The organism is Bartonella sp. AP331QHHD, from assembly GCF_042195905.1.
GTDB lineage: Bacteria > Pseudomonadota > Alphaproteobacteria > Rhizobiales > Rhizobiaceae > Bartonella.
In genome coordinates this window covers 1-57,671 of the sequence record NZ_JBHIPG010000057.1, presented here as the reverse complement: position 1 = coordinate 57,671, position 57,671 = coordinate 1, and the positions used below count along the sequence as shown (strand labels likewise).

General features: G+C 37.7%; 38 protein-coding genes, 1 rRNA gene and 2 pseudogenes (1 of these 41 running past the window's edge). 13 read left to right on the top strand and 28 right to left on the bottom strand.

Annotated elements, in window-relative coordinates; all coding sequences use genetic code 11:
- From murJ to ACFIMS_RS07600, 4 genes are all read right to left on the bottom strand, one after another.
- On the bottom strand, positions 1-1,165 hold the 5' portion of the coding sequence (gene murJ, locus ACFIMS_RS07615) for a murein biosynthesis integral membrane protein MurJ (protein ID WP_375696569.1). Its footprint begins 407 nt before the window's first position; 1,165 of the gene's 1,572 nt are visible here — the first part of the coding sequence; it begins with the start codon at positions 1,163-1,165; its stop codon lies beyond the left edge, outside the window.
- A 788-nt stretch (positions 1,166-1,953) separates the two neighbouring features.
- Complete coding sequence (locus tag ACFIMS_RS07610; protein WP_375696568.1) at positions 1,954-5,184, bottom strand: BID domain-containing T4SS effector; 3,231 nt, start codon at positions 5,182-5,184, stop codon at positions 1,954-1,956.
- Between the two features lie 316 nt (positions 5,185-5,500).
- Positions 5,501-7,465: a BID domain-containing T4SS effector gene (locus tag ACFIMS_RS07605; protein WP_375696567.1), complete on the bottom strand. Its 1,965-nt coding sequence runs from the start codon at positions 7,463-7,465 to the stop codon at positions 5,501-5,503.
- Positions 7,466-7,757: 292 nt separating this feature from the next.
- Positions 7,758-8,684, bottom strand: a complete 927-nt coding sequence (locus ACFIMS_RS07600; RefSeq protein ID WP_375696566.1) for a BID domain-containing T4SS effector — start codon at positions 8,682-8,684, stop codon at positions 7,758-7,760.
- A 22-nt stretch (positions 8,685-8,706) separates the two neighbouring features.
- On the opposite strand from ACFIMS_RS07600, the gene ACFIMS_RS07595 reads away from it, so the two are divergent.
- Complete coding sequence (locus tag ACFIMS_RS07595) at positions 8,707-8,982, top strand: hypothetical protein (RefSeq protein ID WP_375696565.1); 276 nt, start codon at positions 8,707-8,709, stop codon at positions 8,980-8,982.
- A 414-nt stretch (positions 8,983-9,396) separates the two neighbouring features.
- On the opposite strand, the gene ACFIMS_RS07590 is transcribed toward ACFIMS_RS07595, so the two are convergent.
- The 18 genes and pseudogenes from ACFIMS_RS07590 to ACFIMS_RS07505 form a co-directional block, all read right to left on the bottom strand.
- Positions 9,397-10,239: a BID domain-containing T4SS effector gene (locus ACFIMS_RS07590; RefSeq protein ID WP_375696564.1), complete on the bottom strand. Its 843-nt coding sequence runs from the start codon at positions 10,237-10,239 to the stop codon at positions 9,397-9,399.
- A gap of 341 nt (positions 10,240-10,580) precedes the next feature.
- On the bottom strand, positions 10,581-11,789 hold the full coding sequence (locus ACFIMS_RS07585; protein WP_375696563.1) for a BID domain-containing T4SS effector: 1,209 nt from the start codon (positions 11,787-11,789) through the stop codon (positions 10,581-10,583).
- A gap of 310 nt (positions 11,790-12,099) precedes the next feature.
- Positions 12,100-13,698: a BID domain-containing T4SS effector gene (locus tag ACFIMS_RS07580; RefSeq protein ID WP_375696562.1), complete on the bottom strand. Its 1,599-nt coding sequence runs from the start codon at positions 13,696-13,698 to the stop codon at positions 12,100-12,102.
- Between the two features lie 1,541 nt (positions 13,699-15,239).
- Positions 15,240-15,431: pseudogene (locus ACFIMS_RS07575) on the bottom strand (type IV secretory system conjugative DNA transfer family protein); the annotation flags it as partial.
- Positions 15,432-15,679: 248 nt separating this feature from the next.
- Entirely contained in the window at positions 15,680-17,308 is a 1,629-nt protein-coding gene (locus tag ACFIMS_RS07570; RefSeq protein WP_375696561.1) for a BID domain-containing T4SS effector, read from the bottom strand.
- A gap of 516 nt (positions 17,309-17,824) precedes the next feature.
- A complete protein-coding gene (gene traG, locus ACFIMS_RS07565) occupies positions 17,825-19,744 on the bottom strand; it encodes a Ti-type conjugative transfer system protein TraG (RefSeq protein ID WP_375696560.1) in 1,920 nt (639 codons plus the stop codon).
- A gap of 154 nt (positions 19,745-19,898) precedes the next feature.
- The gene (locus ACFIMS_RS07560; protein ID WP_375696559.1) at positions 19,899-21,533 is read right to left on the bottom strand and encodes a BID domain-containing T4SS effector; all 1,635 of its coding nucleotides are present in this window, start codon (positions 21,531-21,533) and stop codon (positions 19,899-19,901) included.
- Between the two features lie 10 nt (positions 21,534-21,543).
- Positions 21,544-21,759, bottom strand: coding sequence for an antitoxin VbhA family protein (locus ACFIMS_RS07555; protein ID WP_375610603.1), 216 nt, complete (start codon positions 21,757-21,759; stop codon positions 21,544-21,546).
- 65 nt (positions 21,760-21,824) lie between these two features.
- Positions 21,825-22,895: a P-type DNA transfer ATPase VirB11 gene (gene virB11, locus ACFIMS_RS07550; protein WP_375627906.1), complete on the bottom strand. Its 1,071-nt coding sequence runs from the start codon at positions 22,893-22,895 to the stop codon at positions 21,825-21,827.
- Positions 22,892-24,052: a type IV secretion system protein VirB10 gene (virB10, locus tag ACFIMS_RS07545; protein ID WP_375632458.1), complete on the bottom strand. Its 1,161-nt coding sequence runs from the start codon at positions 24,050-24,052 to the stop codon at positions 22,892-22,894. Before virB10 ends, virB11 begins: the two co-directional genes overlap by 4 nt.
- Entirely contained in the window at positions 24,045-24,911 is an 867-nt protein-coding gene (gene virB9 / locus ACFIMS_RS07540) for a P-type conjugative transfer protein VirB9 (RefSeq protein ID WP_375612192.1), read from the bottom strand. The genes virB10 and virB9 overlap by 8 nt, the downstream gene beginning before the upstream one ends.
- A complete protein-coding gene (locus tag ACFIMS_RS07535) occupies positions 24,908-25,612 on the bottom strand; it encodes a virB8 family protein (RefSeq protein ID WP_375610599.1) in 705 nt (234 codons plus the stop codon). Before ACFIMS_RS07535 ends, virB9 begins: the two co-directional genes overlap by 4 nt.
- Positions 25,566-25,868, bottom strand: coding sequence for a type IV secretion system protein VirB7 (locus ACFIMS_RS07530; RefSeq protein ID WP_375610598.1), 303 nt, complete (start codon positions 25,866-25,868; stop codon positions 25,566-25,568). Before ACFIMS_RS07530 ends, ACFIMS_RS07535 begins: the two co-directional genes overlap by 47 nt.
- A 210-nt stretch (positions 25,869-26,078) precedes the next feature.
- On the bottom strand, positions 26,079-27,065 hold the full coding sequence (locus ACFIMS_RS07525; protein WP_375610597.1) for a type IV secretion system protein: 987 nt from the start codon (positions 27,063-27,065) through the stop codon (positions 26,079-26,081).
- Entirely contained in the window at positions 27,052-27,537 is a 486-nt protein-coding gene (locus ACFIMS_RS07520) for a type IV secretion system protein VirB5 (RefSeq protein ID WP_375612193.1), read from the bottom strand. Before ACFIMS_RS07520 ends, ACFIMS_RS07525 begins: the two co-directional genes overlap by 14 nt.
- Positions 27,534-29,888: a VirB4 family type IV secretion/conjugal transfer ATPase gene (locus tag ACFIMS_RS07515; protein ID WP_375612194.1), complete on the bottom strand. Its 2,355-nt coding sequence runs from the start codon at positions 29,886-29,888 to the stop codon at positions 27,534-27,536. The genes ACFIMS_RS07520 and ACFIMS_RS07515 overlap by 4 nt, the downstream gene beginning before the upstream one ends.
- Positions 29,889-29,910: 22 nt before the next feature.
- A complete protein-coding gene (locus tag ACFIMS_RS07510; protein WP_273723684.1) occupies positions 29,911-30,219 on the bottom strand; it encodes a type IV secretion system protein VirB3 in 309 nt (102 codons plus the stop codon).
- Positions 30,220-30,543, bottom strand: a complete 324-nt coding sequence (locus ACFIMS_RS07505; protein WP_375613587.1) for a TrbC/VirB2 family protein — start codon at positions 30,541-30,543, stop codon at positions 30,220-30,222. It lies immediately after the preceding gene.
- A gap of 398 nt (positions 30,544-30,941) precedes the next feature.
- Between ACFIMS_RS07505 and ACFIMS_RS07500 the strand changes: the two genes are divergently transcribed.
- Positions 30,942-31,667, top strand: a complete 726-nt coding sequence (locus ACFIMS_RS07500) for a hypothetical protein (protein ID WP_375696558.1) — start codon at positions 30,942-30,944, stop codon at positions 31,665-31,667.
- A 1,149-nt stretch (positions 31,668-32,816) separates the two neighbouring features.
- A pseudogene (locus ACFIMS_RS07495) lies at positions 32,817-32,945 on the top strand (hypothetical protein); the annotation flags it as partial.
- A 1,013-nt stretch (positions 32,946-33,958) separates the two neighbouring features.
- Here the strand turns inward: ACFIMS_RS07495 and ACFIMS_RS07490 are convergent.
- Positions 33,959-34,318 (bottom strand): helix-turn-helix domain-containing protein, encoded by a 360-nt coding sequence (locus ACFIMS_RS07490; RefSeq protein ID WP_375696557.1) that lies wholly within the window; start codon positions 34,316-34,318, stop codon positions 33,959-33,961.
- Between the two features lie 1,192 nt (positions 34,319-35,510).
- Here ACFIMS_RS07490 and ACFIMS_RS07485 point away from each other — a divergent pair.
- Together ACFIMS_RS07485 and ACFIMS_RS07480 are read left to right on the top strand one after the other, a co-directional pair.
- Positions 35,511-36,356, top strand: a complete 846-nt coding sequence (locus ACFIMS_RS07485) for a TIGR01459 family HAD-type hydrolase (RefSeq protein WP_375610592.1) — start codon at positions 35,511-35,513, stop codon at positions 36,354-36,356.
- Positions 36,356-37,357, top strand: a complete 1,002-nt coding sequence (locus ACFIMS_RS07480) for a bifunctional riboflavin kinase/FAD synthetase (protein ID WP_375638600.1) — start codon at positions 36,356-36,358, stop codon at positions 37,355-37,357. The genes ACFIMS_RS07485 and ACFIMS_RS07480 overlap by 1 nt, the downstream gene beginning before the upstream one ends.
- Positions 37,358-39,465: 2,108 nt before the next feature.
- Here the strand turns inward: ACFIMS_RS07480 and ACFIMS_RS07475 are convergent.
- Positions 39,466-39,795 (bottom strand): TIGR01244 family sulfur transferase, encoded by a 330-nt coding sequence (locus tag ACFIMS_RS07475; RefSeq protein ID WP_375610590.1) that lies wholly within the window; start codon positions 39,793-39,795, stop codon positions 39,466-39,468.
- A 993-nt stretch (positions 39,796-40,788) separates the two neighbouring features.
- Here ACFIMS_RS07475 and parA point away from each other — a divergent pair.
- The 8 genes from parA (at position 40,789) to ACFIMS_RS07435 (ending at position 48,106) form a co-directional block, all read left to right on the top strand.
- The gene (gene parA / locus ACFIMS_RS07470) at positions 40,789-41,418 is read left to right on the top strand and encodes a ParA family partition ATPase (protein WP_375653186.1); all 630 of its coding nucleotides are present in this window, start codon (positions 40,789-40,791) and stop codon (positions 41,416-41,418) included.
- Positions 41,415-41,645 carry a plasmid partition protein ParG gene (locus tag ACFIMS_RS07465; RefSeq protein WP_273790969.1) on the top strand — a complete coding sequence of 77 codons (231 nt, stop codon included), beginning with the start codon at positions 41,415-41,417 and terminating at the stop codon, positions 41,643-41,645. Before parA ends, ACFIMS_RS07465 begins: the two co-directional genes overlap by 4 nt.
- Positions 41,646-42,830: 1,185 nt before the next feature.
- Positions 42,831-43,097, top strand: coding sequence for an EexN family lipoprotein (locus tag ACFIMS_RS07460; protein ID WP_375627920.1), 267 nt, complete (start codon positions 42,831-42,833; stop codon positions 43,095-43,097).
- A 3-nt stretch (positions 43,098-43,100) separates the two neighbouring features.
- Complete coding sequence (locus ACFIMS_RS07455) at positions 43,101-43,313, top strand: EexN family lipoprotein (protein WP_375621543.1); 213 nt, start codon at positions 43,101-43,103, stop codon at positions 43,311-43,313.
- A 44-nt stretch (positions 43,314-43,357) separates the two neighbouring features.
- Positions 43,358-43,627, top strand: coding sequence for an EexN family lipoprotein (locus ACFIMS_RS07450; protein WP_375627922.1), 270 nt, complete (start codon positions 43,358-43,360; stop codon positions 43,625-43,627).
- A gap of 3 nt (positions 43,628-43,630) precedes the next feature.
- Positions 43,631-43,849, top strand: coding sequence for an EexN family lipoprotein (locus tag ACFIMS_RS07445; protein ID WP_375613558.1), 219 nt, complete (start codon positions 43,631-43,633; stop codon positions 43,847-43,849).
- 3,460 nt (positions 43,850-47,309) lie between these two features.
- The gene (locus tag ACFIMS_RS07440; protein ID WP_375668478.1) at positions 47,310-47,531 is read left to right on the top strand and encodes a hypothetical protein; all 222 of its coding nucleotides are present in this window, start codon (positions 47,310-47,312) and stop codon (positions 47,529-47,531) included.
- Positions 47,532-47,701: 170 nt separating this feature from the next.
- Positions 47,702-48,106: a flagellar protein FlgN gene (locus ACFIMS_RS07435; RefSeq protein WP_273790974.1), complete on the top strand. Its 405-nt coding sequence runs from the start codon at positions 47,702-47,704 to the stop codon at positions 48,104-48,106.
- A 407-nt stretch (positions 48,107-48,513) separates the two neighbouring features.
- Here ACFIMS_RS07435 and rrf read toward each other — a convergent pair.
- From rrf to ACFIMS_RS07415, 4 genes are all read right to left on the bottom strand, one after another.
- A 5S ribosomal RNA gene (rrf, locus tag ACFIMS_RS07430) occupies positions 48,514-48,628 on the bottom strand.
- Positions 48,629-49,979: 1,351 nt separating this feature from the next.
- Positions 49,980-53,117, bottom strand: coding sequence for an autotransporter outer membrane beta-barrel domain-containing protein (locus ACFIMS_RS07425; RefSeq protein WP_375696556.1), 3,138 nt, complete (start codon positions 53,115-53,117; stop codon positions 49,980-49,982).
- Positions 53,118-53,252: 135 nt separating this feature from the next.
- Positions 53,253-55,199 (bottom strand): autotransporter outer membrane beta-barrel domain-containing protein, encoded by a 1,947-nt coding sequence (locus ACFIMS_RS07420; RefSeq protein WP_375696555.1) that lies wholly within the window; start codon positions 55,197-55,199, stop codon positions 53,253-53,255.
- A 140-nt stretch (positions 55,200-55,339) separates the two neighbouring features.
- Positions 55,340-57,671, bottom strand: a 2,332-nt coding sequence (locus ACFIMS_RS07415; protein ID WP_375696554.1) for an autotransporter outer membrane beta-barrel domain-containing protein, incomplete at its 5' end; no start/stop codon positions are given.

The following is a 57,671-nucleotide window of genomic DNA, read 5'->3' as shown; positions in this document are numbered from 1 at the left end:
AAATCATCGGTGTTTTGGTATCTTCATGGGCAAAAAAATTAGGAATAAAGACCTTAATAAGAACAAAAGCTGGAAGTCCTAATCCATAAAGTTCTAGTAATTGTGCAACATGGTGTGTTGATTGACTGGTAAATTGTCCTCGCTCAAAGAGCAAACTGACAATGGGAGTGGAGAGCAGCAAAAAAGCAATGGATGCTGGAAGTGTTAACAACAATGTTAATTCAATAGAGCGATTTTGTAAATGGTGGGTTTCTTTATGCTTTTTGCTCCGCAAAGCGCGTGTTAACTCTGGTAAAAGAACGGTTGCAACGGCAATGGCAATTACGCCTAAAGGCAATTGATAAAGACGATCAGCATACATCAAAGAAGAGACAGCACCCGATTGACTAGAAGCAATGTTGGTATTAATAAGCAAATTAATTTGCGTAATGCCACCTGTGATGGCTGCGGGGAATGCTAAAGTTAATAGCTTACGAACATTAGGACTTAAATGGGGCTGGCGGAAGGAAATTTTCATTCCACTTTGACGCAAAGCAAGGGCAATTAAGGTGAGTTGAAGAAGCCCTGCTGCCAATACACCCCAAGAGAGATTTAAGCCGATATGCCAAGCGTCAAGTTTATAGATCCAAGCATAGGCAAGCACACCAATCAGAATAATGTTTAAAAAGAGTGGGGCAATGGCGGCAATAAAATAGCGTCGCAGAGCATTAAGCATGCCCCCCATCATGGCAGCAAGCGACATGCAGGTTAAATAGGGAAACATGATTGCAGTAAAGTGAATTGTAGCGTTAAATTTTGTTGCATCTTCGGTAAAACCTGGAGCAATAATGGTTCGTACCAAAAAAGGCATACTGAGTTCCATCGCAATCGTTAACAGTAAGAGCAGTGAAAAGAGAACGCCAAACACCTCTTCTGCAAACTTGCATGCCGTTTCGTGACCATCTTCAGTGATTTTTTTGGCAAAAAGAGGAATGAAAGCAGCATTAAAGGCACCTTCAGCAAAAAAACGGCGGAATGTGTTGGGAAAACGGAAAGCAGCATTAAACGCATCAGAAACAGGACCAGTTCCTAGTGCTGCTGCCATAAGCATTTCGCGTACGAAGCCAAAAATACGGCTCATGAGGGTTCCGGAAGCAACTGTTGCAATTTTTTTAATCAATGTCATAAAGATATATCAACTTTGTTGTAAAAGAGAAGCGATGACAGGAGAAATAAAGCGTTTTAAATCGTAAAAATCTGATCTCTATCCTAATCAAGGATACTTTTTGAAAGCGTTTTACGACGGTGTTTATCTTTCTGTCAACAATGGTGCTTGAAGACTTTTTTATGCTCCTTGTTTACTGTTGCATTAAAATTTTTATTGTTGCCATAAAATAATTAAAATTTCTTTTTCAAACTGAAATATGGGAGTGATATCATAACAGTTTGAAGAGACATGTAGGGATATATAATGATAATTTCTCTTTATGGTGTGATGTCGTGAATAGTGCAACCCAATACCTTACTGTTTTATGTGAGGGGTGTGCCCCTATTAAAAGAATGCAAATAAAATAAAAGCGTGGAGCAATACGTAATTTCTATTATTTATTCATTATTTAAAAAAAACAGCGCTTTAGATGTTTTAAAAAGTCGTAAGGCTAAGCTAAAAGGTGATGGTAAAACTGGTGATTACTTTTCACTTTTACGGCTTTATGTTCTCCCCAAATGTGGCTGCCTTCCCATTTTAGAGATTACATAAACAAGAGGATAGGAAGACATGATCTTTCAACAGCATTTTTCTTGTTCAGGTTTCTTTTCACAGTTGATGAGGATAAAATCTGAGAAAATAAGATAAAGTTGCTCTCTCATGGTTTCCATTCTCGTTGAGGTGCGATTGATTTGCCGATGAAGGCAAGGGGATAAAGGCTATCATTTTTACCAGAGGGGGCGAAAAAGTTAAAGTTTATGAACCTTTTAGACATTCATTGTCATTGCTTTTGCGTGCGCCGTTTTGTGAGGTTGAATATTTTCTTGTCTTTTGGGACTCTGATTGACGTTTTCTGTCATTTTTTGCACTTTAATTGCTTCTTTATCAAGGGTGTTGGAACATTTTTTTTCATTGTTTTTCTTTATAGATTGATGCTGGTTTGGTGCGAAGCGCTCATCGAATTTATGGTTATAAAAATACATGGGTTGTATATGCGGTTCTATCTCTTTTATCTGCTTGATTATTTCCATAATCTCTTTTGCTTTAATGGTTGATGTGCCAAGACTCTTCGCAAGTCTTTCAGGATTATTTTCTTTTATAACTTCATGCTCGTTTGAAGATAAGCGCTCATTGATTTTTTTGATATAAGTCCTTATCTCCCCCCTTAATTCAGGAGAGTTTGATAACATTTCTTGCTGTTGTGCTTTTGACAAGGAAAGGAGATTTTTCATCCAAGCCTTAGGCATTTCTACCGACTGTTCACACCGCCTTTGTTTTACATGATGGGTATGGAGAATGTCTCTTTCTGTTTGTTTAGAAATATTGATATAACGATCAATGGCTCTACAGAGGGGCAAAATATTTTCTTCAGCATGGGCGCGCGCGTTGTTTTTTATGCCAAATACATTGCTACCAGAAAGCTTAGAAATCGATTGGGGAGAGGTGGTAATTTGATAGGTGAGTTGTTCTCCTTCAGTATGATTTTCATGGATCATCTCAATTCTTTCCCGCAAAATATGACGATTGCCATAAATGATTTGGCACAAAGTTTCTATTTCTTTTCTTCTTGCTTGAATGGAAACGTTGTTTTTTATCCTTGTGGCAATTTCATTGTTGGTAAGGGGGGCTATTGTTTGTGCGGGGATAAGCACTTCTTGCTGGTTTTGAATTTTTGGTGCTGTAAAGGAGAGGGCGTCACCGATTTTTAATGTCTGTATTTGCTCTGGGGTGAGATCTTTTTTATTTCCCAAGATGAAAGTTCCGTTAGCATCAAGCATAAAGCCATTGGGTCCACTGCCTCTGTAAAAGCCTTTATAGGTATGACCTTCTTTTGCTGTTATAATAAGATGATGATGAATACTCTCAAGCCCGATATGTTTCATACTGTCCATGAATTCTTTTAAAATAAGTATTTTTTCTGGATTTGATATATCCTCAAGCAGATGTTTCATTTCTTCTTTATCTTTATGTTTTAGCGATGCAATGCTGGCAAGATTCATGCGTTTTTCTGTTACAAGAGAAAAGTCGAGTGTGTGGCCAGCAACTTGCCCAAGTTTTTCAAAAAACATTCGTTGTGTGCGTCCATTACCTTCTCTGAAAGGATGCGTATAGTTGAGTTGTATCAACATTTCAGTGACATGTTCAATAAATGTTTCGCGGGTTAAGCCTTTTAAACTATTCGTTTCAGCAAGTGTTTTATCTAAATTGTCTAGACCCTCCTGTATCTGTTTTGCTGAGGCAAAAGAAATACCAGCTTTTTTCATCATTGGCATATAAGCAACGGTACCATCTTCAAATGTAAATGGTTTTTCGCGTGTTTGTCCGGCCCATTCAAAAGTATTTTTAAATAGGGTGTGATGAATATATTGGAGATATGTGGAGGTTAGTTTTTGTGGTGGCGCTTCTTGGCGCAGATGAATGATTGCTTTTGTTGTATCATGGGCACATTGCACTTTTAATTTTCCATAGTCTTTTATTCCATATTTATTCTTTAAGGTGATACTATTGGGATAAAAGAAATTACGATGTATTGTCTTATTTTCTTCGGTTTCAGGCGGTGATGATAATTTCTCCTGTAAGGTGAGAGGGACGGTGTCCGTTTTTCTTGTACCAGTATCCCAGTATGCCATTGCTTTTTTTGGGGGCTGTTTTGTTCTTTCTTGATGATCAGAGCGTGTTTCCTTTGTCATTTTGACAGATATTGGATTATTTGTCGCTGTATTACTGCTCTGTAAAATATTTTTTTGAAAATCTTTTTGCATTTGCCTCATAGCGGAAGCCGATTGAGCAATTGGTTGTGCCATTTGTTCTTTTTCTTGTTCTTGCAAACTTTGGGGCATAACTTCAACGCTGTCATGTAAAGCATGAGGGGCAATCCACGGTGAAAAATGGGCTTGTTCTTTTTTCTTTGTTTGAATGGATGCGTTGTCTTTGCTCTTTTCAGTTATTTCATCGTTTTTAAGAGTGGCTCTTTTTTCTTCTTTTTCTTCTGGAAGCAATGTTTTTTGCTGGGTTTTTTCTGGGTTTTGAACTTTTGGTGCTGTAAAGGAGAGGGCATCACCGATTTTTAATGTCTGTATTTGCTCTGGGGTGAGATCTTTTTTATTTCCCAAGATGAAAATCCCGTTGGCATCAAGCATGAAGCCATTGGGTCCACTGCCTCTATAGGTACCATGATAGGTTTCTCCTTCTTTTGCAACGACAGCGAGATGATAATTTTTTTCATCCAATCCAAGCTCTCTCATAGAGTTGGTGAATTCTCGTAAGAAGAGCAATTTTTCTGGATTTGAGATATCCTCAAGAAGATGCTTCATAGGCTCTGGGTTGCCATGTTCCATGGCAGCGGCGCGGACAAAGTCTTTACGTTTTTTGCTCACAAGAGAAAAGTCTAGCTCATGTCCTGCTGCTTGAGAGAGTTTTTCAACAAACAGTCTCTTTGTGCGCCTATTGCCCTCTCTGAAAGGATGCAAGTGGTGCAAATCTATCATTATACCAGCTGCTTGTTCAACGAATTCTTCGTGCGTTAAGCCTTGTAAATTATTCTTTTCAGCAAGCGTTTTATCTAACTTTTCTAGTCCCTCCTGTATTTTTCTGCCAATCGCAAAAGTTTTTGTAAATTCTTTTCTTTTCAAAATGGGCATAGAAGCAACAGTGCCATCTTCAAATGTAAAAGGCTTTTCGCGTGTTTGTCCGGCCCATTCAAATGCATGGGAAAAGAGGCGTTGATGAAGGTATTTTAGATAAGAGGCATTAAACTGCTCTGGTAGAGGTTCTTGGTGCAGTTTTATCATTTCTTTTTTTACATCATTAGAACAGCATTCTTTTAATATTTCTTTATCTTTGATGCGGTATTTATTTTTAAGCACTTTGCTATTGGGGTAGAAAAAATTTTGCGCTTCTTCATTGATTTGCTTTGAAATGGCTGCATTAATTGCAGAGTGTTGTTCTTGCAATTCTTCCTGTGTAGAGGAGGCACAATGTTCTGTGTTTTCTTTCATGCATATTTCCTTTCAAATGGTAACATTATTTTTGAAATCTTCTTTGTTTACATTTTTTGCCTTATATTATTTTTATAGCGTTTTCTTCAAAGAAGAATGCCTATTTGAATGATTGAAAAAATTGATCTTATTCGCATGGAACAAAGTTAAAGTTTATAATTTTGAAGTATTATCGTGAAATTTTATCAATGAATTCTGTAAAATAATGGGGGGTCTTATTCAAAAATTTCTGTATTTCATACACCGTCTTTGATGCAATCTTGGCAAGATAATTGCACCAAAGTTTTGGATAAAAAGCCAACAATTAGGAGATTTATCACGACAAAGCCATTGCTTTTGATGTTTCGGCTCTGCGCGGTCGAACATGCGGCTGGTCTTCTTGTCTAGAAGTTGCTGCAACTTCTTGATGCCGCTTTGCTGTTGAGCGTTCAGGAAGCTTCGGGGGCTGCGATAAGCTTTGCTGCTTTTGTAATTTTTTATCGAGATCGGTAAGTGGTTGATGACGTTTTTGTTGTTCTTCCTGATGGTTTTGCACAATGGCTTCTCTTAACTGTTTTATCGTATCAGCATAATCCTTAATGGCGGTACAAAGGGTAGGAAGATTTTCTTCAGCAGCTTTGCGTGCTCCGTTTTTTACGCCAAGGTTTTTTCTACCAGCAAGTGGAGCAAAAGATGTAGAATCCTTTTCAATTTGAAATACAAGCTCTTCTCCCATCTCTGGAATTTTGTGCATATCTTCTAGTCTATATTGCAAAATAAATGGATCCTTATAAACAATTTGGCACCAATATTGGATCTCTCTTTGACCATATTGAACCGATGGATCTTTTTGAACTCTGCGGGCAATTTCCTCATTTGAGAGAGGCTTTATTTTCTTTTCTGAATTGAGCGGATTTTGTAAATGTTGATTTGTTAGCTCTTCCTCTTGTGCTTGTCGCTGATGTTGTTGTTCCGTGTGAGAACCTTGTAAAATATTTTCACTTTTTGTATATTTTGAAGTATACACATAACCGTTAATGGCAGCACATAGGGTGGGAAGGGCTTCTTCAGCTTGTTTGCGCGCATGATTTTTTATGCCAAGAACTTTTCTACCAGCAAGCTTAGAAATAGACTTAGGCTGTTCTGTAACATCCCATAAGAGTTGTTCTCCCATATCAGGGTTTTCTTTAATTTCTGCAATTTTTTCTTCTAAAATAAGTCGGTCGCCATAAACCTTTTTGCACAAAAATCGTATCTCTTCTTGATATGCTACGAGCAATAGCTCTCTTTCCATTGTATTAATAGATGGTTTTTGTTCGTGAGACGGTTTTGGTTGTTCAATTGCTGTGTGTGGAGAGGCAGGCTTTTGGACGACAGTATCGCTTTGTTTTCTGTTTTCCATACGGTGCGATTTTCTTGAAGGCGGGATGGCATATGTTCCACTGTCTTGTGATGATGAACTGCTTTGCTGCCTGACTTTCATATGTGATGGTGTTTTGGGTCTAACACTTGGTTCGTGTGTTTCAGGATTTTGGATTTTTGTGCCGTTTTGCACTCTGTCTCTCATGCGTGGGGGAAGGGGCGGAGCCACTTTTGTCTGTAGAGAAGGGGATTCTTGAGCAGTTGGTTTATTTTGTTCTCTATCTTTTGCACGCGGTGGTCTTTGTGGGGCCATTTTTATGCGCGTGGAGGGGCTTTCTTGGGTTTCATGCTTTTGGATTTTTGCGTCGGCTTGTGTTTTTTCTCTCATACGTGGGGGCGGGGGCGGAGCCATTTTTTTTTGTAGGGAGGGGGACTCTTGAACTGTTGGTCTATGTTGTTGCCTCTCTTTTGCACGTGGAGGTCTTTGTGGAGCTGTTTTTGTGTGCGGAGAGGAGCTTTCTTGGTTTTTTGAGTGGGAGATTGTTGTGCCGGTTTGTGCTTTTTCTCTCATGCGTGGAGGAGGGGGTGGAGCCACTTTTGTCTGTAGGGAGGGGGATTCTTGAACTGTTTGTTTATGTTGTTGTCTCTCTTTTACACGCGGAGGTTTTGGTGGAGCTGCTTTTTTTTGTGAGGGAGGCGTCTCTTGGTTTTTGGCGTTAAGAGGCATTGTGCTGGTTTGCATTGGGCTTTTCATACGAGGGGGTGGTGGTGGAGCAACTTTTGGGTGGTGTGATAAATTTTCTGGGTGTTTTTCTACAGTTGGTTTTGGCAAATTTTGAGAAACTTGGGAAGGAGTGGTTTTAGTGGGGGATTGTTCAGCCGGTTGTTGAAATTTTTCCATCATTTCGGTGATAAAAGGGGAGGGATTTCTTTTTTTCATGCATGTTCCTTTCAAACTCTTCCAATATTGTTTTTAAATACTATTTAAAAATGCACGTTGGTTTTTATTCTGTTTTATGCTTTTTCATTTGCTTTTATGAGAGAGGATATGAAACTGAGAAGTTTCACAAGATTTGACTCTCATGGTTCAGATCATAATCACTCTCTAAATATTGTTTGATCAATAGCTGAGATTAAGTAGTGGAGGAATGAATTTCTCCATTTCTTGGCGCAAATCACCTCTGCTATGGTTGCGCCAAGACGTTGGATTCAACGTGAAAACTTATGTCTGTTTAGCTGGCAAAAGCCATCGCTTTTGGGGCGGCAGTTTTGCGAGGACGAATATCTGTTTCTCTTTGTTGAGTAGAGGTTGTTGCTCCTTCATGCGTTACTGTTGAAAGCTCAACGCGTTGAGCAGACTGTGAGACGCTTTGTTGTTGATGCAAGATTTTCGCTCTCTCAGAAGATGCTTCATTGTGTCCTTGTTTTGTCTGCTGAGTTTTTGAAAGGCTCTCTCTTACTTGTGTTACAGCTGTTGCATAATTGTCAGCGGCGTCAATGAGGTGAGAAAGACCCGCTTCAGCATGTCTGCGTGCTTGATTTTTAAAGCCACAAAAGTTATGACCAGCGTACTTGTGAATAGATTGAGGATTTCCGATAAGTTGCTGTGCGAGTGCTTCTATTGTTTCAGGGTTTTGGAAAAGCTCTTCTGTTTGTGATTGCAAAATGTTTTCGTTCCCAAAAACAACTTTACACCAATATTGGATTTGGGCGCGGTGTCTTTTGACTTTTGAATGTTGTTGAATTTGGGTAGAAATTTCTGTCTCTGAAAGAGTTTCTTTTTCACGATGATCTGGTTTTTGCAGAAGTTTAGCGACAGCTTCTTTCCCCATAAAGCGTTCATAGTTTTTGAGTTCTTGATCTGGAGATTGTAAGAGGCTCTCTCTTGCCTGCTTTACAGCTTCTGTATAACAATCAATAGTAATGCATAGAGCGGAAAAACTTTCTTCTGCTTGTCTACGCGTTCGATTTTTAAAGCCCAACATGTTGGTGCCGGAAAGTTTAGTGATGCTTTCAGGATGAGCTGCCATGCGCCATGAGAGCTCCTCTCCTGCAGCAGGATTTTTTTGAATTTCCTGCATTTTTTCTTGCAAAATATTTGGATTGCCATAGGCTTTTGCGGATAAATGTTGGATTTCCTCTCGGTATGTTTTAACCAATGAATGGTGTGGAAGAAATAGAATGATTTCTTCCTCTGAGAGAACTCTTGTTGTCCTTTGGGTAATTTGTGAAGTAACTGTTGAGTGTGTCGTTTCAGCTTCTTGCGGTCTTTTGGTAGAGCCGCCTCTTGTTAACGAAGCTGTTCGATTTGTTGATGCATATACAGTTTCTTCGCTTAAAAGAGATTGTCTTTCCTCATCTTCTTCCGGTATGGATGACAGTCTTTTGCTTTTTGAAGGCGTTTCTTTAGGAAGGGGGGCTGCAGCGCCTGAGACCTCTGCCGCCGCTTGTTCATAGAGCTTTATAAGTTCTTGTATTGAAGAGGATGGAAAAGGATGAGGGTGTTTTTTTTTTCATGCATGTTTCCTTTCAAAAATTGTTTTAGAAAACCTCTTTGGTGCATTCTTGCCTTTTATGCTTGGATCGCTTTGAGACAAAAGAAATATCGAGCTGAATGAGCTTCCAAAGATCTGCGCTATTTGCAATCAGCTTAATGGACATTTGTGTCTTTTATACAGTTTTTTTGTGAAATATTATCAATAAGTTATCAATAGTTATCGTGAATTACAGGCGCCATTTTTAGGACTATTTTTTGTAACATTGTAAAACAACTCTTGGCGCAATCGCAATGAAACGATTTGCGCCAAGAAACTCACTGAAAAAAAGATTACATGAAAAACAAAAACTATCTGTTTTTATGTTTATGCTCCCTTACATGGCAAAAGCCATTCCTTTTTCTCCATGTCTTTGTCGTTGAGGGCTGTGCTCTGGACTATTGTGTTCTTGTTCTCTTGTGTGATGATGACGATGATGATGATGGTGTCTCTCAACTTGCTGAGAATTTTTTTGATGGCGTCTTTGTTCCGCTAGAGGGGTTTGCGATAGTCTTGTTGTTGCGTCTTGTACAGCTTTCGTATAACCATCAACGGCATCAACGAGCGATCTAAAACCATCTTCAGCTGCTTTGCGTGTTTGATTTTTTAAGCCAAGTGCGGAGCGGCCAGCAAGTTTATGTATAGATTCAGGATTTTCAGCAAGTTGATTTGAAAGGTCTTTTCCTTTAGTGGGATCTGTAAGTATTCCTTGCAAGTGCTGCTGGAAAATCGTATCATCGCCATAAACAATTTTACTCCAGTGTATGACTTCTTCTGCATGTGCTTGGACGTGTGGATTTTTTAAAAGCATGACACTTATTTGATCAGCTGTGAGAGAAGGTGAAGATGATCTTCCTTTTTGTTGTGGAGAAACCTCTGTATAGTCAGTTTCAGGATTTTCTGTCCTTTGATGTTTACCTCTTGAAGGAGAAATACTGCTAACGGATGCGTATGTAACCTCAGCTTCGCGTTTTGGGGGAGCAACCTCTGTGTAATCGGTTTCAGGATTTTCTCTTCCCCGATCAGGATGTCTCCCTCTTGAAGGAGAAACACTGCTAACGGATGCGTATAGAACGTCTTCTTCTGGGGTTGGTCCGCGCTGGTTTCCTCTGTTTGGTTTATTAACTGTTGCATAGAGGGCTTCTGGATTTGCAGAAGGATGTGAATGATGTTTTTTCATACATATTTCCTTTCAATATTTTTAGAAAACCTCTTTGGTGCATTCTCCACTTTTAGTTTTGATAACTTTTATATAAGGAAGATATCCAACCGAATGACCTCCAAAGATTTTGCGCTATTCATATTGATATGTAATGAACATTTATGTCTTTTATACAGTTTTTTTATGAAATATTATCAATAAGTTATAATAAATTACAGAATCCATTTTTAGGACTATTTTTTGTAATATTTTAAAACAATTCTTGGTGCAATCACGATAAAATGATTTGCACCAAGAAACTCACTGAAAAAAAATTACATGAAAAACAAAAACCTATCTGTTTTTATGTTTATGTCCACTTACATGGCAAAAGCCATTCCTTTTTCTCCATGTCTTTGTCGTTGTGGGCTGGGCTCTGGACTATTGTATTCTCGTCCTCTTGCGTGATGATGATGGTGGTGATGTCTGTGTTCTGGGTCTCTTTCTGGACTTTCTTGTCTTTGATCTCTTTCCTGTTCACGTGTAAACTGTTTATGGAGCTTTTGTACCGTACGTATATGCTTCTCAAGAGCTGAGCAAAGGGGAGAAAAACCATCTTCAGCTGCTCTGCGATTGGGGCTTTTTACGCCAAGCACTTGCCTACCAGCGAGCTTAGCAGGGCTTTCAGGATGTTCTGCAAGGTCCCATAAGACTCTTTCTGCATTCTTGGGATCGTCAAGAATCTGAGCAAGTGGTTCATTCAAAGCATGTGCGTTACCATAAACAACTGTGCACCATTCTTGGGTTACTCTTATACCATGTTGAAATTCTCTGCTTTGTAAAAGCTTTGTTGTAACCACATCTTTTGGGGTTCTGGGAGGGGGTGTTGCTCCTCTGCCAACACCTTGATAGATGGGATTTTCTCGTTGTTGGGACTCTTGCCCGCCTTCAGCCCCCATGCCAACAGTTGCATAGACAGATTCGAGTGGTTTATGGGGAGAGAGTCCACCATTTGCACCAAAATCAAGCTCTGCGTAGAGATGTTCTGGTTTTTGAGGTTCTTGACCGTCTTCAGCGCCCATGCCAAGTTTTGCATAGACAGATTCTAGTGGTTTTTGAGGAGAGCGTCTACTATTTTTGCTAAAATCAGGCTCGGTATAAAGATGTTCCTCTGGTTTTGGGGAACGTTGCAAATCCTGAGTACTTTCCCTCGATGTATCGTAGAGGGGGTTTCTTTGTTCTTGGAACTCTGTTTCACCCGATGTTAGATTAACGACTGCATAGGGATTTGTAGGGTTTTCCGGAGAAGGCTCACGCGAACCTCTGCCAACCGCTGCATGGGTAGCTCCTAATGGGTATTGGGGGGCATAGATAGTTCCTAGTGGCTGTTGAGAAGGGGGCGTGTTATATGCACCTGTTCTTGGTGTATTGTAGGGAGAATTTTTTTGCTCATTTGTTCTCCCTCTCGGTCTGTCGTAAGGAGATGCTTCGCTTGGTATGCGCCGACCTCCGCTTCTTTGTGATTTATCCACTTGTGCGTATAGAGCTTCTGGGTTCTGGGGAGCTGGTTGTGGATGACTTTTTTTCATGGCTGTTTCCTTTCAATATTTTTAGAAAACCTCTTTGGCGCATTCCCCACTTTTTTGATATTTTTTAGGACAAAAGAAGAATATCAAACTGAATGGTCTCCAAAGACTTCACGCTATTCATATTGATATGTAATGGATATTTATGTCTTTTATACAGTTTTTTTATGAAATATTATCAATAAGTTATAGTAAATTATAGGATTCATTTTTAGGACTATCTTTTGTAACATTTTAAAACAATTGGTGGGCGCAATGGAGATAAAATGATTGGCATAAAGAGTTCTGTTGGAAGGCAAAAGTTTACGCGTTTTTAGCCGGTAAGAGCCAGCGATGAGGAACGACTAACTTTCAAGCTGCGAGCTTGGCATTGTGCTTCTTGGGTGTTCTTTACTGTATTCGCAATTTCTTTTGCTTTGCTTTCCGATGTCCCAAGGAGGCACGCTAGTCTGGTATGGTCTTTTTCTTGTATGGCTTTACGATCTTCTGAGGATAGACGATTGTGTAGTTGTCGTGAAAAGGTATGGAGTTCTTGTCGCAGTGAATGAGAATGCAATAAAGCTTCCCTTTGTTGTTCTTCTGGTAAGGCAAAAAGGTTTTGTAAATTTTTTCTAGGTTTTTCGACAGTGTGGTTCAGGCGATTTTGTTCTCTTTGGTGTTGCTCTAGAATTGCATCTTTTGTTTGTTGTGTTATTGCGCCATAATTTTTAAGGGCTTGGCTGAGTTGTGGAACAGCCTGTTCGGCTTGTCTGCGATTTGAACTTTTCATGCCAAGTATTTTACTCCCAGCAAATTTAGAAATTGATTGAGGGTTTTGTAAAGTTTCATCGGCAAACTGATTTCCTAAGTTTGGAGCTGCCGTTATGATATCTAATGTTGTCTTTAAGGCGTGGGTTTTACCATAAACAGTCTTTGATAAATTTTCGATTTCTTTTCGGCATGCTTCAACATAAGCGTCATTTGAAATCCTTTCAAATAACTCTTCATGGGTAAGAGGGGCTAATGTTTCTTTTGGGATCAGTGTTTCTTTTAAGCTTTGAACGTTGGTTTTTTGAAAGCAGAGGCGGGCACCGTTTTGTAATGTTTTGACGAGTTCTGGGGTGAGATCATCTTTGTGTCCGACGACGAAAGCTCCCTCTACTTCCATGACAAAACCTTCTGCTGAAAAACCTCTAAAGATGCCTTTATAGGTTACATCTTCTTTTGCAGCAACAACAACACGATTGTTAATTTCATCCAATCCAGCGTTTCTCATTTGGGAGATGAATTCTTTTAAAACAAGGGATTTTTGCGGATGCGTGATATCTTCAAAAAGATCTTTCATCGGTTGAGGATTGCCATATTGCATGGCTTCAATACAAGCTGCTGTCATGCGTCCTTTTGTGATGAAAGAAAAGTCAATGGTATGCCCTGCTGCTTGTCCAAGTTTTTCCATAAACATTCGATTGACGCGCCCATTCCCTTTTCTAAAAGGATGCGCGTGTTCAAGCGCCATAAAAACTTCAGCGGCACTTTCAGCAAATTCTTGGCGCGATAAACCTTTTAAATTGTTCTTTTCATTAAGTGTTTTTTCGAGTTGTTTTAGTTCTTTTTGAATCTTCGGTCCAATAGCAAAAGGAACTTCATAACCTTTGGGACGCATCGCCGGCATATGGGCAGAAGTGCCGTCTTCAAATGTAAAGGATGTATCGCGGGTGTGGCCCGCCCATTCAAAAGTTTCGTAGAAGAGGCTCCAGTGGATTAGTTTTAGATAGGAAGCATCAAATTTTTGTGGGGGTGGTTCATGGCGAAAATTTACGGCTGCTTTAGTGACGTCATGGGTACTGCGTTGATACAGTTTTTTAGGGTCTTTGATGCCATATTTATTTTTGAGTGTTTTGGTTCCTTTATATAGATAATTTTGCTCTAACATGTAATCTCTCCTAAGTAGGTAGGGTGGTGGTTGATGAGCGTCTTAAACGCTGCCATGTGAAAAATTCCCCTTCGCGTATTCTTTTGAGATTTTGGTTGTTATGAGAGGGAGTGCTTTTCCCTTCAGTGTATGGATGTTGTATCAATCGTTTTGTGATGCTTTTGAAAAGCTTTTCTGATGTTTCCTTTGTTTATTATCTTGTACTGTAAAATGCTGGTATTTAGGGCGCTGATATGAAGCCCATGAGTGGTCAGAAAATGGATTTTCTATAAATTGACTCTGGGTAAAATCTTCGTTTTTTGAGGTGTAAGGAAGAGGTCAAAAAGAAAAATGTTGCTTAAAATTGTTGTTTTTTCCTTTAACAAAGTTGTTTGCAAGAGCGCTTTGATGAGGGGCGTGGATATAGCGGGTGTAATCGCTCTTGGTTAGTGGATGGTGCTGGTACTTTTCATACACAGCTCTCAGATTGGTGAATCTATGGGCAAAAGCAGTCATCAAAAATTTTTCTCCATTATATTTTTTTTATTGCTCCATATGAATATCTTGCCATACGAACATCTTTTTTGTGTATTTTTGCAACAAAATGTTTTTTACTTTGTGTTGTTGCTCTTATTGTGTGCGCTGCTTTAAGATTTAAGACCCATAAGAGAATAAAAACTTTTCTTTGGTTGGGGAGAAAAGCCTTTTTCAGCGCTTTATCATTAAAATAGAACACTTTATGATATCGTAAAGGGGGAAAAGCTTGTATAAGAATGATTTATTCATTTTGGTGTATATCTTGGATGTTTTTTGGGGGGGGAGGGAGAAAATCGATGTTTGTCGTGTGGGTGTTTTGAGAACTTCTTGTCTCAAAGGCAAATCTTTTGTTGATTATGTTCTTTAATGGAGGAACGCCCTTGACGTAAAACAGAATACCATTGGGGTGCTAATTCACGGGCTTGTTTTAAAGAGACATCTTTTAACACACCCTTTTGGCGACGGTGCTCATAAATAGTACAACGTTAAAGCCCCCCATGAAGTGTATAAAATCTATTGAGCTTTCCCATTTTTACGCTTCATAAAGAAGCCAGTATCCTCACATACTTTGAGTGCCTAATGTTTCGGACAAGACCTTGGTCCTTAGAGACGGTTCATAAAAAGGTATGCCTTTCTTGTACAGTTTTACTCTACATGAGGCTCTCGCTTGTGACATGCAGGCGACAGAGTTTTGATTGATGCAACACGACATGGAACAGATTTAAGATGAGAGAGTCTTACGCTATTTAGTCTCTTATTTAACAAAAAAATATAAATTATCATTTATAAATCAATTTATTATATAAATTATAGATGAAAAACTTTGTAGAAATGGGTTCCTTTTCCAAGTGGAGATATTAGTGTCGCTATTGGTTGGGTGTATGGGCGTTTTTATAAAGACTTTTTAAAGACCATGGGCGCTGATAAAGCTGATAAAACGATGCACAAAATATAAAAAGAAAAATCATGGATTTTTTGAACCTGTTTTTCTTGTATGCGGGCGGTTATTTTTTGTCAATATCGCATCATGGAGGGTAGTTTTTCTTTTGTGGGGTAAAGTGGTTTTTTGTAGCTGCGGCTAACATTTCTTTCCTTCTGAAATAGATGGCGCAACCACATTGCGAAGGGGAGCCTTGCATCAGAATAATTTGTTCATCTTGACGCATTTCTCGAATAACTTCGTGGGGTAAAATGAGTGCTCTTTTTAAAATATTCATATAACCACGAAAATCGACTCCATCTAAGACAAATAAAATAGGCTTTTGTAGCTTTCGTCAATAGTAATCATGACGTTTAAAAGGAATTAACAATTATCCTGTCCAATTGCTTTGGATATGGTGTATATGCTATGTGCAAAATTGGTGGTAGGGCGCTTAAGTAGTCTGTTTTTTGCATGTATGATAAGAATATTAAAATATCTCTTCCACATAGGTGTTTAAATCAAAAAAACAAAGTTTCATATTTTTTAGTTGGCCATAGCAAGTGTATTTGAACGATTTTGTGTGCGTGTGTAGAATTGGCTATGAGCGTTCCTTGCTTTTTGAACAATGTCGGTAATTTCTCGTGCTTTCTGTTCTGATATACCAATACTTTGTGCAAGTGTTTCATAATCTTTGTTTGTGATCGCACTACATTCGTTTGATGAGAGACGATGTTCTAAACTGTTTATAAAAGTACGGAGCTCTTGGTGTAATTGAGGAGATTGAGACAAGATTTCTCTTTGTTTTTCCGGTGATAAAGCAAAAATATTTTTCAAGTTTTGACTGGGATTCTCTACCGCTTTTCCAAGGCGTTCTTGTTTAATTTTATGGTCTCGAGTGACTATATTATAGGTAGCTTCTACAGTATACACATAATTCTCAATTGCAAGAGAGAACACATCAAGATAATTTCGAGCGTGTACACGTGCCGGATTTTGTAGACCGCATATACTAAAACCTGCAAGAGGAGAAACAGAGTGCGGTGCCTGTTTAATCTGATTAGCAAACTGTCTGCCGAATTCTGGATTTTTAATAATCTCTTCTATCTGTTCGTTTAATACGTTTGCGTCACCATAAACAGTTTTTGCGTAAGCTCGGACTTGCTTTTGAGCTTTGAGAACGTAACTATCTAGCGCAACTGTTTTGGCACATTCACTTTTTGTGAGAGGCGCTAATGTTTCTTTTGGAATAAGCGTGTTTTCAAGCTCTTTGCTGTTGGGGGCGGTAAAGGTAATGATATCACCAGGTTTTAATGTTTTTAATCGTTCTGGTGTGAGATCATCTTTGCTACCAATGATGTAAGTTCCTTGCATATCGAGTATAAAACTTTCTGAATAACAACCTTTATAAGTTCCTATATAGGTTTCTCCTGCCTTTGTTGCCATAACAAGGCGATCATCCACGTTGCGTCCCGTATTGTTTATGTGGTCCATAAATTCTTTTAAAAGACGTATTTTGGGGGGATTGGAGATATCCTCAAAAAGATCTTTCAACAGTTGTGTATTGCTATATTGCATTGCTTCGCTACAGGCAGCCATCATACGTTTTTGTGTGACAAGCGAAAAGTCAAGCTGATGTCCTGCAGCTTTGGCAAGATTTTCAAAAAAGACTTGTTCTGTGTGCTCATTGCCATCTATGAATGGGTGGATTTTGTGAAGAGAATAAAATAGACTCGTTGCTTCCTTGACAAATTCTTCGCGTGTTAAGCCTTGCAAATTGTCTTTTTCGGCAAGCGTTTGATCTAATTTTTGTAAGAGTTCAGGGATTTCTTCACCGGTTGCAAAATTATTGCCCCATTCCATTCTTTTCATTTCTGGCATGGCGGCAATGCTATCGTCTGTAAATGCGAAGGGGATATGGCGCAGATGTCCAGCCCATACAAAGGTATTTTTAAACAATTGTTGGTGGATATGGCATAGATAAGTTGAATTAAAATATTCTGGCAGGGGTTCTGCACGCAGATTGATCATGGCTTTTTGCCTATCATGTGAGCATTTTTCCAGAAAACGTTTTAAATCTGTTTCTCCATATCTATTTTTGAGAATTTGGGTACCAAGATAGATATAATTATGGGGTGAAGGAATTCCTTTTGTTTTTTCTTTTGCTTTGGGCATTGTTACATTCCTTATAATGTTACATTGTCTATGAGAGTGTGTTAAACTTTTTGTTTGAAAATCCCCCACGCATATTGTTTTGAGATGTTGAGACTTGGGTGAGGAAAAAATCCCTCAAATTCGTAGGTGTTTTTGAGTGTATCAATCTTTATCTTGGCACTTTTTTCTTTTACTGAGAGAGAATGGTTCATTTGGGTTGTTTTCATGCATATTGTCTTTTAATTTTTTTGTAGAAAAATTTCCCTATGAAAGCGGTGCCTTCAAAAGTTTCCTGATAGGATTCTCAAGGCATAGATATGATTGGTATTTATTATTTGGAGATGAGGAGAGTGCTTTATAAAGAAAATTGGCATTGGTAAGCACAGGCATAATACCATCATTTAAAGACTTTTCCCCATATTTTTCTTGTTGTATCAAGCGGGAATTCCTTCTTTATAGGCTTTTATGAGATAGAATCTCTGCTTTTATCCTTTGATGTTTTTGTTTTGATGCATGACCTCCATTAGAGGGTGTTTTTTAGTTTTTCTGTGCTTTTGGGGCAAAGCGGTTTTTTGCAGCTGCGGCTAACATTTCTTTTCTTCTGAAATAGATGGCGCGACCACATCGCAAAGGGGGTTGTCCTTGCATCAGAATAATTTGTTCATCTTGACGCATTTCTTGAATAACTTCGTGGGGTAAAATCAGGGCTCTTTGTTGGTAATTGACGTTGTATGAACTCTTTCCTAAAGATAAACCTCTTGATTTGTTTGTTCCGGTTACTTCAACGGTCATTTGGCCACAGCGTTCTGAAATGTCTTTGGCAGTTTGGAGATCTTTAATGGCAGCATAGCTGACAAAGGAACAACTTTCAAACCATGAACGTGCTCCTGCTTCTCCAAAGTGGTTGACCAACTGGCCAGAGGATTGATAGAAGAGCATCAAGGATGTACCGTATTTACGTCCACGGTCGCGGGCTTCTTCTAAAATATTCATATAGCCTAAAAGATCAACTTCATCTAAGACAAATAAAACACGCTTTTTATAGTTACCGTCTGCTGTAACCATGGCATTGAGAAAGGCGCCAATAATCACACGTCCAATAGCTGGATAACTGTTTAAAATGCTTGCGGGGAGATTGAGAAAAACATCTGTATTGCCATTGGTAATATCTGAGGAAAAAAAATCATCTCCGCAGACAAGATCTGCATAATTGGATAAAGAAAGCCATTGGGTGTCTTTTGAGGCGGTGGTATAAACCCCTGAAAAGGTTTGCTCTGCCATTTCTGTAAAAATACCAACCATTTCACGAATAAAAGGAGAAGGTGTTGTTTCTTGAATCATGCGTAATTGATTAACAACAGCTGTTTCTGATTGAGAGAGAATACCACGCAATGTTTTTAAATTGCGCTCGCTGTCTTCATATTCATCAGAAAATACAACATGAGCAAGAAGAGCTGTTAATAGATTATGGGCTTGTGTTGAGAAATATTCCGCTGAAGAATTATCTGATTTTTTATCTGTAAGAAGCAACTTTGAAAAGCTTACAATATTTGCTTCGCGTTGTGTGCGTGGTACGCTGTCGTCTAAAAGCCAATCGATGACATTAAAGTTTTTTGTTAACAATGAGTTAGGATCGAGAACAATGACATTTCTATTTCCCATTTTTTGACGCGCAAATTTGACCATTGGGGCAACTTCTGTTGAAGGATCAAGACAAATAATAGACCCTGGATAGGTTAAACACGTAGGAACTACTGTACTTGTTGTTTTATAGCCACCAGAACCAGCAAAAAAGATCATATGAGTTGAACCAAAATCAAGATTAAAGGTTAGCAAAGGGGCTGTTCCACCCTTTCCCCATGTTGTTTTATTGCCAGGTGCAAAGGGAATGTTGCACACATTATCTTGATCGACACGGTATCTTTCACCCACAACAATTTGCCCATTGGCAGGAAAGATTTTTGCTGCCTCTCTTAAATTCATCCAAGCGGCCTCACCAAAAATACCTTTTTTTGCACGCTTGACCTTACTTTTAGGGGGAAGGGTTGTTACGAATTGAATGATGGAAAAAAAAACACCAATGATGATGCCAAAAACAACCATGGGGTCCATGAATTGAAGAGCATAGCTCCACGTTATTCCTTGTTGGCCAACATAGGGACTTAAACGTTTTATTTCACCACCAATATAGTAAAGAGCGGTTGTTCCAAAAAAAACAACGGAGACAAAAGTGATTATTTTACGTAAGTGCAGTTTTTGCGACAGACTATACAACAATGAAACAGCAGCCGTTAGTGCTAAGACTAATAAAGGCTCAGAACGAAGAGTCCAATAAATTTGATCGCTCTTTAGTCCATTTGTTATTAACAGTAAAAAATGAGGGACAAGGAATATCGTTAAAGCACCTAAAGCGATCGGTATTAAAATAAGTACCATTTGTGTTTTGGTATATTTCATTGTATTTTACTTTCAATTCTGTCAGAATATGTTACGAAATGCTCTTTTTCAGGTGTGTGATATGAACTCTCATCTCTTTTTCAAAGGTGCAGATAACACCAAATAGTTTCCGTTTATGAGCCCTTCTCATCAAGGAGGAAGGTTTTGTCTATTCTTAGCAGGCCATAGCAAATGCTTGGGAACGATGCATTGTGCATATTTGTGCTCGTTGATGTACTTCTTTGGTTTGCTTAATAATTTCTGTAATTTGTTTGGCTTTATTTTCTGATACACCAATGCTTTGAGCTAGTGTTTCATACTCATTATTTTGGACTGCTTTATGTTCATTTGGTGAGAGACGGGTGTTGATCTTTTTTACAAAGTTGCTGAGCTCTTTTTGACATAAAGGATTTTTTGCTAAAGCTTCTTGCTGTAATTCTTTTGGCAAGGTGAAGAGGTCTTGCAAGCTTTGACTTGGCATTTCTATTGTTTTTGCAAGGCGACTTTGTTCTGTTGCATGTTCTTGCGTAATTTCCTTTTCAGCATATTTTACAGCATGCGTGAAATTTGCAACGGCAGTACAAAGCATCTCAAGATGATTTTTAGCGTTTGCGCGTGCCTGATTTTGTAGTCCACATAAACTGAAACCTGCAAGATGAGAAATAGAGTACGGTGCTCTTTCAATCTGGTTGGCGAGCTGCTGGCCTAAGCTTGGATTTTTGATGATCTCTACCATCTGTTTGTCTAATATTTTTTCGTTACCATAAACAATTTTTGCCAATTTCTGGATCTGTTTTAAGCTTGTGTGTACGCAAGAATCTTCAGCAATCATTTCGGCTTTTTCATTTTCTGTCAAAGGAGCTAATCTTTCTTGTGGAATGAGAATGCTTTCAAGCTCTTTTGTTTTTGGGACTGTAAAGGTAAATTTGTCACCGGGTTTTAATGTTTTGAGTTGTTCTTGTGTGAGATGCTCTTTATTACCGATGATATAAGCGCCTTTCACATTGAAAGCAAAGCTATCATAACCAGCACCCCTATAGGTGCCCGTGTAAGTTTCACCTTCTTTTGCAACCATAACAGGACGATCATTAACATTGCGCCCAAGTTCTTTCATGTTGCTCATGAATTCCTTTAAAAGAAGTATTTTATTGGGATTAGAGATATCTTCAAACAGATGTTGCATTGGTTCTAGATCACCATTTTCTGCTACAGCAACACTGGCGAGCATCATGCGTTCTTTTGTAATCAGTGAAAAATCAAGCTGATGCCCTGCGGCTTTGGCAAGATTTTCAAAAAAGACCCGTTGTGTACGTCCATTTCCTCCTCTAAAAGGATGAAGTTGGTTAAGGGCGTTAAATAAGCTTATTGCTTCAGCGTTAAATTTCTCGCGCGTTAAGCCTTGCAAATTATCTTTTTCGGCAAGCGTTTGATCTAATTTTTGTAAACCGTCTTGGATTTCATCACCGAGTGCAAAAGGATTTTCCCATCCTGTTCTTTTCATTTCGGGCATAGCGGCTATGGTGCCATCTTCAAATGTAAAGGGGAGATGGCGCAGATATCCAGCCCATTCAAAGGTATTTTTAAATAAGTGGTGATGAATAGAGCATAGATAGGAGCTATCAAACTTTTCTGGTAAGGGGGCTTCACGCAGATTAACCGTTGCTTCTGCTGTATCATGTGAGCATTTCTCCAGAAAGGATTTTAAGTCTTTTATTCCATATTTATTTTTGAGTGTTGTGGTGTTTGGGTAGACATAATGATGGGGAGAAACTGTCTGTATATTTTTTGTCTTTGCTTTTGCTTTTGGCATTGTAGCTTCCTTATAATTTTACGTTATCCATAAGAGTGTTAAATTCCTCGAGTGAAATATTCCCCTTTGCGTATTCTTCTAAAATTTTGAGTGTTGTAGGATGAAGCGCTATTCCCTCTATCGCATGGGTGCTGATGGCTGCTTCAACGGCTTCACGGCGTTTTTTTAATTCTTCTTCTGTCATCGATAAAAGATTTTCTCTATTTTCTGTTTCGTTGGTTTTCATGCATTTTTTCTCTTATTTGCAATCGTTGCTTTAAAAGAGCCTTTGGCAGCCGGTGTGATCTTCTTTTAGTCACCTCCAAAGATGTTTCGTTGTTTGAAGGGATCGTAATAAATTTCTGTGACCTTAAATTTTCCTTCAATCCGTTTGCATTGGATGATGATATCAATCATTGAAATCAACAGGCCTCGAATATCATCACGCTCTAAATCACCACCGCCTTCACTTTCTTTGACCAAAAGGGTCATCTGCTCAAAGGCTGCAAGTGCTGTTGATGCGTGAACCGTCGTAATGGAACCTGGATGGCCTGAATTGACATTGCGGATATAATAAAAGGCTGTACCATCTCGAAGTTCTTGCAAAAGAATACGATCAGGACGCATCCGTAAAGATGATTCAAGCAACTCTTTGGGGCCAACGGAGGCTAAGCCTTGTCCATCTTTTGAATAGAACATTGAGACATGGTTAGGGTGTGGTATCACCAATTCTTGTGTGTCTTCGATGGTGATAATACGCTCTTCTTGAGGGATTTTTGCGATTAATGCTTTTGATAATGTTGTTTTACCCGAACCGGTTTTTCCCGCAATTAAAATATTTTTCTGGCATTCTACAGCTTGATTTAAAAAAGAGACAAAGTCTTTATTACAGTAGGCATTGGCTAATTTATGCTCGATGATTTTGAGTTCGTTAAAACGAGAATGATAGTCATTCAAGGGTGTGAAAGAGATCTGTTCACAGAGCGAGAAGAGGCCCTTATTTGCGAGCTCTTCGAGAGAAAAACTCTGCGATGACGGTTTACGAATTGTCATACTAATCGTGTCTTTTTCGACAGCGGGCGGAATGACAATTTGAATACGCTCATTGCCTGGTAGCGTTGCAGATAATATTGGGTTTTTGTCCGATATGTTTTGCTTGGAATAGGATGCGACAACTTTCGCAATCCCCATAAGCTCATTAAAAGAGAGCCCCGGTGCTTCTATTGTTTTCCATCCATCAAATCCTTCAGTCATGACTTGATAGGGACGATTGATAACAATTTCAAAGAGTCTATCATCTTTCAAAAAAGCACTGATGGGTTCAAGTTTTGTGAGAACAATCGCAACGGTTTCATCGCTCATGGTATGTAAGTTTGAGTTCATTCTAAAGTTACCGCCGAATTTTTGTAAAAGTTTCTTGAAACAGCTCGATTGATAATCTGTTTTTTGTTTTCGATGACTTTCAATTTATAAACGCTGGAAAAATCTAAATCGCGGGCAACAAAGATATTCACCATTTCCCCTTGGTTTTTGGATAATGTTGGAGGAATATTGGCGTAATTTTCTACGAGAATGTTTGCGATGTTTTGTCCTGAAGAGATTGTTTCAGTTTCTTCTTTTTCCTGTTTTTTTGATAAACGTTTATTGGCATAGTGTGTTGCATCTTTTATTAGTGAGACAAGAAGCGCAGACCCAATCCTCTCGAGCCAATGGTTATCAATATCTCCATCCATACCAGAACGCCCTAAAGCATCCGTTGCCGGTGAAGCTAAAGATATAATGATACCATTGGGGGTTTTTGCTCTATTCCATAGTACAAAGAGACGTGTTTGGCCTTTTTTCAATCCGGCGCGATATTCACCAACAATTTGGGTGCCTTTATCAAGAAGCACAACACGACCATTGTCTGATAAGATATCTCTGGAGATGATACAACTGGCAAAACCTTGTTGATCACTGTTGATGGCTGTTTCTAAAATACAAGGAATAGAAGTTCCCATCGCGATGATGTAGTTTCGATTGCCAAGGGTTGAAGCACGAATACCTTCAAGCACTGTGGGTTTGAGAAGATGATTAAAACGTTGTGTCGTTTCATCAGGTTTGCTTTCAAGTTGGTGAGGCAAAGCACCATTATTTGTTTGTGAATCTATTTTGCCTTGTTGTGTACTTGCATAAGCTAATACAGGAGCACGTTGTGCTGCTTCCAGCAGTGAGTTATCAGAATTTAATTGATTGATGTTTGGTGTTGGTAGCTCGACTTTTGGTAATAGAGCGTTATTTCGTTGAGGCTGTTCAAAGGGGGGAGGGGTAGGCTTTGCAGGACGAAAAAGCTCTGTTTGTTTTATAACTTTTCCTTCTTTTGAAGATTCAATTGGTTGCTTTTTGTCTGTAACAAGTGTTGAATAGGTTAAATAAAGACAGACACTGAAAAGAATAATAAGAGCAATAGCTTTCCCCACATTGTTCTGTTGACTTTTCCCTTGAGCATTTTTTATTGTATCGCGATCATTAATGCTTTTTTCATCCACGGTGTTATTCATGGCTGCTTCCTAGGTTCACTTTACGTTGTACAGATGGTGATGTCGTACCTGTTTCAGGATTAATTCCTTTTGGTACGAACCTTTTGTTAAAGATGCACAATACTTCATTCCCACGTCGTAGCGTGAATTGTGCAGCTGTTGCATGAACAATAACCTTGTTGCCTTTAATCGATTTGGGAATAAGCGCTTCTTGCCCATCAGGCGATACAATGTAAATGGCAGGGATTTCAATGTTGCCTAAAAAGGTAAAGGTTGTTGTTTTCCCATTATCATAGACAGAAGCAGGTTCAATAAGAGATGAGCCTTGAGCTTCATAAGCCCAATTGCGTGGTCCAAAATCTTCATGGATATTTAAAATATCATTGACAAAGTTTTCTTCACGTTGTTTTTCTTTTTCTGCTTCGGCTAATTTCTTACGTAAGGCTTCATCTTCTGGATAACGAAACTTTACCAAGAAATACGTCTCATTGCCGGCTGAAACATCGCCTTCACGGACTTGTAGCTCGAATTGATAAGAGCGTTGTGTTCCATCTTGGCGGCTTGTGACAATTTGTAAATTTGTCACAGGCTGGACTTCACGTGGTTTGAGAAAAACAAAGTGTCCAGCCGGTGCAACTTGCCAAGCAACCGAATTTCCAATTCCTACATAGGTTACTTCTTCATCAACGGCAAATTCTAGTTGAACCGAAGAGCGAATGGAGCCAATGATTTGTACGACGTTGTAGGGGTCATAATTGACAAATCTGATGCGGTTATCTTTACGTGCACTGACAGGCGCTGTTTCCGCAAGTGAGAGAGCTGTGTGGAAGCTGACAGTGATCGTAAAAATTAAAGAGATTGTTTGTAAAAGTCTGATCATTTTATCACCTCTGGATCAGATCTATATTCCGATACTTGAAAACCAAGAGGGTTGATAAGACGATCAGACGTTGAAATGTGTGCGTTCACGTAGGAAAAATTTAAGATTGAAATCCAATGGGAAATATTTTCTTTTTCATTCAAGTCTCTGATCGTTTTATAGTAACGAACTTGGATAAGATCTTTACTTATAAAAGAGATTGATTTGATTGTGATCGTAGCAATCATGTTATGATAAATATTTTGCGGACTTTCTGGATTATTGCCCGCGTACCATTTTGCAAAACGGTTTTGTTCTTTTGGAGAAGATAAAAGAGAGACTAAGCGAAAATTGTTTTCTGCTTCTGATGCTTGAAAACCTTCACGAGCGCGAACATATTGGCTGGCAAAATAACGCGTTATCGCTTCATCATAGTCGTTAGGGGATTCTTTTAGGGCGCTTACAGTATCAATAATGCCTGTTGAGTTATCAACGCGGATAACAAAAGGCTCTACCGTTTTCAAAGGTGTCAAAGCTGCGACAGCTAAAGCCAGCGCAATTGTCATCAATCCAAAAAGCACTGTTAAAGCCATGGAGATTTTCATCCGCACGCGCATGCTATGCATGCGATCAATGTCAAATGAGCGCGCTTCTTTTATATATTCTTCAAGGGCATCACTTTTCACGCATAACCTCCACAGTTTTATCAGATCGTGCTTCATGAATAACCGGCTTTAATAAAGCTGAATTGGCTGTTACTTTTTCACTTTCCAAAGTATTGAGAATGATGGGAGTGGTAACAGGCTTTACACTCTTTTCTGGGTAGACAATGTTTTTATTGTCCCAATTCCACTTATCTTTATTTAAAGCGCGTGTATGTTTGCCATTACAGCGTGGTGGTTTTTTAGGGCCACTCAAAGAGGCACAACCAGTAAGAGCGATTGTTAGGACCATAACAAAAGTTATTTTTCGTTTCATTTTTTGAACTCACAAATATCTTGGAATACAATGCATGAGAGCCTTTGTTCTGAACATTTTTACAAGTTTATGTGATGCAAGGTTTTGATTGGTTTTATTGTTAGACCCAAGATGTTAGATCTTATCTGGAACAGGATCATGGCGTGTACGCCAAAGGGCGCACACAAGGCAAAAACAAAAATGCTTATTCTTTTAAAGAGGTGCTTTATCTTAAAATCGACCACGACCGCCTCCAGATTTACCTGCTTTTGCTGCTGCCCCTGCCGCACTTCTAACAGCGTTACCGGCAGCTCCTGAGATTTGTGAAGTGGCACTTTTTACTGCATTGCCACTCGCTCTTGCACCATTGGAAAGCATTGTAAAAATCTGTCCTCCTGAAGAGACACCAGCGTTAAAGTATGGTCCGCCAGAGGCCAGCGCTGTTGCAATACCAGGAAGCGCACGGAAGATAATAACTCCTATGATCGAAATGACGATGACAGGGGGAAAAAGAACATAAATTGATTCATATGAAACTTTGAGAACCTGTAGGATAACTTGACATATAATGGTTCCAAGCATGATTACGAGAACTTGTAAAATGGTAAAATTGATCAAAGTTGTAATCCATGCATCGGAGTATTTTCGCGTTGCATTGAACAAATACAAACTAATGAATAGAGGCCCAAGACCTATAATCATGACGAGTGCAACTTGTGCAAACATTTGCACAATAAAACCACCTATACAAAAAAGAATAACCGCGAGAAGCATGATAGAACCAAGAAGACCCACAATGATCTTTTCAAAAAACCAAGCATTGTATAAGACTTCTTGATAACGCGAACTTGCCTTTAACAAAATATAATCAAAAACATTGGAGCTTGCAGGATTACTGTTAAGCGCATTCCCAATAGCATTGGATAAATCATTGAAGAAAATATCCTTGACATAAGTATTAAATGTATCCGCATTCGTTGCCATTGTTGTAACAACAACGATTTTAACAACATTATTGAGAAGACTATGCATGGAAAGCGCAACGCGACCTGTCATAACATTATAGCCATAAAGAAAGATAAAAATGATTGCGGCGAGATTTAAGGGCGCTGAAATAGCAGAAGACAGCCCACTCACCGTCGTGTCCATCACATTATCAAGGGGTTTTAAAATATACCCAGAAACGCTTTCAAAGGGAGAAAAACTAAAGTCTGACATTTGTACTTGTACTTTCAAGTTTTTCTTTTAATTCTTTTTCTTTTTCTTTTAATTGTGCCTCAAGATATTTATGCTTTTTTTGTTCCTTTTCTTCACGTAATTCATCTTTTGTCTTCGTATCTCTTGCTTGAATCATATCAAGAGACTGAAGTTTTAAAGAAGCTACTTGAAGATCGGCTTGAAGAAGAGAAAGCTTTACTTGAAGATCTTGTCGAAGGGCTTGCAATTCTTCTGGTTTTGTGTCTGGTTTTGATTTAATATTTTCAAGTTGTTGACTTATGTCTTTGATTTTTTTTGCAGTTTCAGTTGCGCTTTTATAAATGTTTTCAGCTGTTTCTGATTTTGCAGCATCTAATTTTTGTGTGTTCTCGAGTGCTTGTTTATAATATTCATCCACATCAGATGTTGTTTGCGCTATTGCATGAGAAATAAAAGAAAAAGATAACAGTGTAACTAAGCCATATTTTTTCATTGATTTTTTCTCCTTTGATAAAATATGGGCAGCCATTTGTCAGGGGCAGCTCCATATTCGTTGATAATTTCATTCATGAGTTCAATGTTTTTTGTTGTGCCGCTTAAAACGGCGATCTCATCATTCATTCCACGTAAGTTAAGTTCTGCAACGACGGAACTTTGTCCTTGTTTGATGAGAAAACGACGGGACTCTCTGCTTAACTCTGACTGTATCAGTTCAAATTCACGCTCAGTAAGTTTGAAAGCTTCGACATAATCATTGTAATTTGCTTTTTGATTTGGAAAAAATATTTGGGTGGGGCATTGCTCAATGATTGTGTGCGCGATTGTTGAGTTCAAAGCATCTTTAGGGCTTTGTGTTGCAAAGAGCATCATGCCATTTTGTTTACGAATTGTTTTTAGCCGATCTTGCGCAAAAGCTTTAAATGAATCATCTTCTAAAGCTTTCCAGAATTCATCAACGACGATAATGATGCGCCGCCCATCAATCAGATCAAGAATGCGGTGAAAGAGATACATCATTAAGGGGCGCCGAATTTCTTCATTATCTAAGAAATCGGTCATGTCATAGCCAATGAACTGCGCATTTAAATTGAGATCATCTTGGTCATTATCAAAAACCCATCCTAAATCATTGCCTCTAATCCAGCGTTGCAGCCGTATGGCAATTCCTTCTTTGGATGTGTTGTCAAAAAACAGTTGAAGGGCACCAAGAGAGCGCTGGGTTGGGGGTAAGTTTTCCAAGGAATCAATGGCTTTGGCGATATCTTGTCGCTCTTCTTCTGTTACGATTTGCCCTTCAGCGGTCACCAGCTTTAAGATCCAATTACGAAGAAAGATTTTATTTTTTTCGGTGTATTCCATGCCCTTTAAGGGAGCAATACCCGTGGGCTGCCCATTTTTTAAAGGTTTGTATTTCCCTCCTCCAGCCCGTACAAAAATCTCTGCTCCTTGATCTTTATCAAAAAAAACCATTGTTGGATTGTGTTTTTGTAATTGTGCAAGAAGAAAATTAACAATCACTGTTTTACCAGATCCTGATGGACCACAAACAAATGTGTTGCCAAGATCGCCATAATGAAAATTAAAATAGTAAGGTGAACCAGCCTGTGTTTTTAGCAATGCGACAGCAGCTCCCCAAACATTATCGTTCAGTTTGCCAACAGGGAAAGAATGGAAGGGCGATAAAGCGGCAAAATTTCTGCTGGTAATGGCGCCTGAACGCGCACGATAGCTAAAGTTTCCAGGAAGCTGTGCCCACCATGCTGCTTCCAATCCTAAATCTTCTCTGGCAATCACGGCTCCTCCATTGGTTAAATGGGAACGTGCTTTTGATAAGTTTTCAGACAATATTTTAGGATGATCAGCAAAAACAGCTAAAGAAATGTGGTGTTCTCCCAAAACAAAACGGTTTGATTCTAAATCATCTAGCGCTTCATCCAGTGCATCGATTTGTGAGCTAGCACGGTCAGCTGCATTGATCATTTGATTTTGTTTGCGGCTCATAATCGCACTGGCGGCTGCCTTACTTTTAAAGACAAAGGATTGTGTTAAGATGAATTCAAATGGCACCGTAAGCAGACCATCAGTCATACCTGGGCGTGTTTTAGAAGGATACTCTTTCCATCCAAACATGCCCACAAAGCGTTCATTGCTTTCATGGCGAATTTCGATAATTTCTTTCCCAAAAATAACACGATCCGAGTAAATTGTTGAAGCAATAGTTCCAAATGTGAGAGGAATACGCTCACGTCTTCCCCCTACTAGCTGGTGGAGAAATTCACTTTGTTCGGCAAATAAAAGTCCTTCATGTTCATAGATGGATAGCAGACGGACTTCATACTCTTCCAAACCTTGCATAAGATCTTGACTTAACTCTTCGAGTTTACGAATAGCTTCCTCGTCGGGCTCAGATTGTGTTTTCTTGGCTTTGCTCAAGCGCTGAAAAAATGAAACCAGCTTTTCTGTTTTATCCGCGGCCGGATTCCAAAGCAGTGAAATAAATAGATCATTTCTATACAGTTCTTGCGAAACCATTTTCTTTTTATATTTTTCATCTAATGTTGTTGCAAAAGATGAAAGAAAATGACCCTCTGGGTATATCGTTTCACGGCGGCGGATGATGTGAGAATATAAAGCAAGCCGTTCATCTGCGATATTTTTTAAAAGGGTGTTTAATTGGTTGTGTAAAGAATTTAATTGATCAATATCCGCGGTGTCGAAATTTATACCTTCAACAGCCATCACAACCATTAAACAGCGTGAATTTAAAGCAACGACATGTTGGTTGATGTAGCGTATATAGGGAATATATTCTTCAGGCAAAGTTTCCCGTTTCATTATTGACATCTGTTTCACCAATTTCGTTCCTTCAGCTTAGTTCCTTATAAGTGCGGATAAGGCGTAAAGGGGAGGTTGAACCTCCTCCCCATCGGTTGAGGTTTTTTTGTTTTCCTCGGGTATTGAGCCATGCAAATAATACGCGAAATTGGTTGTGATCGTACTTTGTCACTTCTCGCAAAATAAAGTGTATCCCAATCCCAAGACCAAACATGGTAAAATCACTGGTCAAAATGAAAAGAATGGATGTCGCCATGACATTGAGCGCCATGGCTTCCATTGTAACACCAGCAAACATGGCTGGGCGCGTACAGGCAAGGAAAAGAGTATCTTCGTTCATTTATGTTGTGCCCGCTAATTTACCGACAAGAGCAGGGGCACCAAAAACAATAGCAATCCCCAGAACACAGTAAGCTGCTTTGCGTAAATCAATAAAGCCGTACATCCAGCCAATCCCCACAGCAGCAACACATATAATAGCAATAAGCTTTGCCGTTGGACCCGTCATCATTGTGACAATGTTGCCTAAAACACCATCAAGATTTCCCAGACCACCTCCACCAGTAGTAGAAGAAGCAGCATAAGAAAAATCAGATACAAAAACTGCCGTAAAAAGCAGCATGGTCACGATAAAAATGATGTTTTGGAATCTATTATCTGTCATTTTACCTCTCTTTAACAAATAATATTTGTTCATATGTCGACATTCCATTGCCTCTAACAAACTGGAAAGTGCTGTCATTTGATGACAGTTTAATTCTTCTCGTTTGTTTGTTTTAAAAGCCTTGATCGTGGATCTGTTCACTCTCAAGCTCTTCTTCGTAAAGAGACAGAAGTCTTTTCAAATTGAGATTGTGTTACATGAAAATGGCAATTTTAAGTTGTGTATATTGGTAAAAATAACAATATTAAAATAATGAAAGAAAGAATATCATTCTTTACAAAATGTAGTTAATCTGCAACACTTATATTTGGATTTTTTCTTTAAAAACAAGGGGATTGCTGATCAATAATCTGACATGATAGGAAAAAAACGAATTTTTTGAGCGAGCGTGTTAAGAGATGCTATTTAAATTGATTGTTATTATTTACATTATGGGGGCTACGGTGTGGGGATTAAGCCAATATAAAGATAAAATGGATTTCAGCATTCTTAAAACATTTGAGACGCAAGATATCCAAGATATTGTCGATCTCTATCGAGAAGAAAAAAAGTTGGGTAGATCTATCACCAAACAGCAATTAGAAAAAAATGAACCAGCTCTCGATTTGCAGAAGAGTGTTTCATTAAATGATGTTGCAAATAATGCTGTTGTTTTTCATGGTAAGGCTTCTGTTACAAGTGGGGTTACATTTAAATTACTGACGCCTGCTGCACAATCTTGGCGCTCACATATCTCCCGTGATATTCATCTTTATGGTGTGGACACATGTGCACCCCGTCAAAAAGCAAGATTAAATGATCAAGAATGGCCCTGTGGTGCGGTTACAACGGCTTGGCTTGTCACCAAAACACTTGGGCAGGATTTATCCTGTAAACAGGCTTTGATGCACAATGGTGTTTATTATGCACAATGTTTTGTTCAAGGGGTTGATTTAGCTGAGGAAGGTCTTAAAGAAGGTATGTTGGTACTCTCAAAAGAGGGGAAAAATCCTATTCCAGCCCAGTATCATCATGCGGAAGAAAAAGCACGTGGCAATAAGATTGGTCTTTGGTCGAGTGATTTCACTGAACCTTTAAAATGGCGGCGAGATAATGGATCCTATAACCCCTTTGCTAGTCTATGATTGGTTTTAACGAACATATTTACTTAAATTTTTATAGAGAAAACTTTATCAATAAAATTGTACCAAATCGTAGAGCAAATTTGAATAAACGGTGAGATTATTTTCGTTTAGGAAGTAAATGGATGGTACTTCCCTTTTCAAGGGAGGGTTGCTTTCAAAATCGCTTCTCTATTTTTACTTATGTGTTTTATAAAAGCAGGAAAATGTCATTGTTGGTGGCAAAGCATTTTTGAGTATTTGTGTTTGAAGGAGAAAGTGAGGCGATAAAAAACGCTCAAGAAACGGATTTCTAGAGCGGTGTTGATAAAAGTAAAAAATAAACAGACCCCAAAATGGTGTAACGTTTGATATAACGGATAAAATCTTTCACAATGCCTTAAAAGAATTCATAGCAAAAGTTTTTTCATCAGAATTTTTGTCTTCAGGATTGGATCACGTTTTTTACTTCTTTAAAAGTGATCAATCTGTTGCATTCCTTGAAAAGCTTTCATAATTATCTGCTTTTAAATTCAGACTTCCAAATGATGGATGGATTTCAAATAGACTCTACACGAAGAAATCTTCGTAAAATGATTTGCATTGCTGATTTTTTTCTATATATCACAAAACGTTTCTATTTAGTCCTCGATGGAGGAACAATAATCAACATACAAATAGGTAAAAAGAGCTCATACTTTTTTGTTATGGCTGCATAGTCCATTGATCGTGAGACTTAAGTATTATAATGCTCATAGGCTTTCTATAGGGTTAGGGGCGATGCCTATTGCAATGTAACTATTTGAAATCAGTTGGACAAAAGCATTAATGCGTCTTCTGATTTCATCATTTGTATTCAGTTTGGGCTCTTTCCCTTCTCATTGTATTTTATGACAAACTCATACGATGGCTATTGTGAGCTCTTCTTGCGTTATTTTACTCAGAGTATTCACTTTGAAAGCAAGCAAGTGATAGTGAGGCTGTATTCTCATACAGTGTGAAAATTCAACCTTCATTTGGGGGGATGATATTAACAGATAAGGTATTTAAAGAGGAGTAAAATGAAAAAAATTATTTATTATGCATGACTCTATTATTCGTCGTGGGGTGTGAAAAACCTATAGCGTAGAAGATTTAAAAAAAGATGCAAAATTAAGAGAAGAATGGGGAACGAAGTGTTCTCTTTCAGGACAAGCTGTTAAGGAATCTAAAAACTGTCAAAATGTTTTACAAGCAGATACTGAAATGTTTTTCTCGCCAAAGCTTGATGTTACAGACCGTGGTCATGCATCTCAACAGTAAAGTGTGATATAAAAATTCTAAAATAAAAAAGTTACGGCTCAACGAATGCTCGCTTCTTCAATTGTTATAGCGGATTTTTTATCATTTTTCATCTTTCAAATGAGCTCCCCAAATCATATTCGCAATCCTATTGTTTGTTTCATCTTTGTTAGATTGAGGATTATGATCATGAGAAAACAGGATAGCATTGTCTTATAGAAATATTTCTCAAGGTATCCAAGCCTATTTTGCGACGCTGTTCGTAAAGGGTATAACGGTAAATCCATTGAGCCCCCCATCTTTACGCTTCATAACGGAGTAAGCCTTGCACCATCACACAGTTTGTCAGCTTGTGGGTGTTGTTTACAGCTCTTGGTAATTGAGACGGTTCGTTTGAGGCATTTTTAATTCTTACTTAATAGTTTTATCCATACGCCTCTTCCCACTTGTAACCTGCAAGAGATATAGTTTTGGTTGATTCAACATGGAACAAGTCTGAAATGAAAGAATCTTACGATATTCTGGATTCTCATTCAACATGTAAAATAATAAATTATCTTTATAAATCAATGTGTTGCCTTATGATAGAGTTGGTGTAGCATTGAGATTTTAGAGGGAAAATATGCCTTTAAGACTTTATAACAGATACTAAGTCTTTAATAGCAGGTATATTAAATGTACATCATTTAAAATAAATAGAGCGTCCATAGCGAAAAGGGGGCCACTCTTTAAATACAGATAAATACTTATTCTGTTGTGCTGTAAAACGCTATTGTTTGCGGGTGTGGTGATATAAGACATAAAACTTTATACATGGGGTGTTTTGATAAGAGAGTGTGATGAATATTCAAGGGAGGGCTTGTTTATATAATTTTGTGAAAGGAACCATATGAAATGGGAAGCTGAGAAGGAGCTATTTTTGAAAAGGCGGATCGTTTATCAACCGGTTTGAGGAGGGGGGCATCCTTTTGGGGTGTGGGGAGAAAGACAAGAATAGGGTGTGTAGCACTTTATAGCTATGCTTTTAAAGCGTTTTAATTTTGATCACAAATTAAGTTTAAAATCGCTTTCTGCTTGACAGATGTGAGGATTCTAAAACTTTTTAAAAGCAAATATTCCTCTTTGCTCGAGGCGATTTCATCATAATGGTACGGGGCGTTGTCTTTTTTTATGATATCAGTGTAAAAAAAGGCAAGTGGAACATTCAAAATATCGGAAGTTTCCTTTAAACGTTCTGCGCTCACGCGATTTAAGCCTTTTTCATACTTTTGGATTTGTTGAAAAGTGACACCTAAATGATGCCCTAATGTTTTTTGAGACATTTTTAGCACTTTTCGCCTAAAGCGAATTTTTTTGCCTACAAAAAGATCAATATTAAGATTTTGAGCTTGCATTTTCCTCCTCCAGGTGCGAGCGCCCTCGCATTGGTATTCCGGGAGCTTGAAAACACTGAACCCTAGTCAGCATTTTGCTTTTAGTGCTTGGAGCACCTGGACATAGCAAAATCTCCCGGAATTCCGGGATACCCACATAGTGGGTTTATTTTTACGCTAGGGTTTCGGGTTTTCAAGACCCCTTTTGATCGTTGCGTATGCGATCAAAACATTTTTCGATTCATAAAGTAATTTTAGGAGATTGGCAATAAAAATAGTTTTTCTTGAGACGGATAGATTTTTTAATAGGAGGTTGTTTGCCTTTCAAAGTTTTAAGGTTTGCTTACTCAACTCATGACATCAGATATGCATTTTACGAAGGTAAACCTTGTTTTTTAAGCTCAAGTTACCGCTTACGGTGCTGTCCTTAACCAATAATCAAAATGATTTGTTTTGATGCGTCTGAGATATCATGATGATAGGGGAAAGCTTTTATGAGTAAAGAGCCCTCATGCAAAATAAACTCAAAACATTATAGATCTTATTGTTGTATATTCACATGTTTGTTTTAGAAGATATTTCTCAATGTTAGCGCCTATTTTACAATGGTGCTTCGTAAAGTATATAGCGTAAAAGCCTCTATGAATGGGATAAAAGCTATATTGCTATCTTTACTGAAAAAAAGATGCTCGGACGGCACATACTCTCTGCCAGTTCAAAATATTACGACAGTTTTTGCCTTTGAAAGGGAGCCTAAGAGCTATTTTTTCTTTCTTCACGTGTTTTTATCTGTACGCTCTCTGCTTATAATATGTAAGCGAATAGGTTTTGATTGATTCAATATAAACAAATTTGAAATGAGAAAATATATTGGGCTTTCTCATGATGCATGTTTTTAAGAGGGGGATACGTTTATTTTCTCAGTGAAGAATTTGAGTATTTTAGATAAAAAACTCTATTAACGTCGTTGTTGTTAGAATTAAAAATTTTATGAGAAAAATAGCATTGGGGAATGATAAGCTTTTGCTATCAAGCATTTTAGAATTTTGCACAACTTAATGATAACTTAGTTATTTTATCATTTCTTATGATCTCTATAGACGATAAAAAGTTGGGATATGGTTTGAGAAAGCAGATGACACAAGTATTATCTTTCGGTAAGTAGTTTTGAAGTAAAAGACAGCTTTAAATGACAAATAGAGATAGGTGCTCCATGAATGAACTTACCCATATTGAGACTATTATAGCGCATTATGATGCTGTTTTTTGTGATGTGTGGGGTGTTGTGCATAACGGTGTGCATGCATTTGAACCAGCGTTGAAGGCGTTGTATAAAATCCGACAAATGGGAAAAACTGTCATTTTATTAACCAATTCTCCTCGGCTACAGGAAGATGTTGCTGCTCAATTACAAAGCATGAATGTTCATAGCGACTATTATGATGCCATTATCACTTCAGGGGATGTAACGCGCGATCTCATTCAGACTGCTCCACGTAAAGTTTTTTTCATTGGTTCACAACGTGATTTGGTGCTGTTTGAAGGGTTAGAGTGTGAATTTGTTGAAGAATGGGAGGCTTCTGTTGTCGTCTGTAGCGGTTTTCTGGAAGATTTTGACGAAGAACCCTCTGCTTATGAGGAGATGTTTCGTCGCATGCGGTCGCGGAATTTACCTTTTATTTGTGCGAACCCAGATGTGATTGTCCATTATGGAAATAAAGAATTTTGGTGCGCTGGTGCATTGGCTCGTCTTTATCAACAATTAGGGGGGGAGGTGCGCATTGCTGGAAAACCTCACGCGCCTATTTATGAATGTGCCTTTGAAAAACTTCAAAAAATACGGGGAACAGTAGAAAAAAGTCAAGTTTTAGCTATTGGTGATGGTCTTTTAACGGATATTAAGGGGGCGGCTCATTTTGGTCTTGATGCCCTTTATATTATGGGGGGGATTCATCATTATGATTATACGCAAAAGGGTGTGGTTGATAAGCAAGCTTTGCATTCTTTTCTTGAACATCATGGTTATAAACCACAAGCAATCATGTGGGCACTTCAGTAATGACTAATTTTTTGCGTCTTCAGGGAATTCATATGTTTCCCTCGGCTTGGCGGGGAGCAGTGTTGGCACTTGGAAATTTTGATGGTGTTCATTGTGGGCATCAGGTGGTGTTGCAAAAAGCACTTGATTTCGCGCGTATAAAAAAGAAACCAGCTGTTGTTTTAACTTTTGAACCCCATCCAAGAAGTTTTTTTCAACATTCAGCTCCTGTCTATCGTTTGACAGAGGCAGCTGAAAAAGCTGAAATTTTTAAAACCCTTGGTTTTGACGGCGTGATTGAACAGCCCTTTGATGCACAGTTTGCCGCTCTTTCAGCGGACGAATTTATTAAGTCGTTTTTAAAGGAAGTTTTTGATGTTTCAGTTGTGGTGACAGGCGAAAATTTTCAATTTGGTCATCAGAAAAGTGGAAATGTACATCTTCTTTGCCAAAGAGGAGAGAAATATGGGTTTGAGGTTGTGCAAGTTCCTTGCGTTGCTCGTCCTCAAGAGTCACAATCTTTGATCATTTCCTCGAGTTTTATTCGGCAACTTCTCTCACAAGGGGAAGTGGACAAAGCAGCCCATTTGTTAGGGTATCACTATCGGATACGCTCCAATATTATTCAAGGTGAAAAACTTGGACGTCTTTTGGGATTTCCTACCGCTAATCAAATGTTGCCTCCCCAAGTTCGTTTGGCTCATGGTGTTTATGCGGTACGTTTGCGTCGTGCGAACGGTGTTTTGTATGATGGTGTTGCAAGCTTTGGTTGTCGTCCAACGGTTGTTAAGGATGGGGCGCCCCTTTTGGAAACCTATTTGTTTGACTTTAACGACGACCTTTATGGGGAAAGCTGTACCGTTTCTTTTTTCCAGTTTTTGCGAGGACAAGAAAAATTTGATGGGCTTGAACCTTTGATTGCGCAAATGCATCGTGATGAAAAAAAAGCAAAAGAAATTTTAAAGACAGTACAACCATTATCAACGTTGGATAGGCTGCTTACTTTTACAAATATGTCCTAAACTGATCTGAAAAAGAGAGAAGAGCCGTAAAAATAGCACTTAAAGTGATTATAATCACAAAGATATATTCCAAAACATCGTGGAATATATGTTTTTTCCGTTGTTGAGAGGGAGAATCGAATATCTGAAGATCTGATTTTGGCATCATTTTTTTCAAAGTTAACGTTATGGTTTTTGTTATCATTCAAAACTTTACTGCTTGTTTCTTTCTGATACGTTAAAACTTATCATAAAAGATGCAGTAAAGAATAAGCAACCAGCCTATTTAGCACTAATAGACGTGAAGAAGGAGAAAGGCTGTTTTTAAAATTTCTTGCGATCTTAAGCTTATAGTTTGATAAAATTTAATTGATGACTTTTTTTATTTAAAAGTTTATTGTTTCTTTTTTTTAATTTGGCTTATTATGTCATTTATGCTGTATCATCGTTTATGATGAGAGTTGGTTCGTGTAACCTTACGCATGTGATATTTTGTATTATGTAATGAATATTTTTAAAAAAGTTTTGTTTGTCGAGTCTTGTGAAGAAGATTAGTGGTCAGCAGCAGTTTTCGTGCTGACCAATCACGTAAACGAGAATGAAGCTGCTGGAAAATGCTTTAAGTTTCGTTTCTCTTGTATATTGTGATGGGGAATGCATATTAAGGAGACTGCGATTGATTGTAGATAAAAGAAATCATTGCGAGAAAGCAGGTGTATTGTTTCAAAATTTCTAATGCTTTTGATGGATAAAGGCACAATTTTGTTGTCGTAACACGTCAATCTTTCAGATTTTCAAGTTAAAAACTATCCATATATTTCCTTTGTCTTTCACAAATGTAACGCCCATAATGAAAAGGAAAGACAGTCTTGTAAGGATATGAAAATACAAAGCCAATAATGTTTTGTTGTTTTTTGATAGAAATATTGGATAAAAGTTAGAACATCTTTCCAATCTATGTTCGGTCTATTCGTGACTGTATCGTATTGTTTTTCTTATAAAACTTTTTCTTTAGTGTTCCTCAACGCGAGCAGTATGTTTGAGACAAAGATTAAAACGCTTTAGTGCTCTCTCTGCTGTTACAGCTTTTGTATACCAGATGGGGAGAGTCTATTGCTATATTCATTTGGATAATCTCTGAAACCGGTTTACAGCCTTATTGGGGAAAAATATGAAGTTATAAAGGGGAAAATCAGTCCAGATGACAGTCTTTTTTAAATTAGGCTTTGCTACTTTCAAAAGGGTTCAGAGCAATATCTCTTAAATCATGAAAATAACAGCTTTAGGCTTTTGTTGTTCTTTGAATAGGATATCACGCCCTACAGGTAAAATAAAATGCTGGAATATCCTTGTTTTGCTAATTTATGCACTTCTTTTAAAGAAATATCTCTCAACGCTTCTCATATTCATTTTCATGATGGCTCTCATGAATGGTATCTTGAAAGCTCCGTTGAGCGCTATCATCTTTATGCCTAATAAAAGAGCAATCCGACACCATCCGTTATATTGACAAGCCTTTAGTGTTGTACAGTCTTGGCTATTTGAGAGCGTTTATGAGAGTTTGTTCTTAACTCGTTTTATTTCACACGAATATTTCTTGCTTGTGACATGCAAGAAACACGCTTTTGATTGATTCACTATAAATAGACTTGAGAGAATCTTACGGTATTAGGATTTATCACTCAACGTGCAAAATAATTAATTGTTATAAATCAATATGTCGCAGTTAATCATAGATTATGGCTTACGGCTTTTTTATAAAATACTCTGCATGCCGTTTATTCGGAATATGGGTTTTCTTAGTGGTTTTACTATCGTTTTAGGTGTCTGTGGCGTACGAATGAGCTCGTATTGGTAAAGGAAGAGAAAAAGAAGGTGGAGCAGTGATAAAAGGTGAGGTGAAAATAATTTTCTTCGATCATCATATGAATTTTCACGCATTTTTATGGCTTCGGGTGTGTATGCTTGTTGTATATTGAGGAGCAAAGCTTGCTTGTAGAGTTTTATGAAGTGGCAAGCCAAAGGAAAGGCGCAAAACAAAGATTATTGACAGATTGTTTTTTACAAATCGATGCGTATTTAAGAATTTTCGTCTTTTAAGGTGCGTAGGAAATGTGCGAACCCTCTGTTTAAAGACGCGCTAAACGATAAAGATGCAGCGAGCGTGATCCGTGATGACAATAGGCAAGAAGAGGCAGAGAGGCTGTTTTTAAAATTGTTTGCATGGCTTCAACAGCTGACTTTTCTATAGTTGGAGGAGAAATGGGAATGTGATAGGCTTTTATGCCATATTCATTTGCGACCGTTTTAATGCTAGAAAAGTCAGGTTGATGGAGCTCTTCGTGATCGGGGCGGTTACAGATAATTGTTTTAAAACCAGCTTGTGCCAATGTTTTGATATTTTCTATGCTAAGTTGGGCGCTGATAAAAATATCAGGTTCAATTTGTTGTAAATTCATTTTTGTTTATTCCCAATTGCACGATCTTCACGATACCCTCTGGTCTGGTATATAGAAAGAACATAATGAAGGTAAGTTTTTCAGTGGCATCTTAACAAAAATATTCTTTTTGTCGAGAAGATCTATTTGGGAAAAATGAGCTGTAAGATGCAAAATATCTCACTCCGCAACATGTTCGTTATGCGATCTTATAAAAGACGGATGTTTGGTCTTTATGGATAATCTATAGTGTTTACTCAGCATAGACATTTCATTGTGTTGTTTGTTTACGCGCTTGCTAGAGGTACCCTTATTTCTCTTAAGCCCATTTTACTCTGTCGAGCGTCAAAGAGTATAAAATTCATGGATCACCACCCTTTTTACGCTTATGAAGAAGGAAGTCGGTACCATTGTTATATTTGCCAACCTCCAATATTGTAATAGTTCTTGGTACTTGAGATTCTGCATAAGAAGCATTTTAAATCCTTTCTTGTACAGTTTTTACCCACACGCCAGCCCTGCTTGTACGTACAAGAGATATGATTTTGATTAATTTAATATAAGAGGCATGAAATGAGAGAATCTTCCTGATTTCGGCTCTCTCATTCAACGTGCAAAACAATGAATTCTCCTTATAGTTTGTTGTATATTCAGAGTGGAGCTTGTTTGTAGAGTTGCATTAAGTGGATTGCATGAAGGGAGAATCCCAAAAGGCCGGTGCAAAATAAGAAGCTGGATCATTTACAGCGCATTGTTTACAGATCGACATGGATTTAAGAATCTTCGTTTTAGGGTGGGGGGGAAGAGCATGCCTCTTTTAAATTTATTTTGTTATTTTCAAGAATATCATCTTCATAATGTTTTGCTCATGTTAAAGAATATTATAAAAAATTGCGGGCTATTATTATTTATCCTGAAAATGGGAGAAATGATTATTTTGCACGTATTGGATGCTTGTTTCTTTTATTACTTTCAGTATAATCGTAAAAACGATAATACTGAAAGGCGTAATGGATGATCATTGGACTTTTGAATCAAAAGGGAGGTGTCGGAAAAACGACGTTGAGTGTTAATCTTGCTGCCAGTTTTGCACGTACTGGTACACGGGTATTGCTTATTGATGTTGACCCACAGGGAAGCGCATTGGATTGGGCTGCTGCGCGTGAAGATGCACCTTTGTTTTCGGTTATTGGTTTACCGCGTGCAACGGTTCACAAAGAGATTACACAGATTGGTCATGGTTATGATCATATTATTATCGATGGTCCTCCGCGTGTAACTGATCTTGCTCGTAGTGCTCTTATGGCTTCGGATTTGGTGCTTATCCCTGTTTTGCCTAGTCCCTATGATATTTGGGCAGCGGATGGAATTGTAAAGCTGATTGACGAAGCACGTGTTTATAAAGAAAATCTCAAATCTGCTTTTGTTATTAATCGTAAAATCGTCAATACAGCGATAGGGCGTGATGTGAACGAAGCTCTTGGCATATACCCCGTACATGTTCTTTCTTCTAGCGTTGCGCAGCGTGTGATTTTTGCAGAAGCAGCAGCACAGGGGAAGGCGGTTTATGAAGTTGATAAGCAAGGACCAGCAGCAGCAGAGATTGAAGCGGTTGCAGCGGAAATCAAGGAGTTAGCACGATGAATAAAAAAATTAAAATCGGCACAAAACCAACGAATAAATCAATCCCTTTAACAGCGGATGCATGGGTAGGAAGCCACAAAGGGAGCATGAGTGGAGGTATGAAGCGCCTCACGATTGATATACCAGAAAGTTTGCATCGGTTGATTAAGGTCAGTTGTGCAAGTCGTGGAACTAAAATAGCTGATGAGGTCCGCGAATTGCTTTCACAAAAATACGGAAAAGTGTAAAAAATGATACGATAATTTCGTTGCTTTGAATGCTTTTTCTAGAGATGATATCGATTGTTTTTATACGAAGTTAATAATAAAAGTGCTCTTCCTTTTTCACGATGGTTGCTTCATTCAAGTTGTTTTTCATAAGGTTCTGTATCATCGCATGAAAGAGCTATGAGTTTGCGAAAAATTCTCCGTTTCAAACTTTTCCCTATAAATGTGATAATCATCATACTACTTGTGATCTTATCCGCTAGATGAGTAGATAAGTTTATTCTTCCATAAAAATTATCTTGATAATGATTTTAAACATCAGGTTATTTTTTTGTTTATTGTACTTAATACATGCGTAAATAATGTAATTAAGAGTAGCCTTGATTATTTTTTTCTGTTATGCAGCAATCCGTTTTATTAAATTATATTCATTGTTTATAAAGGGGGGATAAAAATAAGTAAAATTTACTGATATTGACGCGCTATAATTTTTCCTAATAAACAAAAGAAGTCATTGAGTATATTATAGAAAATATTTCTTACATTTATATGATTTTATAGTCTTAAATATTTAATGCCAGTTGTAATGGTACGCAAGGCAATAGGCTTTTTTCTTCAATTGGAATGTATAAGATCGCTTTTTTAGCATTTCTATTGGCTTTTAAAAAGTACAGGGGGACTTAAAGCTTTCTTTCTTTTCCGGTGGTTTAGAAATGATAAGAGCGCAATTAGTTGATTAAAAGCTGTATTCTTTCGTTTGCAGGGAATTTGCAATGGGTATAGGCATGACGAATTTTGGGTAAGATATCGTGCTGCTTCTCGTTACCAAAAGGTTCTTGAAGGAAAAGAAATGATTAAAAAGCTTTTTGAGAATGTCAAGATATCAGAATTTTTGCTGAAGTTTTAACACTTCAAATACAAAGAGCTGCCGTGCAGATAATGTTACAAATGCAAGTCTGATAAATGAAAGGCAGTTTTCATGATTTAACATGTTTGCGTTGGAAGTGTACGTATTTGCAAAGGAAAGTAGACGCAAGGTCACAATATAGGAGGGGATGTGAACCCAAAGATATTGTTAATAAAATATTCGCGTACAGAAGTGGATTTTAAAATTTTTGAAAATGCACAATGAACCGAATGTACAATTTTAATCGGGTGCTAAATTATGTCCTAAACTTTGTAAATTTGAAAAAGGGGAATTTATTGATGAATAAAGCCATTATTATAGCATTGCTGGTTTGTACTGGACTTTTCGTTGCTGGTTGCGAAAAAACTTACAGCGTAACGGAATTTAAGAAAGATCCCAAATTACTCAATCAGTGGTTAGAGAAATGTTTTATTGCAGGAAGTTTTGATTCAAAAAATTGTAAAAACGCAGAACAAGCTGAATTAGAAACTCGTAAAAAATGGGGAATTTTTGGCTCTGGAAAGGACGACCAAGAAAAAACTGAAGATAAAAAGGAAGGGAATTAAATTATGAATAAAGTCATTATTACAGCATTGCTGCTTTGTACTGGACTTGCTGTTACTGGTTGTGAAAAAACTTATAGTGTAAAAGAATTTAAAACAAATGAAAAATTATACGAGGAATGGGCAAAGAAATGTGAGAACGATGATTCACCGCTCAAATCCTCTCAAAATTGTAAAAACCTTCGACAAGCATATGTAGAACTTTTTTTAAGGCCCTAAATTGTGTCCTAAACTTTGTAAATTTGAAAAAGGGGAATTTATTGATGAATAAAGCCATTATTACAGCATTGCTGGTTTGTGCTGGACTTGTCGTTTCTGGTTGTGAAAAAACTTATAGCGTAGCGGAATTTAAGAAGGATCCCAAATTACTCGAGCAATGGGCAATGAAATGCATGATATCAGAGGATTTAGATTCTCAAAATTGTAAAAACGCAGATAAAGCGTATCGTGAAGTTCATGCCCGAGATTGGCCTGGTTCAAGCTTTGTACATGATGACGAGAAAAAAACTGAAGAGAAAAAGGAAGGAAATTAAATCATGAATAAAGTTATTATTACAGCATTGCTGCTTTGTACTGGACTTGTCGTTGCTGGTTGCGAAAAAAACTACAGCGTAGCGGAATTTAAGAAAGATAAAACATTACTCGAAGAGTGGGCAAAAAAATGTGAAAAGCTGGATCAATCTTCTATGGAGAAATCTAAAAATTGCCAACATGCCAGACAAGCATATATGGAACTTATGTTTGGCATTAATTAAAAACATACAGTTCAATAAATAAGGAATTTTTTAGTTCTTGATTCTATTGCGTTTTTAGGCTCTCTCTAACTTTTAGAGAGTCTTTTTATGGCTTCAAGAATTAGTCGTTTACGATCAGTACTCTTTGTGTAAACGTATGCTATACTGTCATTTGTTCAGCTCAAAAGTGCTTTCAATTGTAGATAGTATTGCCTCCCAATGAGTTGTTACGTGTTACTGCTAATTTTTTAATGTTTTGGTTACATGTATTTAAAATATGAGATTAAATCTATCTTTGGGGTGTTTTTTTGCGTTTATCACAAATAAATGTTTCATCACACTAAGATCGTCTTTAAGTGTTGCGGCTAATTTCGGAAAAATTAGGAGGAAACATTTGTTTGGAAATTACGTTCTCTGTTTTAATAAAGAGAAAAACATTCTGAATAGAATTATTATCGTTTCATACTCAAATGTTTTTCTCAAACTATTTTTAAAAAATTTCTTTTGATTTGAGAATATTATAACATTAGTTAAGTTGTGAGACAGTTTTGCTAGGATGGTTTTGCTGGATGTGTGAGGAATTGAGCGCTCTCCACATCTTTTCATTTTTCTCCTCTCTTTTCTGAGTTTGCAAGGTTTTTCCTTGTTATTTTTTTATCTTAATTGTGTCGTGATATTATCATGTTGAGCGGTGGAGCGCATATAAAACTTTACGTATGAGGTGTTTTTTGTTCTCGAGTGTGTGATGAATGTTTTTCTGAATAACACTTTGATTTATAAAAATAATTTAATTATTTTATACTGAATAAGGATCTCGAATAACGTAAGATTCTCTTATTCCAAATCTGTTCTCGGTTGAATTAATTAAAACCATCTTCTTGCATGGTACAAGCGGGGAGAGCCGTGTGGATAAAAACTGTTGAAGAAAGACGTAAAAATGCCTCTTATGAATTATCTCAAGTGCTAAAGGTTTGTTGGCAACATTTGGGGCTGGAAAAGTGTGTGATGCTGCTGGTTTATTCTCTCATAAGGGTAAAGATGGTGTTCAATAGATTATCATAAGCTTCATGAAATATTATTCTTTAGAATTGTGATATGCCCTGAAGGGGAAATTTACTCAATAAAGAGACAAATTATTTACAGATCATATCTGATAGAAAATTTCGTTTTTTAAGGTGGGAGTGAAGTTGAGATTCAAGATAGCGTGAAAAGACGGACACTGATGGTTAAAAATGCATACAAAAAGCAGAGTTTATACTCAAATAGTTGCAAGCGATGTTTGAAATTGGGTGTGTGGTTTATCTGTAGAATTAAAATTTTGCTTTGCTCTTATGTGAAATTAAGATGCTCATTTGCACAGATTATAAAAAGCCAAAAGAGTATGCTTAGTATATTTCTATTACGAGAACTAAAATAACAACAAAAGCATTGATGGTGATAATCAAGGTTGAATAAAGCATAGCGGCTTTTACGAGATCAGCCATAAAAACCTCTTTCTGTTCTTTTTGAGGTGATTTTATGAATAACAATATGTTACAATCTGTAATATATGCTGATACAACATATTCGGCAAGCTTAAAATCGTTCCTTTTTTTATAAAAGCTTAAGGAGTTGGAGTATTGTGAATCCTAAAAAAGAAAGCTTTAAAAGGACTATTGATTGATTTTGTAAGTTTTGTGTTGCTGGAAACTTTTTTTATCCTGTTATGCTATAAAGCACTGTCATTTATAACGGTAATATAAGACATATAAGTTTTCTTGGAACGTTTAAGTATTTTTTAGTGTACGATGAATATTCGTAGGTTTATTTGTTGAGTCTTTCGTTTAAGTGAAGCAGATGAGGGGAAAGTCAGGAGAAGATCGTTTGACAAAAATTCGGACTGCGTACAGAGCCGATTGAGTTAAGATCTTAGTCCTTTAAGGTGAGCGGCGGAAGATAAAAATGTTTTCTGATCGTTTATCTCATAGCAAGATTGGTTAATGCTGCTCTAATGGGGCATGTTTTGCACAAAAGTAAAGAACGCTCCAAAAGAAATATACTTATGTTGTATATTAGTATATTTGTATTGCATATTTATGTACTTGTTTTAAAGAAATATCTCTTAACGCACACGAAAGACATTTTACGATGACATTCGTAAATGGTATAACGGTAAATGTGAATAGTATAACAGTAAAGCTCTCATGAAATAATATAAACTTTGAATAATATAAAAATCTATAAAATGCTATCATCTTTATACTTATGAAAGAGCAAGTCACAATCATCGTACGCTTGCTTCCAATGTTTATTATAGTTCTTGGCATTTGCTAAGGTTCATAAGAAGTCTTTTTCTTTCAGCGTATTTTATCAACACATCAGGGCGTTGTTTGTGATGTGCAAGCAAGTGATTTTAATTTATTCAACATGGAATAGATTTGAAATGTGATGATTATGAAAGAGAAGAGCTGCATTTAAAAGGTTGAAAACGAGAGAAAGATCGTAAACAAAAATTGTACCTTGATTATAAAATGATTGTTTCTCTGTTTTTATACCAGTAGCACATGTAAAGTCGCGATATTAAGAGCAAACTGTGTTATGGAATGAAATAATCTGTAAGAAGATGCTGTGAAAATTCTGAAAATATCAATGGGGGGAGCGTTAAGCATTATGCATTGGATAATATTTTGATTTATAGATGATAATCTATCGTTATTCAACTTGAATTAGATTCCTTAATACTGGAAATTTTTTCATTCCAAATCTGTTTCGTGGTGAATTAACCAAAACAACGTCTTTTGCAGTTACAAGCAGGGAGCTCCCATGCGCAGAGAAATTGTACAAGAAAGGCCATGCTTTATGAACCGTCTCAAGTGCCAAGGGTATCAGAACATAAGGGGTTAGAAAAATATGTGATGGTGCTGGCTTGCTTCTTTTATTAAGCGTAAAGATGGAAAGTGCTCAATGGATTTTATACATGTCATGGAAGATTTATCATTATACCATTGATGGGCCGCGGTGCGAAATAGGCTTGGGTGCACTTAAGAGATATTTCTTTAAAACAAGCGCGTAAATATGCGATTGAAGACGTATCGAACTGATTGGCTAAGAAACTCTTGAAAAGGTTCAAAAAATCTTATATAGTCGTTCATTGCAAAGAAAAGCGAATGATAATTTAAAAAAGGAAGATTGATGGCTGTTTAGCTATTTGAAGATGTCTTTTTTTATATTGCTGTATGGCTGATCTGTTCAAAAGAACATTCTTTTTGTGTTTTATGCGAAATACTGCATGTGTGCAGAAAGAGCATGGGAGAGGGGGTGTCCTTTTGAATGGGTGCAAACTGATCTTGTTGGGCGCCATCTTATGGGGCGCTGGAAGGTATACAAGTTTAAGTGTAGAGAGAGCCATAAGGTTATGGAGGGTAAAGTGCTTCTATCAGTAAAATGCTGAAATTTTTAATGGGCTTACGTCTTTATATGCTGCAAGATAGGCTGCGGTTTTTTGTCGGCAGATATTTTTGTGGCTGAAGTTCTCGTGAAAGCATTGTTATTTTCTGTTGAAGATGAGCTCGTGATAAAATCGGCAAAGATAAAATCGGCAAGGCGAAATAGACAGAGCAAATATGGAAGTTTCGATATTGCTGGAAGGTTTAAGTCTATAGCGTTTTTATGGATTAGTATAGCCGCAATGATGGTTTTGGAGCAAAGCAAGAAAAATATTTGAGAGAACGCGTTGAAAGTTGAAGTGGTATACGCTTTGAAGGATTGTCGTGCTGTTGTTTGAGCAATGTTTGCACCACGAGCTTGGTTGAGTGTATCAGCATTGAAGAGAACCTGTTTAGTCTCCCTCATTTGAAAGTAAGATTGAACAATAGTGTTGAAGGGGAAGTAAAAATGTCTGTAGTGCAATATGGTGATGATAGTTTTGCGGCAAAAGCAAAAGTTCTTGATAACAACCTTATTGATCGTGATTGGGCGATGACAAAATTTGTTGCTGCTGTTAAAGGATTAGCTCAAGTTGTTGATTATGAAAGCAATATGCTAGAGAGCAGTGGTGTTCCAGATTACGAAGAAATAAATTTGCGTAAAATACGTGGTTTGCGTGATCTTAATAAATCCATGAGTGATGTGAAGCGCTATATGAATCAAGATATTGAGCATGAGGTTGAAAGTTTGTTGTCTGATTTACAAGAAAAATTACAGCGTAATAGTGAATTACTTCAAACACATTTAAATGCAGTTAATGATCTTTCTAGAGCTATACAACTATCTGGACGTGCAAAAGAAATAGAGGAATAAATTCAAATCTGATTAATACGGGCTGTTCTAAGTAATGACAATGATTAGGTAGGGCAGTTGATTTGGATAAATAGTGCGTTTAGTGAGTAGACTTGTTTTAAGTGCATTTTGGTATTTAAATTATTATCCTGATGTACTGTAAAACGCTGTTCTTAAAACAATGTCTTTTAAGGTGTCGTGATGTGAACCGCATGCGGTGAGAAGCTGGCTAGAAGAGAATTCAGAGAAGGCGGATTATTTACAGAGAATTGTTTGCAGACTAAGTCAGTAGGGAGCTTCATTTTTTAGTTTAGGGAGAGGCGCGATCAAGAGAATATTTAGACCAGCCTGTGATGCCTTAAAAACAGCTTCCTTGGGGCTGTGGTAATGTAAGGTTTATAATTGAGTCTTTTGCTTGCATTTAGCAGATCTGGCGGCGACTTACTCTTCCTTGCTTTAAGGCAAAGTACTATCAGCGCTGGAGTGTTTCACGGCCGAGTTCGGGATGGGATCTGGTGCGTTCACTCCGCCATAACCACCAAGTCAGCAAAAAGCATGAATGATGAAGAGTATGTGATGAATATTGCCTATAAGCTTCATGGAAATATTGTCCTTTAAAGTGTGGTGATATGACGCGGTTCGTTGTTTAAATCTATATGCTTGAGATAAAAATTAAAGCGGTTTATTATTTCCTTCTGCTGTTTTTAGTTTTTGTATGTCAGATTGGAGAGAGCATCCAGATCTGAGTGGGTATAGTGCGTATATCTTTGTTGGCGTAATATTTGAAATGGGGAGGCAATCTCATTGGGAAAGAATAAAGAGGTAGAAATCAGCTTCCCTCTGTTCCGCCGTTCTTTAATTTAGCTTTATGTCTTTCAAAAGTATCTAAAGCACTATCTGTTAAATAATGAAGATTCCGCATTGTTTCACGCTTTTTTTATTGTGTTTTTTACTGCGGGCATGTCCTTCATGCACGACAAAATACTCAAAATAGAATGGATTTGTTATTCCTAATTCACGGCCTTGTTTTAAAGAGATATCTAAGCTCTCAAGTCTATTTCGTGATGGTGTTTGTGGGGCGGCGCAACGACATCTTTGATGCAACGGTGCTTGTGAATGGTATAATAAGAAAGTTCCCATGGAAATAATATAAAATCTATAGGGCGCGACCATCTTTATGCTTAATAAAAGAGCAAGTTGATATTGTTATATTTTTCAACACTGTCATATTCTTTGTTTGATCCCAATGTTGCTACAGCCCTTGGCACTTGAGATAGTTCATTAGAGGCATTTTTAATCCTTTCTTAATAGTTTTTTATCCCTATGGCTCTTCCCCCTTGTCACTTGTAAGAGATATGGTTTTTGTTGATTCAACATGGAACAGGTCTAAAATGAAAGAATCTGACGATATTCTGGATTCTCATTTAACATGGAAAACAATTAATTGTCTTTATAAATCAATATCTTGTCTTATAATGGAGCTGCTGTAGCATTGAGATTTTAGAGGAAAAACTTGCCTTTAAGAATTTATACCAGATACTAGTCTTTATAGCAGGTATATTAAATGTACATCATCTAAAATAAATGGAGCGTCCACAGCGAAGAAGGGGCTGACTTTTTTTAAATCGGCATAAATGCTTATTCTGTTGTGCTGTAAAAACATCATCGCTTGAGGTGTGGTGATAATATAAGACATAAAATTTTATGCATGGGGTATTTTGATGAGAGAATGTTATGGTATTTAGTTTTTTATTCAATATGCAAAAGAAATATTATAAGTCAAAATCTTCTTTGATGTGATAATGATTTTTGAGAATTAAAAAATATATAAATTTAAATAAAAAAGCAGCACTTTGTGCTGCCTTTTTTATTTAAGTTAAAATTAACTTCTGCTTTAGAAACGATAACGTATTCCGCCAGACAAATTGGTGCCAGATACACCGGCTTTTTGCAGTTTTTGCCGATAGCTGATATCGGCGTTTAGTACGATATTTTGAGAAAGATATGCATTCACCCCCATGCCTCCCTCAACTGAAGAGCCGGTAGGATCAACATGAAAGGTATCAGCAATTTTTATTGTTTTACCATCGCCAAAAGTTCTGATAACATTCATTTTACCATAGAAGGAAACAGCCTTGTTTTCTTCAACAGCCATTATCGTTTTTGTTAAACGTCCACCAAAACGGATCAACCATTGATGTGGATTGCCCATGTCTACTTTTAAGCCATTGGTATCTGAGAAAATATCAAACATGAGATTTTGATAAATGAATTGAGCTTGTGGTTCAAAGACCAGCCCTTTTGTATTGGTTGCTAATTTCTGACCAATGGTTGCAGATATATTAAGCATCTCGGTACCATCCAATTTGGCGGCATTCCCAACAAGAGCTGTGGTAATATTTCCTTTTAAGGTTCCGTAAGAAAGAAGTGTGTTTAGATATATACCATTGCTATGTTGGATGCTGCTGTAAGCGGCAAGAGACCATTTATCAAGAGTTGTCTTTTCAGAATCTTGCATCTTTTTTGGCGTAAAGGCAAGTTTTCCGTATGTTCCTAAAAGACCAAAATGTGTGCTTATGTCTTTACCTTCCAAGGCGGCTAATATGACACCTAGTTGTAAAGCAGTATAGTTTACATCAGCACCATAGCCATAATGTAATGGATCGCGGTTGGAAGATAAGGTGACTTTCTCGCCATAGGAAGAGAAAAAGATACCATTTTTTTTATTGTCTTTTGCCCCAAATACTGTTGTGCGCATATTGTCTAACAACGTGTTTTGATTGTTTACATCAGTAAATCCAGCAGAAAACAAAGTATTAGATATGGTTAAATAGTTTGCTACCTGTGGTAAAAGGGCTCGAACCTTTTTATCCTTATCAATGTAGGCATTCTGTAAGCGAAAATCCCAGAAATTACTGTTTTTACCAAAAAGATTTTGGCTCTCATGAGATGTTCCAGGTTTATAGCCTGTAAGTACATACTTATAAGGTTGTTTCCCTATTGTCATATAGTTTCCTGCTAACGTGAAGGAATTTTCATTTGCTTGTCCGGAAACTTGAATGATTGAAATCCCATGTGTTCCTAAAGGAAGTGACGCCATGTGTTCTCCCCAAACAGCAGAGCTATCGGTTTGGAGATTGATGTGAACAACAGTACTTCCTGAGACATCACCATTAATCACAATGCGATCAGTTTGTTGTTCCGTGATAGGAGAATGTTTATCCCATTGAGTGTTTACATAAATCTCTGCAAGACCCGCTGTACTATAAATCGCTGCTGTGTGAGTTGTTTCGTCTTCTTGCGAAAGATTAGGTCCTATAAACAGAGTTTGATAATGTCCCTCAATGGGCTTGTCAAACATAATGGCACTGTTTGTAAGGTGCAATTCAGAAAGATTAGAGTATGATTTTTCATCAACACCAAACTGTCTATAGTCATTTAAAATATTATCATTATTTGTGGCATTTTTATTCGCCTTTACAAGCCATTTCGTCCTCTCTTTTAGATCAAAAACTGTTCTATTATCTTTAGAAGTTCTTACCCGACCTTCTAAAGAAGAGTGGTCTGCAACTAATGTAATGGTGTTTGTGGAGGCACTTTCGTTCTTGATATTTTTTAATAAAATATCGGCATGAACTTCTGAATTTTTAAGGTTGACTTCCCCGTTTACGCCTGTTCCATAAAGGTTGATACCGCTACCATGTTCAACGAAAAGCTTTGTATTCTCTAGGGTTACTTTATCAGCAATATTGGCTACATCTTGTTCTTGAACGGCATTGGTGTTCCTTTCAGCATTGCGTGTATATCGTTTTCTAGGGGCATTATACGGATTGTTGCGGAAAATAATACCGTCTGCTTCATAATTTCCCGTGACATGGACGCTTGAATCCTTAAGTTTGATTGTGCCCTCCATGTTTACCAAACCAGCTGTTTCTGCTGTTACAGTAATGCCTGTAGCATCAATTTCTCCACCATCTGATACGCTTAGTGCAACAAAACGCGCATCAACTGTTCCCCCTATCATGTTGACTTTTGAATTATTTCCCTCTGCATGTACAGCAAAACCATTGTCTTGAATTTTTTTGTTATGTAGCGTTATAATCTTACCGTTTTTAGCTTCAACTCCAGCGCTTATATCCTCAATTTGTGTAGACTTTTCAGGTTGTTTTATTGGTGATATTGGTTTTTCAATCTCTGATTTTTCAGATATTTTTTGTGCAGATGAAGATTGCACTGGCGCTGGTTTTGCAGATTTTGGTGGTACCAGTAATGTTGGTTTTTCAGTTTCTACTCTTAAAGATATTGGCTGTGCGAGTTCTGGTTCATTAGATGTTGGTATTTGCTCTGTTGTTGGTTTTGTAGGTTCCGTTCTTGTAGGTTCAGACTTTGTAAGTGCTGGTTGTAAATTCGGTGAAGGTTGTGTAGGTTCTGGCTGTGAAGACACAGCAGAATTCGATAGTGTTTTTTCGCTGGAAGAGTCTGCAGAAGAGGAGGGCGCCCCTGAACGTCTTCTAGATTTTGCTTCCATTCCTGTTGTTGAAGATTGTATAATAGGAGTGTTTTGTGTTGTAGGGTTAGATTGTACACCTTCTGTAACTTTAGTCTTTGGTGTTTGTGTACTTCCTTGACTAAGATCAGAGTTTTGTTTTGAAGAAGAAATTATATTTCCAGCTGAATTTCCTTCAAGTTGTGTTTTGGGAGGTAGAGTGCTTGTAGAAGTAGGCGTTGTAAGTTTACTTCCTGTAGAAATAGGGCTTGCGCTCGTTCTTGTGGAGCTAGGTGCTGTAGGGGGAAGGAGGCCATTAGGGGTTGAAGATGGATATGATGGCATAACTTGTCCGATTCCATCATATAGATCTTTATACGGATCAAAAACTCCGGATAGATTTATTTGTGACTTGACACGAGCAGGTTGTAGAGAAGAAGAATCTATCGTTGTTGATGGATTTGTACTATGAATAGCATAAGACATACTGGTGAAAGAACAAAACAGAACTCCAGAAACTGTGTATAGTAAGAAGCTTTTTTTCATATGGATGTATTCCTAAAATATTTCTCCCCTCTCTCATAAAAAATAAAACTTTGGCCTCATTATGTCTCTTTTGTAAGAGACAAAACGAAACATAATGAGAGCGCGTTATATTTCAAGATAGGAATACAAGTATTTTTAAAAGTGATAGCGCATTCCAGCGGCAATATTTATTGCAGAGATGCCAGCTTTTTTGAATTTATGTTGATAGCTGATATCACTATGAAGCTCTATATTTTGCGATAAGTGCGCCTGAATACCAAAACCACCTTCAATTAAAGATTCCATAGCAGCAAGCGAAAAGTTTTCACTAAAAGTTTTGATCATGTTCAGTTTTCCGTAGAAGGAAAGGGCATGGCCTTTGTTTTGTGTCAAACGTCCACCAATACGGAACAACCATTGATGAGGTTTGCTTATGTCTATTTTAGAGTTATCGTCATCTGAGAAAGAGCTCTTATCTGATAAAGAACCAAGCATGAGACGTTGATAAACAAGTTGTGCTTGCGGTTCTAGGATTACACCTTCAAAACTGGTTGACAGTTTTTGACCAACAGTTGCAGCGGCTCCTAATGTTTTACTATTCTTCACTTTTGAGGTATGTTTGATGAGAGCTGTAGCGTGATTTTCTTTGAAAATTCCATAAGAGAGAAATGCACTTGCATAGATGCCACTGTCATGCTGAATATTTCCATATGCGGTGAGTGACCATTTATCAAACATATTTTTTTGAAAGCTCTCCTTGTTTTTAGGAGTAAAAGATAATTTCCCATATGTTCCGAAAAGACCAAAGTTGCTGCTGATATTTTGATCTTTTAGCGCTATTAGTGTTGCTCCTGCTTGCAATGCAGCATAGCGAATATCTGCTTGGATACCATCTTGTTTTGCTTGAACCTTAGAAGAAAAGGTGCTTTTATTGCCATAAGAGGATAAGAAAACGCCTCTCTCTGGATGATCTTTGGGCTCAAACATTGTTATTTGCATATTGTCTAACAAGATATTTTGATTGTTGACATCACTAAACCCAACAGCAAACATCGCAATAGGCATGGTTAAAGAACTTTCTCCTTGTGGTGTAAGAGTTGTGCTTTTTGCTGTTCCATCAAGAGAAGTAGAAGCTGCGGTTGCTTTATCATCATCTGTAAGTTTAGAGGTGCTCTCTGTAGCCGCGGTAGCAGTATTCTCAACCTTTGGGAGCAAATTCATATGCGCTTTTGCTGATGTATTAAGAGTTGTTTTTGATTCCGAGGAAGTGGTGTTTGTTTGGGGATCAATATCAGATTGCGAATTTTCATTTATTTTAGGCTGTCTCATTCCATGACCTGTTCTTATGGATGAAGTGTCCGTTGGAGGAGGGGATGTTTTTTCTTTTCTCTCCACGTTGGTTATTCCATCCGCGTTCAAAGTCTCTAATACTGCTTTGCGTAAAGTATTGGAAAGTTCCTTGTTTTGTCCTTGTAAAGCACTATCCACTTGTGCTGCTTTATGTAATATTTCTGCTTTATTTTGCAGTTTGTGCCAATCACGATTGTCTTGGCTCACCCATTCTTGGTGTGCAGCATTAACACGCTGTTGGTTATCAGCTTCAAGGATTGCTGCCGCCTTTACGGCATCGGAAACTGCTTTGTCGTAGCCACGTAATAAATTCCCTGCCTTTATCAACCGGCTTTGTCGTAAGTGATCAAGCTGTGCATTGGCCTTCATCATGTGTTGCATATCCAGATGATGATATTTAGCCATAATATTATCTACAGTATTATTCACATCTATAGTATTATCCACAGAGCTATAGAGTCCATTTGAGAATTGTTTATTGACAGATCTTAAATACTCTTCGAGCATCTTCCTAACAGACGAATTATCTTCCATCATGGCGCCAGAGGCGATCTTCTCAAGATTCTTTTCTGCTTGTGTTGGTGTGTTTATTAAATCAATGGCATGGCGATATTGTTCAGGTAATTTCATAATCTCTTCAATGGCATGGCGTTCCTGGGGGCTTAGACCAGAGGCGGTGCTGGTAGATGTGAAGTTAAAAGAAGAAAAAAATAAAGCACAAGCGGCTGTACATAACAAAAGATTCTTATGCATAGAGATGTTCCTTAAGATATTTTCTTTATTTTGCTAAAAATGAACCACTTTTTGACACATTACGGTTTTTTGTAATGTAGTTAAGCAGCACTGTTTTCATCTCAGCGCTGCTTATGCGTCAAAATAGAGAGCTAAGATTTCTAAAAGCGATAACGCATTCCTCCGGAAAAATTAATTCCAGAGAACCCAGCTTTTTGAAGTTTATGTTGGTAATTAACGTCAGCATGAAGTGCGATATTTTTAGAAAGCTGCGCGTTAATGCCAAGCCCACCTTCAAGGGAAGAGCCCATAGAATCGAGATGGAAAGATTCCATAACATCGATAGTGCGCTCCTCACCAAAAGCTTTGATGACATTCAATTTACCATAAAAAGAAAGAACACGATCTTTTTCAATAGGAAGCATTGTTTTTGTTAAACGCCCTCCAATACGGACCAACCATTGATAAGGGGGCTTTATATTAACTTGGAAGCCATCAATATCTGAAAGAGTGCCAAAGGCAATATGTTGATAAATAAGTTGTGCTTGTGGTTCAAAAGACAGCCCTTCAACACCAGTTGCTAGTTTTTGTCCAACGGTAGCTGATATATTTAATGTATCCGTATTGTTTAATTCTGTGGTGTTGCCGATAAGGGCTGTTGTAATATGTCCGTTTAAAATGCCGTAGGAGAAAAGTGCATTAATATAGAGACCATTGTCATGGTGGAGATTCCCATATACCGTAAAGGACCATTTATCCAGTATGCTTTTGTCAGAACCTTCCATGTCCTTTGGCGTAAAAGCGAGCTTTCCATATGTGCCTAAAAGACCAAGATTCGCGGTTATATTTTGATTTTCTAACGTTGTTAATGTCATGCCTGCTTGTATAGCAGCATAGTGAACATTAGCACCATAACCATATTCCAATGGACTACGGCTGGAAGATAACGTCATCTTGTTGCCATAAGTCGATAAAAATATCCCTTTTTGTTTATGACCTTCTAATCCAAAAACTGTTGAGTGCATATTATCTAACAGTGTATTTTGATTGTTTATATCAGCCAAGCCAGAGGAGAATATTGCATTATGCATAACCAAATAGCTTGCCATTTGAGGAACAAGAGCTTTGATTTTTCCTTCATCATCAAGAGTCGCATTTTGTAGACGGAAATCCCAAAACTCTTCACTTTCTTGCAAGAGACTTTGCTGTTTGTCAGCTCTCCCACGGCTGGATGTTGGTCCATAGCCATTTAATACATATTTATAGGGCAATCCACCCATTGTAGTGTAGCCATTTGCCAGCGTGAAGGCGGCTTCCTCTGCTTTTCCAGACACCTGAACAAGTGAGAGACCACGCGCATTCAAAGGAATTGAAACTTCATCATCATCGAATGGTTCTGCACGCTTTGAAAGATTGTTGAAATAGATCGTTGTGGTGCCTGAGACATTACCATGAACGAGAACACGGTCAGTTTTTTGTTGTTCTTTTATAAGACCATTACTCCATTCGGTATTAAAGTAAATCCTTGCGTTGCCCAATGCATTGTAAACCGTTGTTGCATCGAAGCTTCTGTTTTGCTCTGCTTTTGCAGCTTCAGCTGTTGGCTGTTTTCCCACATGCAAGGTTTGATATTGATTGTCTGCTAGTTTATGCGGCGCATTAAATATAATAGAGCTATTATTAAGGTTCAATACTGAGACAATAGACTGTGCACGTTGTTTAATATCAGTGAGCAAGTATCCTTTAGAGCTGTCAAATTCTTTGTCTACTTCAAATTGACTAATCTTTAGGGACCACTTGCTGTTATTGTTGAGAGTAAAAATCGTTGTATTTTGAGGTAAAGTCTTTGCTCGTCCTTCTATAATCGAATTGTCAGCGCTTAATATAAAAGTGCGAGGATCGATATCTTTTGAGTTTTCTGGGATTTTATTTTTTAATAATATATCAGAACGAATTTCTGAACTTTTAAGTTCTACCTCAGCAACAGATTTTGCATAATCTGGTCCTAGAATACCAATACCATTTTCAACAAGAAGTTTTGTGTTGGTAAGAATTGCTTTATTGATAACTTTTTCGCCCTCTTTTACTTGGGAACTTGGGATGTAATCAAAAAGGATACCACGACTTTTGTGATGTCCGGAAACATTTATGATTGAATCTTCAATATGGATGATGCCGTTTGAAATTTCTAAACCACGGGAATTTGATTTTCCTACAGTTTTTTTAGCATGAATACGTCCACCTGTTGTTGCGGTAAATAAATTTGAGTCTGAACGCATTGTTGAATTTGTAATGGTGATAAAGGCTTTGTCATCAGCAACCACTGTTGTATATGCGCTGCGGATAAAAACGTTATTAAAGGTTTTTTCTTCTCCTGCTTTATCCGCACGAGCCATAACCATTGTAGGAGCTGATGTATTTGCATAAGTTGAACCGAAATGAGAAAAAATCAAAGTTCCAGCAATTGTACATAACAAAAAATTTTTCTTATAA

What these genes read in the sequence shown, in the direction of transcription:
- ACFIMS_RS07610 (WP_375696568.1), bottom strand. Translation starts at nt 5,184, where the DNA reads ATGAAAGAAAACACAGAACATTGTGCCTCCTCTACACAGGAAGAATTG.
- ACFIMS_RS07605 (WP_375696567.1), bottom strand. Translation starts at nt 7,465, where the DNA reads ATGAAAAAAAGAAATCCCTCCCCTTTTATCACCGAAATGATGGAAAAA.
- ACFIMS_RS07595 (WP_375696565.1), top strand. Translation starts at nt 8,707, where the DNA reads ATGATTTCTTCCTCTGAGAGAACTCTTGTTGTCCTTTGGGTAATTTGT.
- ACFIMS_RS07590 (WP_375696564.1), bottom strand. Translation starts at nt 10,239, where the DNA reads ATGAAAAAACATCATTCACATCCTTCTGCAAATCCAGAAGCCCTCTAT.
- ACFIMS_RS07585 (WP_375696563.1), bottom strand. Translation starts at nt 11,789, where the DNA reads ATGAAAAAAAGTCATCCACAACCAGCTCCCCAGAACCCAGAAGCTCTA.
- ACFIMS_RS07580 (WP_375696562.1), bottom strand. Translation starts at nt 13,698, where the DNA reads ATGTTAGAGCAAAATTATCTATATAAAGGAACCAAAACACTCAAAAAT.
- ACFIMS_RS07570 (WP_375696561.1), bottom strand. Translation starts at nt 17,308, where the DNA reads ATGCCCAAAGCAAAAGAAAAAACAAAAGGAATTCCTTCACCCCATAAT.
- traG (WP_375696560.1), bottom strand. Translation starts at nt 19,744, where the DNA reads ATGAAATATACCAAAACACAAATGGTACTTATTTTAATACCGATCGCT.
- ACFIMS_RS07560 (WP_375696559.1), bottom strand. Translation starts at nt 21,533, where the DNA reads ATGCCAAAAGCAAAAGCAAAGACAAAAAATATACAGACAGTTTCTCCC.
- ACFIMS_RS07555 (WP_375610603.1), bottom strand. Translation starts at nt 21,759, where the DNA reads ATGAAAACCAACGAAACAGAAAATAGAGAAAATCTTTTATCGATGACA.
- virB11 (WP_375627906.1), bottom strand. Translation starts at nt 22,895, where the DNA reads ATGAACTCAAACTTACATACCATGAGCGATGAAACCGTTGCGATTGTT.
- virB10 (WP_375632458.1), bottom strand. Translation starts at nt 24,052, where the DNA reads ATGAATAACACCGTGGATGAAAAAAGCATTAATGATCGCGATACAATA.
- virB9 (WP_375612192.1), bottom strand. Translation starts at nt 24,911, where the DNA reads ATGATCAGACTTTTACAAACAATCTCTTTAATTTTTACGATCACTGTC.
- ACFIMS_RS07535 (WP_375610599.1), bottom strand. Translation starts at nt 25,612, where the DNA reads ATGAAGCACGATCTGATAAAACTGTGGAGGTTATGCGTGAAAAGTGAT.
- ACFIMS_RS07530 (WP_375610598.1), bottom strand. Translation starts at nt 25,868, where the DNA reads ATGAAACGAAAAATAACTTTTGTTATGGTCCTAACAATCGCTCTTACT.
- ACFIMS_RS07525 (WP_375610597.1), bottom strand. Translation starts at nt 27,065, where the DNA reads ATGTCAGACTTTAGTTTTTCTCCCTTTGAAAGCGTTTCTGGGTATATT.
- ACFIMS_RS07520 (WP_375612193.1), bottom strand. Translation starts at nt 27,537, where the DNA reads ATGAAAAAATATGGCTTAGTTACACTGTTATCTTTTTCTTTTATTTCT.
- ACFIMS_RS07515 (WP_375612194.1), bottom strand. Translation starts at nt 29,888, where the DNA reads ATGTCAATAATGAAACGGGAAACTTTGCCTGAAGAATATATTCCCTAT.
- ACFIMS_RS07510 (WP_273723684.1), bottom strand. Translation starts at nt 30,219, where the DNA reads ATGAACGAAGATACTCTTTTCCTTGCCTGTACGCGCCCAGCCATGTTT.
- ACFIMS_RS07505 (WP_375613587.1), bottom strand. Translation starts at nt 30,543, where the DNA reads ATGACAGATAATAGATTCCAAAACATCATTTTTATCGTGACCATGCTG.
- ACFIMS_RS07500 (WP_375696558.1), top strand. Translation starts at nt 30,942, where the DNA reads ATGCTATTTAAATTGATTGTTATTATTTACATTATGGGGGCTACGGTG.
- ACFIMS_RS07490 (WP_375696557.1), bottom strand. Translation starts at nt 34,318, where the DNA reads ATGCAAGCTCAAAATCTTAATATTGATCTTTTTGTAGGCAAAAAAATT.
- ACFIMS_RS07485 (WP_375610592.1), top strand. Translation starts at nt 35,511, where the DNA reads ATGAATGAACTTACCCATATTGAGACTATTATAGCGCATTATGATGCT.
- ACFIMS_RS07480 (WP_375638600.1), top strand. Translation starts at nt 36,356, where the DNA reads ATGACTAATTTTTTGCGTCTTCAGGGAATTCATATGTTTCCCTCGGCT.
- ACFIMS_RS07475 (WP_375610590.1), bottom strand. Translation starts at nt 39,795, where the DNA reads ATGAATTTACAACAAATTGAACCTGATATTTTTATCAGCGCCCAACTT.
- parA (WP_375653186.1), top strand. Translation starts at nt 40,789, where the DNA reads ATGATCATTGGACTTTTGAATCAAAAGGGAGGTGTCGGAAAAACGACG.
- ACFIMS_RS07465 (WP_273790969.1), top strand. Translation starts at nt 41,415, where the DNA reads ATGAATAAAAAAATTAAAATCGGCACAAAACCAACGAATAAATCAATC.
- ACFIMS_RS07460 (WP_375627920.1), top strand. Translation starts at nt 42,831, where the DNA reads ATGAATAAAGCCATTATTATAGCATTGCTGGTTTGTACTGGACTTTTC.
- ACFIMS_RS07455 (WP_375621543.1), top strand. Translation starts at nt 43,101, where the DNA reads ATGAATAAAGTCATTATTACAGCATTGCTGCTTTGTACTGGACTTGCT.
- ACFIMS_RS07450 (WP_375627922.1), top strand. Translation starts at nt 43,358, where the DNA reads ATGAATAAAGCCATTATTACAGCATTGCTGGTTTGTGCTGGACTTGTC.
- ACFIMS_RS07445 (WP_375613558.1), top strand. Translation starts at nt 43,631, where the DNA reads ATGAATAAAGTTATTATTACAGCATTGCTGCTTTGTACTGGACTTGTC.
- ACFIMS_RS07435 (WP_273790974.1), top strand. Translation starts at nt 47,702, where the DNA reads ATGTCTGTAGTGCAATATGGTGATGATAGTTTTGCGGCAAAAGCAAAA.
- ACFIMS_RS07425 (WP_375696556.1), bottom strand. Translation starts at nt 53,117, where the DNA reads ATGAAAAAAAGCTTCTTACTATACACAGTTTCTGGAGTTCTGTTTTGT.
- ACFIMS_RS07420 (WP_375696555.1), bottom strand. Translation starts at nt 55,199, where the DNA reads ATGCATAAGAATCTTTTGTTATGTACAGCCGCTTGTGCTTTATTTTTT.